The following is a 56,473-nucleotide window of genomic DNA, read 5'->3' on the forward strand; positions in this document are numbered from 1 at the left end:
GGGCTGACGACCGCGTTCTGCTCCGGGGTCACCACGATGGTCGTCTTCATCGTGCTGTGGCTGGCCTGGCCGCACGGCGGCAAGATCGACCTGGACGAGCTGATCTGGCTGGTGCCGTTCATGGTGCCGCTGATGCTGCACGACACGGCCCGCTGCGACTATCTCGCGGACCGCCGTCCCGAGAAGGCGCTCGGCATCGACCTCGTGTGGGCCGGCACGCAGGGCGTCGTGATCATCGTCATGATCCTCACGGGCAATGAGAGCCCCGGCGGTTTTCTCGCCGCGTGGGGCATCGGCGCGACCGCCGGCGCCACCGTGTACCTGTGGCGCGAGCGCCGGGTGCCGTGGCGGGGCAACCCGAAGGCGTGGCTGGCCGAGACCCGGCACCTGTCCGGGTGGTTCACCGCCACCGCCATCGTCGCGCAGGTGCAGGTGCTGTCGATCAGCTTCCTGGTCGCCGGCAAACTGTCGAAGATCGAGCTCGGCAACCTGCGGTTCGTGCAGACGGTGCAGCTGCAGCCCGTACAGAACCTCGTTGCGGCGATCCAGGGTCTGCTCGTGCCGCGGGCGTCGCGGGCCGCGGCCGACGCGTCGAAACCCGGCGCCGAGGGTGCCGGGGCCGCCGCGACCCTGCGCCGCCAGACCAGGCAGTTGGCGATCGCGTTCGCGGTGCTGGGCACGCTGATGGTCGTCATCGTGTGGCCGCTGGTGTCGTGGGTGCTGACCTCGACGCACAAGTTCGAGGAGGCCGCGCCCCTCGCGCTGCCGATCGCGCTGCAGGGCGCCGTCTACCTGCTCCAGGTGCCGTTCACCGCGGCGATGCGCGGCATGCACCGGGCCAGGATGCTGTTCGTGCAATACGTGGTGTTCGCCACCGTGTCGCTGACCGGCCTGTCCATCGGCGCGAGCCAGGGGCTGCAGGGTGCGGCCTGGGGGCTGCTCACCGGTTCCGCCACCGGTCTGGTCTGCATGGTCATCCTGTACGGCTACGCGCTGAAGACCGTAGGCCCGCCCGTCGCGTCGCCGGCGAGGCTGGACGCGACCCAGAGCGCCTGAGCAAAGCTCAGCGCGCAGCGGTGGGCGACCTCAGCAGCAGGGCGGCCTCGCCGGCGAGCAGCAGCAGCCACAGCGTGCCGCCGGTGCCACCGATCAGCCACTCGTTGGTGATCATCGTGAGCAGCGCGCCGGGCAGCAGCACCATCAGCCACGGCTCGGCGTCCCGGCGGCGCCGCCACACGTTCCACAGCAGCAGGCCGAGGCCGGCGAGGAAGGCGGCGACGCCGGCCACGCCGGCCTTGCGCAGCGCGGCGATCGGCGCGTTGTCGACGGTCAGCTTGATGTCGGCGCCGCTGCTGGCCCGGTAGACGGTGGCCCGCGCGTCGCGGGTGTTGCCGAGCAACTTCTCGGGAAGGCTGTCGTGCCGCCAGTCCGTCGCGACCTGCCGCCACGTCTCGACCCGGCCGCTGCTGACCCCGGCGTCATCGCCGTACCGCTCCTTGATCAGGAACGACGGGCCGTTGGCCAGGAGCACGATCGCGAGCGCGGCGGCGGGGACGAGCGCCTGGCGCCGGCCGTACCAGAGGAACACCAGCGTCGCGGTCAGCATGAGCAGGAAGCCGGTGCGGGAGTCACTGGTGCACAGGATCAGCGCGGCCGTCGCGACCGATCCGATGCGCTGCCAGGCGGCCAGGCCCGCGTCGGCGCCGATCCGGATCGCGGCGAGGGCGGCGATGCACGCCATCGCGTTCGGGTGGTCCAGCAGCCAGGACGCGCCCCAGAACCGGTACTCGAAGCCGCGCCCCCACGGGGTGTCCGGCACGACGTGCGGCAGGGTGAAGAGGTTGCCGGAGCCGGCCAGCAGCAGCACCGCGACCGTGCCGAGGAACGCGACCGCGATCCCGAGCGTCAGCCGCGCGAACGAGCCCCGGAACGCGAACACAGCCAGGACGACAAGTCCGAAATATCCGGCATAGGCGATGCGTTGGGCTGCGATCTCGGGCTTCATCACCAGTACCGCGCCCAGCGCCCCGATGATCAGGTAGGAGACGCCGAGCCATGCGGCGCCGGACCGCAGCGCGACGGGCGAGAACGGTCGGCACCACGCCAGCAGCAGCAGGCCCGACAGCAGCAGCAGGGTCCACACGACGATGCCGGTGTTGGTGTACGTCCAGCTCAGCACACCCTGCACCGCGAACACCCCGCCGAGGACCAGCCCCCGCGGGTCCGTCGCGGGCACCAGGGACACGGTGAGCACCCCGACAGCACCCGCGATCAGACCGGCGACCAGCGCCAGGACGGCGTCGCGGTAGCTGTCGTCGACGACCAGCTCGACCGCGCCGGCGATCAGGCCGACGGCCACGATCCCGGCGACCGCCCAGCCGGCCCGCGCCGTCACCGCAGGACGCTGCGGTAGACGTCGATCAGGCGCTGCGTGAGCACGTCGGGGGAGAAGTGCTCCTCGTAGCGCCGCCGCGCCGCCGGTGCGAGCCCGGCCGCTTCGCCGTGCGCCTTCGCCAGGCCGTCGGCGAGCGCGTCCGGGGCCGGCTCGACGACCCAGCCCGCGTCGCCGGCCAGGAACGGCAGGCCGCCCCGGTCGGTCACCAGCACGGGCCGGCCGGCGCACAGCGCTTCGAGCACGATCGTCGGCAGCACGTCGTGCCAGGTGGAGGCGGCGATCACGCACGCCGCCGCGCCGAGCTGCGCCCGCACCTCGGTGTTCGGGAGAACCCCCAAATACGAAATATCCGATCTGTCGGCCGCGGCGGCCTCGGCGAGGGGGCGCAACGGGCCGTCGCCGATGATCCGCAGCGGGCCGAGCGCGCCGTCCGGGTGCCGCCGCCACGCGTCCAGGACCAGCTCCAGGCCCTTCTCGGGGGACAGTCGCGCCGCGTAGAGGAACCCCTCACCCGGCGCCGTGGCCGCTCCCGTGTCCGGGATGCCGTTGGGCTTGACGGTGATCCGCTCGTCCGGGATACCGAAGTCACGCAGATGCTCCGCGATCCGGTCGGTGAGCGCGACGAACCGGTCCACCCCGCGCCACGTGCCGCGGTGCACCGCCAGGGTCGCCGCCATGACCGCCGACTGGGCCTTCGAACCCCGGTAGCAGGCATGCTGGATGGCCGGCAACGCGAACGCCTTGCCCCGGCACTCCGTGCAGATGTGCCCGTCGCGGAAGTACAGCCCGGGCGCGCAGACCTGCCGGTAGTTGTGCACGGTGTGCACGACCGGCACGTTGTGCGCGTGCGCGGTGCGCACCACCCACGGCGACAGCAGCGGATAGGCGTTGTGCAGGTGCAGCACATCCGGCTTTTCCGCTTTTATCAGCTTTTCCAGGGCACGCTGCGAGTCGCCGTTACGGATCGGCGACAGCGGCAGCAGCACCTTCTGCGCGGTCGAGAACGTGCCGATCTCGTCGGAGCTGCGCAGGAACGGCAGCACCGACACCCCGGCCGTGGACAGTTGCGCGATCTCGGCGTCGACGATGACGTTCTCACCGGACGGTGCGCCGGACGCGTAGCGATTGTGCGCGACAACGACCTTCATGACGGCAAAAGCGTACTTGAGGCAGACTGTACGAGTGCCCGAGCTTCCCGAGGTCGAAGCGCTCGCCGCGTTCCTCCGCGACCGCGCGGTCGGCCACGCGATCGAACGCGTCGAGGTCCCCTCGCTCAGCGCGTTGAAGACCTTCGACCCGCCGGTCACCGCCGCGACGGGTCTGACCCTGACCGGCGCGTCGCGACACGGCAAGTTCCTCGACATCCACGTCGGCGACGACCTGCACCTCGTCACCCACCTCGCCCGCGCCGGCTGGCTGCACTACCGCGAGACGTTCAACGCCAAGACCCCGCTGAAGCCGGGCTCTGGCCCGATCGCGGTGCGGGTGCGCCTGGACGACGAGTCCGGCTTCGACCTCACCGAGGCCGGCACGAAGAAGAGCCTGGCCGCCTACTTCGTCACCGACCCCCGGCTCGTCCCCGGCATCGCCCGCCTCGGCCCGGACGTCCTCGCCGTCACCACCGACGAGTTCGCCGCCGCGATCCGCAGCCGCAAAGGCCAGATCAAGGGCGTGATCACCGACCAGACCGTGATCGCCGGCGTCGGCAACGCGTATTCGGACGAGATCCTGCACGCCGCGAAGATGTCCCCGTTCGCGCTCACCAGCCGCATCACCGACGAGACGATGGCGGCCCTGCACGCCGCGACCCGCGCCGTGCTCACCGACGCCGTCACCCGCTCCGTCGGGCAGAAGGCGGCGACCCTGAAGTCCGAGAAACGCTCCGGGCTCGCCGTGCACGCCCGCACCGGCCTGCCCTGCCCCGTCTGCGGCGACACCGTCCGGGAGGTCTCCTTCGCCGACACGTCGCTGCAGTACTGCCCGACCTGCCAGACCGGCGGCAAGCCCTTGGCCGACCGCCGGCTGTCGAAGCTCGTACGCTGACCCGGTGCGCCGTGCCTACCTGATCGCATTCGTCGGCTTCTTCCTGCTCGGCGCTGCGTGGGCGCTCGCGCTACCGGTCAACGGCACCTACGACGAGAAGCAGCACCTCGTGCGGGCCTGGGCCGTGTGGACCGGCCAGTGGCTGCCGCACGACCGCGCCGTGGACGCAAGCGGCATCGAGACCAACGCGTTCACCGGCCCCCGCAGCCTCCTGCCCGCCGACGCCGACTGCACGTGGATCGACAAACCTGCCTATAAGCCGGCCTCCTGCCTGATCGACACCGACGACCGCTCCTCGGTGCTCGTCCCCAGCGCCGCCGCCCGGTACAGCCCCGTCTACTACGCGCTGGTCGGCCTGCCGCTGCGGATCTCACCCGACGGCACCGGCCTGATCTGGGCGCGGCTGCTGTCCGCGGCGCTGTCGGCGCTGCTGCTCGCCGCCGCGTTCGCCCTCGCCGGCCCGGGCCTGCTGCGCGCCGCGGTGGTGCTCGCCGCCACCCCGATGGCCATGAACCTCGACGGCGCGATCAACCCCAACGGCATGGAGATCAGCGCCGCGGTACTGCTCTACGTCGCGCTGCTGCGCAAGCACTGGCCGGCGGCCGGGGTGGCGGCGGCGCTGCTGCTCACGGTCAGGGACCTCGGGCCGCTCTTCGCCGTGGGTGTACTGGCGGTGGCGCTGTTCGTGACCGGCTCCTGGGTCCGCTCCCGGGCGTTCTGGCTGCCGTTCGCCGGCGGGGCCGCGTTCGCGGTCGTCTGGGCCCTCGTCGCGTCCCGGACCGACGCCGTCGACCCGGGCAGGCCCATCGCCGCCACCTCCACCGGTGCGATCCTGCGTGACGTCGCCGACAACCGCGCCGAGTTCTGGGTGCGGCAGATCATCGGCCAGTTCGGCTACGGCGAGACCACGGTCTCCCTCGGCATGATCGGGCTCTGGTACCTCCTGGTCGCCGCCCTCGTCGTGCCCGCGCTGTGGTTCGGCACCACGCGGCTGCGCATGGGCATCGGCGCCGTCGCCGTGGCCTCCGTGGCCCTGCTGCTCGCCCTGGAGCTGTACTTCGCACCCAAGGTCGGCCACTTCGCCCACGGCCGGTACGTGATGCCCCTCGGCGTCGGCGTGGTGCTCCTCGCGGGGCTAGCGGACCGTTACGCAGCGTGGCTGTCGGACCGTGGCTGGCTCAACCGGCTGGCCGTCGGCCTGGTCGCCGTGACGGTCCCCCTCGATCTGTACGCCCTGGCCCGGGTCATGACCCGCTTCCAGCGCGGAATCAACGAAGGGCTGAACCCGACAGGGGGAACATGGCAACCGCCGCTGGGCAGCGTCTTGCCCCTTCTGACGTGTTTGGTGGGTGGTGCGCTACTCGGGGTGATTGTCACGCGGAGTTCTGTCCGGCCCACGCCAGTGCACTCGACAGCCAACACGTTGAGCAACTAGTCTCGGCCGGTCGTCGTCGGTTGCCCAAGCCAACATGGGACACTTCTCGCGTGCGATCGGGTGTCCTCGTAGCCAGCAACCACATCCCACCCGGTCGAGCAGTTGAGCGCCCTGATCCCCGGATCGTGGTGCGAGAGGACACACTCAGGTGACCGCTAGTCTCCAACGTCCGGCCACCCCGCCGAGCCGGAGATCGACCTTGGGTGAGCTTGACAGCTTCGAGATTCTTCCCGAACACGCGCTCACCCCGCTCGGCCCCAACGGCGTGCCGCGCTCCGGCTGGCAACGCGCCCGGCGGGCATCCCGCTGGCACCGCCCCTATGCGGCGATCCTGCTGCTGCTGGACACCAGCGCCTGCGTCCTGGCCAGCCTCGTCGCCCGGACCTTCCTCGACGACAAGACCAACCAGATCTTCGAGAAGAACCCCGGCCTGTGGACCCTGATGACGTTCGGGCTCCTGCCGGCCGTGTGGCTGCTCGTCCTGTGGGGTCACGGCGCCTACGACCGCCGGTATCTCGGCACCGGCACCGACGAGTTCAAGCGGGTCGTCCGCGCCTCATGGACGGTCGTGGCCATCGTCGCGTTCGCCGCGTTCTCCACCAAGACCCAGGTGTCCCGCACCTCCGTCGGCGCGGCCCTGGTCGGCGGCCTGCTGTTCGTGCTCGTCCTGCGATATCTCGCCCGGCGCGCGCTGCAGTTCGTCCGGACCCGCTTCAACCTCGCGGTCCACCGGATGCTGCTCGTCGGCACCCTGCAGGAAGCACTCGAGGTCCACCAGGCCATCGCCCGCGACCCCGCGGCAGGGCTCGTCCCCGTCGGCATCCACCTCATAGAGGGGTACGCGCCACGCCCGAGCGCCGTCACCCCCGTGCCCGTGCACGCCGGCCGCGACATCCTCTCCCTCGTCCGCGAGCTCAACGCCGACACGATCGCCGTCTGCGGCTCCGCCAGCGCCGAACCGCTCGAACTGCGCCGCCTCGCGTGGCAGCTGGAAGGCACCGGCATCGACCTTGCCGTCGCCCCCCAGCTCACCGACATCGCCGGCCCCCGCGTGCACATCCGCCCGATCGAAGGCATCCCGCTGCTGTACGTCGAGGAGCCCAAGCTCTCCGGCCTCGGCTGGCTGTTCAAGAACGTGATCGACCGGACCCTCGCCCTGATCGCGCTGCTCCTCGTGCTGCCGTTCTTCCCGATCGTGGCGCTCGCCATCAAGCTGTCCGACCCGGGGCCGATCTTCTTCCGCCAGCCCCGCATCGGCCGCGAAGGCAAGATGTTCAAGGTCTGGAAGCTGCGGACCATGTATGTCGACGCCGAGGAACGCCAGGCCACCCTCGACGACCAGAACGAGAGCGACGGCCTGCTCTTCAAGATGAAGAACGACCCGCGGGTCTTCAAGGTCGGCAAGTGGCTGCGCGCCACCTCGATCGACGAGCTCCCGCAGATCCTGAACGTCCTGTCCGGCGAGATGTCCCTGGTCGGCCCGCGCCCGCTGCCCGCCGACGACGGCGACTTCCTCGGCGACGTCCGCCGCCGCCTGCTGGTCCGCCCCGGCATCACCGGCCTGTGGCAGGTCAGCGGCCGCAGCGACCTGTCCTGGGACGACGCGGTCCGCCTCGACCTCTACTACGTCGACAACTGGTCCCTGGTCCTGGACCTGCACACCCTGTGGCGCACCATCGGCGTCGTCTTCTTCCGCAAGGGCGCCTACTGACCACTCGCCTCGGGCGCGCGCGTGCCCGGGGCGAGCGCTCGAAGCTCTGTGCCAGCTCGAAGCTCTGTGCCAGCGGGCCTCGCACCGGAGATTGCCTGGTCACCCGGCCTCAAGACCGCCGCTGGCACGCTGCGTGACGAGGCATAAGCGGGATACAGGGGCGATTTTTTCGCAGGGTGTAGGTTGAGGAGAATCCGTGCCGCCTCGACGTGGTGGCGCACCGACCGGACCGACGCGATTCCGCCGATCTGTCCTGCATCCCTTGATCGGTCCGGCCGGCGTGGCCCGCTGCGGTCGCGATCGCGCTGGACCTGTCCTGCACCGCCCGGGTGGTCCAGGATGAGCGCGTGGGTGGAAACCTCGCCGCTGGGATCGCGGTTGCCGGGCTGGCGGTGGCGCTCGCCGTCGCCGTGTGGGCCGTCATCCGGCTGCGGTCACGGCGGGCGATCGCGACCGCCGCGCAGCGGGCCACGTATGACGTCCTGCACATCGCGGCCCTCGCCGCCGAGCCGCTGCGCAACGGGCTCACGGACACCGCCGCCGGCAAGGCCGTGCGGCACCTGCGGACGCTGACCGGCGCCGCCGGGATCGCGGTCACCGACGCGACGAGGGTGCTCGCGTTCGACGGGGCGGGGGAGCACCACCGGGAGCAGGTGGCCGGTGCCGCCGCGAAGGCCGTCATCGCGGGACGGTCCACGGTGCTCGGCGCCGAGGAGCTGCCCTGCGACCTGGTCGACTGCCCCGTGCGCGGCGCCGTGGTCGTGCCGCTCGCACAGCGGGAAGGTGCCCTCGTCGCGCTGTCGGACGGGCCGCCGGCGCCGGGGCTGGTGCAGGCGACCGCGGAGACCGCGCGGTGGGTCGGCACGCAGCTGGCGCTGGCCGAGCTGGACACGTCGCGGGCGCGGCTGGCGCGGGCCGAGGTCAGGGCGCTGCGGGCGCAGATCAGCCCGCACTTCATCTACAACGCACTCACCGCGATCGCGAGTTTCGTGCGGACCGACCCCGAGCTGGCCCGCGAGCTGATCCTGGAGTTCGCCGAGTTCACCCGGTACTCGTTCCGCGCGCACGGCGAGTTCACCACGCTCGCCGAGGAACTGCGGTCCATCGACCGGTACCTGACCATCGAGCGGGCCCGGTTCGGCGAGCGGCTGCAGGTGCGGCTGCAGATCGCCCCCGAGGTGCTGCCCGTGACGCTGCCGTTCCTGTGCCTGCAGCCGCTGGTCGAGAACGCGGTCCGGCACGGGTTGTCCCGCAAGCCCGGGATGGGCACGATCAGCATTGTGGCCAGGGACGCCGGCGCCGAATGTCACATCACCGTCGAGGACGACGGGGTGGGGATGGACCCTGCCGTGCTGCTGAGCGCCGACGACACCACCGACGCGGGGCAGCACGTCGGGTTGCGCAACGTCGATGAGCGGCTACGGTCGGTTTTTGGCGACGGGTTCGGCGTCGTGGTCGAGACGGCTCCCGACGCGGGCACAAAGGTGAGCATGCGGGTCCCCAAGTTCCACCCAGGCGTGCGGAGCAGCCAATGAACACGAACACAGGCGCCACCAGAAGCGTCGTCCAGGAGCACGTGCAGCAGACAGGGTTCCTGCGCGTCCTCGCCGTCGACGACGAGGTCCCGGCGCTCGACGAGCTGGCGTACCTGCTGCGCGCCGACCCCCGCGTCGGGCGGCTGCACACCGCCGGCGACGCGACCGAGGCGTTGCGGGTCCTGCGCGACATCGACGTCGACGCCGTCTTCCTCGACATCCGCATGCCCGGGCTCGACGGGATGGAGCTCGCCAGGGTCCTGGGCCGGTTCGCGAAGCCGCCCGCCGTGGTGTTCGTGACCGCGTACGACGACCGCGCCGCCGAGGCGTTCGACCTCGGTGTCGCCGACTACGTGCGCAAACCGGTCCGCGCCGACCGGATCGCCGAGTCGCTGCGCCGGGTCCTGGCCACCCGGCTGGTCCCAGCGCACCCCGCGGTCGCCGGCCGCCGCGACCGGCAGGACGACCCGACGATCCCGGTGGAGCTGGCCGGCACGACGCGGATGCTGCCCCGGTCGTCGGTGCGATGGGTCGAGGCGCAGGGTGACTACGCCAGGCTGCACACCGCCGACGCCTCCCACCTGGTACGGGTCTCGCTGGCGACGCTGGCCGAGCGCTGGGCGGACGCAGGGTTCGTGCGGGTGCACCGCTCGTTCCTCGTCCAGCTGAAGCTCATCACCGAGCTGCGGATGACCAACACGGGCTACGTGGTGGTGATCGACGACCACGAGCTGCCGGTGAGCCGGCGGCACACCCGGGAGCTCAAGGACCGGCTGGTACGCGCCGCCAAAAGCTGGTCGTAGGTCTTCACGACTTCCACACATCACGCACCGTTGCCCCTCGCATCTACCCAATACGCTGCTGGCATGACCGGAGCGGGCACGGGGGAACGGCGCAGGGTCCTCGTCGTCGACGACGAGCGGATGATCGCCGAGTCGATCGCGGCGCGGCTGCGCGCCGAGGGGTTCGCCGTCGACCAGGCACACGACGGTCCGTCGGCCGTCGCCGCCGCCCGGCTGCTGCGCCCGGACCTGGTCGTGCTGGACGTGATGCTGCCCGGGTTCGACGGCCTGGAGGTGTGCCGGCGCATCCAGGCGGAGCGACCCGTTGCCGTGCTCATGCTCACCGCCCGTGACGACGAGACCGACATGCTCGTCGGGTTGGCGGTCGGCGCCGACGACTACATCACCAAGCCGTTCTCGATGCGGGAGCTCGCCGCCCGGGTGCATGTGCTGCTGCGGCGGCTGGAGCGGCTCGCGCAGGCCCAGCCGGAGCCGGACGCCGCGCCGATCGTCCTCGGCGACCTCGAGATCAACCGGGCGCAGCGGCGGGTCAGCCGCGCCGGCGTCGAGGCGCACCTGACGCCGACCGAGTTCGACCTGCTGGTCAACCTCGCGACCCGCCCGCGGACGGTGCTGCCGCGGGAGCGGCTCCTCGCGGAGGTGTGGGGCTGGGCCGACGCGTCCGGCACGCGGACCGTCGACAGCCACATCAAGGCGCTGCGCCGCAAGCTCGGTTCCGACCTGATCAGAACCGTCCACGGGGTCGGGTACGCACTGGAGACCACATGAAGAACTTCCTCGACCTGCTGCCCCGCCCGCTCGACCCGTTGCGTTCGATCAAGCTCAAGCTCGCCGTCCTGCTCGTGGCCTCCGCCGGCGCCGGCCTCGCCGTCTTCTGGATCGGTATCGGCTGGATCCCGCCGACGACGACGGAGATCGCCCTGACCGTCGGCCTGCTCACCTCCCAGGTCCTCGCCCGTGGCGTGACGTCGCCGCTGCGGGACATGACCGCCGCCGCGCAGGCGATGTCCCGCGGCGACTACTCCGCCCGGGTCCGGGCCACGTCGAAGGACGAGGTCGGGCAGCTCGCCGTCGCGTTCAACCAGATGGCCGCCGAGCTCGCCGCCGCCGACCAGCAGCGCCGCGAACTGATCGCCAACGTCTCCCACGAGCTGCGCACCCCGATCTCCGCCGTGCAGGCGGTGCTGGAGAACGTCGTCGACGGCGTCGTCCAGCCCGACCAGGCGACGCTTCGCACCGCGCTCGCTCAGACCGAACGCCTCGGCCGGCTCGTCACCGAGCTGCTCGACCTGTCCCGCCTCGACGCCGGCGTCATCCCGCTGGACCGCGAGGACTTCCGCGTCGAGGACCTCCTCATCGAGGTCGTCGCCGAGGCGGAGGTCAAGGCGTCCGCGGCCGGCTACAAGGTTGAATACCTGTCCTGCGCCTTCCCGGAGAACGCCCTGGTCAGCGCCGACCGGGCGCGGCTGCACCACGTCCTGACCAACCTGGTCGACAACGCCACCCGGCACAGCCCCGACGGCGGGACCGTCACGATCATCGGCCGCCGCGACGGCGACCAGGTGATGATCGAGGTCGCCGACGAGGGGCCCGGCATCCCGCACGCGGAGCGCGAGCGGGTGTTCGAGCGGTTCACCCGCGGCGCCCGCGCGTCCGGCGGCGGCACCGGGCTCGGGCTGGCGATCGCGCAGTGGTTCATCCAGCTGCACAACGGCACGATCGCGGTCATCGAGCAGCCGGATGGCATGGCAGGATGTCGCATCCGGGTCACCCTGCCCGTCTGATCCAAGCGTCTTCAGTACGTGTCCGGCGCGCCGCCGGACGCGCGGTTCCTCATACCCCGGAGTCCGATATGTCGACCCTCGAACCCTCCGACGGGCCACAGCAGCCGGCCACCGCCGCGCCGCCGGCACCACAGCCACCACCGCAGGGCGAACCCGAGAGACCGGATGGCGCGGCACCGGCCGGGTCCGGACAACCGGCCGGGTCCGCACGGGCCGCCGAGCCCACGAAGCCGGCCGAGCCGGAAGTGACCGAGCAGTCGGCGGCGTCTGCGGTACCGCTTCAGTCCGCGCCGCCCGCACACCCTGCGGTACCGCAGCCGAACGGTGCCACCCCGCCGAACCTGTGGAAGCCGCCGCAGCAGCCACCGGCGCCGCGCCCGCCGCAGCCAGGGCACCCGGGCCAGCCGGGACAGCAGTCCAGGCCGCAGGGTGCGCCCGGCACCGCCGGCCAGCCCCCGGTGCCGGCCTATCCATCGCAGCCGCACGGCACCAACCCGGCCCTGATCAGCCCGATCAGGCTCGGCCCGCCGAACCCGACGCTGTTCCAGCGGCGCTGGCCGCAGCGCAGCACCGCCGCCGGCCCGGACGTGCTCATCGGCGCGCTGGTCGCCGCCGTCGTCGCGGCCGCCGCCCTGCCGCTGGACCGCCCCGGGATCGGCTGGCCGATCGCCGGTCTCGGGCTCGTCGGCGCCCTGCTCGTCGTCATCCTCCGCATGGACCCGAAGCAGCGCGGTACCAGCGCGATCGAGGCGACGTGCTGGAGCGCCGCGACCGTCGCGCTGCTGTCCGTGGGGGTGTTCCGGGCCGCCGGCTGGCTGTTCGTGCTGTGCGTCCTGGCCGCGTTCGGCAGCGTCGCGCTCGCCGTCGGCGCGGGCCGGCGGGTCCCGGCCGTCTTCATGGCGGTGCTGAACCTGCCGCTGGCCGGGTTCCGGTCGCTGCCGTGGGTCCGCTGGGGCCTCGCCAGGGCGCGGGCCAAGGAGGGCGCGTCCGGTGCGTCGCGGGTCCTCGCCTCGGTCGGCCTCGGCCTGCTGCTGCTCGTGGTGTTCGGGGCCCTGTTCGCCAGCGCCGACGCCGCGTTCGACCGGATCGTGCAGGCGATCCTGCCGGAGTTCTCGTTCGGCACGCCGTTCCGGTGGCTGTTCGTCGGCACGATCTTCGCGTTCCTGACGTTCGGCGGGGCGTACCTGCTGCACAGCCCGTCCACGGTCGGCGACGGCAGGCCGAGCCGCCCCCGCACGGTGCGCTGGTACGAGTGGGTCGTCCCCGTCGGCGCCGTCCTCGCCGTCTTCGGGATCTTCGTCGGCGTGCAGGTCGCGGTCCTGTTCGGCGACCGGGACTACGTCATGCGCACCGCCGGGCTCACGTTCGCCGACTACGCCCGCAAGGGCTTCTGGCAGCTGCTCGTCGTCACCCTGCTCACGCTCGTCGTGATCGCGGTGACGGTCCGGAAGGCGGCGCGTGAGACGCCCCGCGAGCGGCTGCTGCTGCGCGTGCTGCTCGGGCTGCTGTCCGCCGGCGCGCTTGTCGTCGTGATCTCCGCGCTGTGGCGGATGGACGTGTACGAGCAGGCGTACGGCTTCACCCGCCTGCGGGTCCTGGTCAGCGCGTTCGAACTGTGGCTCGGCGGCATCATCGTGCTGATCATGGTGGCCGGGGTCGTGCCGGTGACGCGGTGGCTGCCGCGGACCGCGGTGGCCCTGTGGGTGATCACTCTGCTGGGGCTCGCGGTGCTCAACCCGGACCGGTTCATCGCCGAGCAGAACGTCGCCCGGTATGCAAACCACAACAACACCGACATCTGGTACCTGTCGACGCTGTCCGCCGACGCGGCCCCGGCGCTCGACAAGCTGCCGGCGGGCGCCCGCGAGTGCGCCCTGTCGGAGATCTCCCGCGACGTCCACGACGCCGACGACTGGCGAGGGTGGAACCTCGGCCGGTCCGAGGCCCGCAAGATCGTGCCCCAGCGGGTGACGTCGGGGAGTTTCCCCTGCTACCGGAGCTACCGGTAACCACAGACGCGAGGGGCCGACGTTCAAACGGGGGACGTCGGCCCCTTGCGTTTGTTTCGTGGCGGTTGCGAGACTGCCGTCCATGGAGCCACCTGCCCCGCGGGTCCGCGTGGTGCTCGGTGACGTCGCCCGCGCCCCGATCGATCCCGCTCGCACCCGCGCCGAGCTCGAAGAGCAGAGCCCGGTCGGTGCGGCGCTCGCCCGCGGTCTCGTCCGCGCGCAGCTGGCGGTGGCGGTGCGGCTCGCCGCGGTGGTCGCCGTCGGGCTCGGCGGGCTGCCGCTGCTGTTCGCCGCCGCTCCCGCGCTCGGCCGGGCGCACCTGTTCGGGGTGTCGGTGCCGTGGCTGCTGCTCGGTGTGGCCGCCTACCCGTTCCTGTTCGTCGTCGGGTACGCCTACGTGCGGCTCGCCGAACGCAACGAGCAGGAGTTCGTCGCGCTGGTCGAGGACAGGTCCCAGCACCAGTCATGAATCATTACGCCCTGCCGGCGGTCATCGCGGTAACGCTGGTCACCGTCGGCATCGGCCTCTACGGGCTGCGGTTCGCGCGGACCACCTCGGACTTCCTCGTCGCGTCGCGGATGGTCAGCCCGACCTGGAACGCGGCGGCGATCAGCGGCGAATACCTGTCCGCCGCGAGCTTTCTCGGCGTCGCCGGGCTGGTGCTCAAGCACGGCGTCGACGTGCTGTGGTATCCGGTCGGGTTCGCCGCCGGCTATCTGGCGCTGCTGCTGTTCGTGGCCGCCCCCCTGCGCCGCTCCGGCGCGTTCACCCTGCCGGACTTCTGCGAGGTCAGGCTCCGCTCGAAGCGGCTGCGGAAGCTGGCCACCGCGTTCGTCATGTTCATCGGCTGGCTGTACCTCGTGCCGCAGCTGCAGGGCGCCGGGCTGACGCTGCAGACGGTGACCGGCGCGCCGTACGCGCTCGGTGCGCTGCTCGTCGGCGTCGTCGTCACCCTCAACGTCGCGCTCGGCGGGATGCGCTCGATCACGTTCGTGCAGGCCTTCCAGTACTGGCTGAAACTGACCGCCCTGGCGGTGCCGTTCGTCTTCCTGCTCATGCAGTGGCAGTCCGACGGCCGCCCGGCGCTGACCGCCCCTGACGGCCCGACGTTCCCGGTCGCGACGACCGTCACCGTGGATCACGCGACGCGGCTGACCGTCACCACGCAGACACTGGTCGTCGCGCACGGCCGACTGGACGGGGCGGCCGTCGACGGTGCCGTGGTGCTCACCGTCGGCGAGCACGTCGCGGACACCGACACCGCCATCGAGTTCCAGGCCGCCGCGCCGGTACCGAAGGTCGCCGCCGTGTCCGAGGACTCCCCGAAGGACTGGCTGCTGCCCGGCGACCGCTCCCAGGGGCTGTTCGCGACCTACTCGCTGATCCTCGCCACGTTCCTCGGCACGATGGGGCTGCCGCACGTCCTGGTCCGCTTCTACACCAACGCCGACGGGGCCGCCGCCCGGCGCACCACGCTCGTCGTCCTGGGTCTCGTCGGCGTCTTCTACCTGACCCCGACCCTGTACGGGGTGCTCGGCCGCGTGTACACACCGCAACTGCTCATGACCGGCAACACCGACGCCGTGGTGCTCCTGCTGCCGTCCGCGGCGCTGGGCGGCGGGCTCACCGGCCAGCTGCTCAGCGCGCTGGTCGCCGCGGGTGCGTTCGCCGCGTTCCTGTCCGCCTCGTCGGGGCTGCTCACCAGCGTCGCCGGGGTCCTGTCCACCGACGTGCTCGGGCACGGCTCCGTCCGCGACTTCCGCCGCTCCGCGCTGGTCGCCGGGGTGGTGCCGCTGCTGCTGGCCCTGTTCGTCGCGAGCCTCGACGTGTCGCAGGTCGTCGGGCTGGCGTTCGCCGTCGCCGCGTCCAGCTTCTGCCCGCTGCTGGTCCTCGGCATCTGGTGGCGCGGCCTGACCGGGGTGGGCGCGGCGGCGGGCATCGTGGTCGGCGGCGGCGCGGCCGCGTCCGCGGTGCTGCTCACGGTGCTCGGCGGCCCGCTGCCCGGCTGGCTGGGGGTGCTGACCACCCAGCCCGCGGCGTGGAGCGTGCCGCTGGCGTTCCTCGTCATGATCTCGGTGTCGTTGCTGACCAGGCACCGCTTGCCGAAGGACCTCGGAGCGATCATGCTTCGCCTGCACGCGCCGGACGCGCTGCGGATGTGAGTGCTTTTGTCGGGGGATGCGGTGGATGCGAGCGTGACCTACGGTGCAACTGTGACGGACAGCGGGCCTGGCTCCGCTCTCGCGCTGCGGGGGCTCACCAAACGCTTCGACAGCAAGGTCGCGGTCGCCGGCGTCGACCTCGACGTGCCGACAGGGTCGTTCTTCGGCCTGCTCGGCCCCAACGGCGCCGGCAAGACGACGTCGCTGTCCATGGCGGTGGGGCTGCTGCGCCCCGACGCCGGGCACGCATATGTCCTCGGTCATGACGTCTGGTCCGACCCGGTCGAGGCCAAGCGCCGCCTGGGCGCGCTGACCGACTCGGCCCGCATGTTCGACCGGCTCACCGGCAGTGAGCTGCTCGCGTACACGGGGCTGCTGCGGGGCCTGCCGCAGGACGTCATCGACGCCCGCGCCGCGGAGCTGCTCGACGTGCTCGGTCTCGCCGACGCCGGCCGGACCCTGGTCGTGGACTACTCCGCCGGTATGAAGAAGAAGATCGGCCTGGCCTGCGCGCTGTTGCACGCGCCGCGGCTGCTGGTGCTCGACGAGCCCTTCGAGGCGGTCGACCCGGTCTCCGGCGCGCTGATCCGCGACATTCTCGTCCGGTACGTCCGAAACGGCGGCACGGTCATCTTCTCCAGTCACGTGATGGAGGTGGTGGAGCGGCTCTGCACCCACATCGCGATCCTCGCCGACGGCCAGATCAAGGTCGTCGGCACGACCGACCAGGTGAAGGGCGGCCGCGAGCTCGAGGACGTCTTCGTCGACGTCGTCGGGGGGCGGGTCGCGACCGGCGCGGAGCTGTCGTGGCTGTGACCCCTGGCGATCCGCCGCACATCCCTGCGCAGCGCCCGGCCGACCTCCCGGCAGCCGTCGTCCCCTCGCAGGTGGCGGCCCACGACGGCGGCGCCGGGATCTTCGCGCCGCGGCCCGAGCCGATCCGTGGCGGCGAGCCCAGGGTCGGCTACTTCGTCCGGCTGAAGCTTCGGATCTTGCGCAACACGATGCGGGGCAAGAAGTCCCGGATCTGGCTGTTCATCCTCGGCGTCTTCTTCGGCCTGTGGGCCGCGTTCATCGGGTTCGGCATGTTCGCCGGCAGCAGCGTCGTCGACGACGACCTGCGCCCGACGCTGGCCGCGTTCTGCGGCACCGCGCTGGTGCTGGCCTGGATCCTGATACCGCTGCTGTTCTTCGGGGTCGACGAGACCCTCGACCCGGCCAGGTTCTCGCTGCTGCCGGTGCCGCGCCGCACGCTGGTGCTCGGCATGCTCGCTGCCGCCGTCGTCGGCATCCCGCCTGCCGTCACGCTCCTCGCCGCGCTCGGGTCCACCGTCGGCGCGATCATCACGGGCGGCGTCGCGGCCGGCGTGGTCGCGGTTTTCGGCGCCGTCGTCGGCCTGGCCGTGTGCGTCGCCGCGAGCCGCGCCGTCACCAGCGCGTTCGCCGGGATGCTGCGCTCGCGCAAGGTCCGCGACCTGGCGGCACTGCTGATCGCCCTGGCCGGCATCTCCTGCAACCCGATCTTCCAGCTGGTGTTCGCCCTCGTCGAGAACGGCGAGTCGAAGCAGGCCACGACGATCGCCGGGGTCCTGTCCTGGACGCCGTTCGCCGCGCCGTTCGTCGCCTACGTCGACGCGATCGACGGCAACTGGCACCTCGTCGCGGCGCGCCTCGCGATCGGGGTCGCCGGTGTCGCCGCGCTGCTGTGGTGGTGGCTGCAGACCATCGAGTCGGCGATGCTCGGCACCGCGTCCAGCGGCGCGGCGAAGAAGGCCAAGGCCGTCGACGGCAAGCCGGTGCGGGCGTTCCTGCCGGGCATCCTGCGGTCGCTGCCGGCCGGCCGGTTCACCGGGCTCGTCGGCCGGGAGGTCCGGTACTGGTTCCGCGACCCGCGCCGCCGCGCCAGCCTCATCTCGCTGCTCGCCGCGTCCGTGGTCATCCCGTTCGCGTTCACGTTCGGCTTCGGCACCGGCTCCAGCTCCGACGAGCAGGAGGCGGCCCGGCAGAGCGCCGGCATGAGCGACGGCGCCCTGGTGTTCTCACTGCTGATCGCCGGCGCGTTCGTCGGGCTGGTCCTGGTCAACCAGTTCGGCAACGACGGCACCGCGTATGCGCTGCACATGCTTACCAACGTGCCCGGCCAGGTCGAGCTCGCGGCCCGCGCCATCGGCGTCGGCATCCTCACCTTCCCGCTGCTGGCCGTCGGCACCGTCGCCGTGTCGGTGCTCAGCGGCCACACCGATCAGCTGCCCGCCGCGCTCGGCGTCGGCCTGTGCGCGTTCGGCATCTCGGTCGGCGCCGCCGGCATCACGTCCGTGCTCGCGCCGTACCCGATGCCGGACAGCGCCAACCCGTTCGCGATGAACACGGGCCAGGGCAGCGCGAAGAGCATGCTGTCCTTCGTCACCATGTTCGCCACGTGGGCGCTCGCGTCGCCGGTGATGATCGCGTTCGTCCTGCTGCCCGACGGGTTGATCTGGCTGCTGCTGCCGGTCGGCATCGGGTGGGGGTTCACCCTGGCGTGGGTCGGCACGCGCATCGCCGGCAACCTCCTGGTGCGCCGCGCGCCGGAAGTCCTCGCCGCCGTCACACCGAAGCTGGGATGACCCGGACAATGGGCGGGGTGAGCATCCATGCATCGGACCCGTTCGCCACACCGGATGACCAGCGTTCGCCGCTGCGGCGGTTCCGTGGGCGCCTCCCGGCGGCGGTGGCGCTGTGGACGGCCGGCGTCGGATCCGCGGCGGCCGGGCTCACCGTGTCGTCGATGCTGGTCGCCGACGGGGATCCTGGGCGGGTCGTCGGGCTGGTCGACGACGAGAGCGACCTGTGGACGGCGATCGAGGCGACCGGCCGGTTCGCCGTCACGCCGCTCGCCGAGGGGGACAACCAGCTCGCCGAGCGGTTCGCCGGGCTGATGCCCGCACCCGGCGGGCTGTTCGCCACCGGCGACTGGGACCACACCGAGTTCGGTCCCGTCCCGCGCGGCTACCCGTGGGCCGGTTGCGGCCTCGACGGCGCCCGGGGGTTCGGCTGGTCGCTGCTCGTCGAGGCGACGATCCAGCGGGTCGACCTGGCGCAGACGGCGGCGAAGCCGCTGCTCCACCACAGGGGTCGGTACACCTCGATATAAACGCCGGTAAACGGTGTGACCCCTGTCACTGGGCGCACCGAACCTGCCGTTCAGCGCAGCGGTCCGCCGGGCCCCTCCAAGGATCTTCACGCCCACCCGGCGGGTTCCTACCGTGCGCCGTACCCACACCCCAAACGGCAGGTGGTGATCCCCCATGAGCACCGATACACCGGTGCCGACCGGCACGGACGACAACCGTTACGTCTCCGCTGCCAACACCCCGGAGTTCGCCGCGTTGCGCCGCGCCCTGCGACGCTTCGTGTTCCCGGTCTCCGCCGCGTTCCTCGTCTGGTACGCGCTGTACGTCCTGCTCTCCGCATACGCCCGCGACTTCATGAGCACGAAGGTCGTCGGCCACATCAATATCGCGTTGATCTTCGGACTGCTGCAGTTCGTGTCGACGTTCCTCATCGCCTGGTGGTACACGCGCTACGCCGACCGCCAGGTCGACCCTCTCGCCGACGCGCTGCGCGCCAAGATCGAAGGGACCCCCGAATGAGCGAGCTGCTCGCGGTAGGGGCGACCACCACCAGGACGCTGACGCTCACGCTCTTCGTCGTCCTGGTCGCGGCCACCCTGGCCATCACCATCTGGGCCAGCCGCCAGACGAAGAGCGCCGCCGACTTCTACGCCGGTGGCCGGTCCTTCACCGGTTTCCAGAACGGCATGGCCATCGGCGGCGACTACATGTCGGCCGCCAGCTTCCTCGGCATCGCCGGCATCATCGCCCTCAACGGCTACGACGGCTTCCTGTACTCCATCGGCTTCCTCGTGGCGTGGCTCGTCGCGCTGCTGCTCGTCGCCGAGCTGATGCGCAACTCGGGCCGTTACACGATGGCGGACGTCCTGGCGTTCCGGATGCGGCAGGCGCCGGTCCGCACCGCCGGCTCGATCTCCACGATCATCGTGTCGATCTTCTACCTGCTGGCGCAGATGGTCGGCGCCGGCGCTCTCGTCGCCCTGCTGCTCGGCATCAAGGCCGGCGACACGTTCATGGGCATGACCGCGGAAACCGCGAAGATCGTCACCATCGCCCTCATCGGCGTGCTGATGATCGTCTACGTGACCGTCGGCGGCATGAAGGGCACCACCTACGTCCAGATCGTCAAGGCGTTCATGCTCATGCTCGGCGCCCTGGTCCTGACACTGATGGTGTTCGCCGCGTTCAAGTTCAACCTGTCGTCGCTGCTCGGCGAGGCCGCCGCCAAGTCCGGCCGCACCCCGCCGGAGTCGTTCCTGCAGCCCGGCCTGCGCTACGGCCGCGACATCGCCGGCAACGCCACCGCGACCCTGGCCAGCAAGCTCGACCTGATCTCGCTCGGCCTCGCCCTCGTGCTCGGCACCGCCGGCCTGCCGCACATCCTGATCCGCTTCTACACCGTGCCGGACTCCAAGGCGGCCCGGAAGAGCGTCGTCTGGGCGATCGGCATCATCGGCGTGTTCTACCTGATGACCCTGGCCCTCGGCTTCGGTGCCGCGGCGCTCGTCGGCCGCACGGCGATCCTGGCGCAGGACCCGGGCGGCAACACCGCCGCGCCACAACTCGCCGAGGTCCTCGGCAAGCGCTACCTCGGCGGCGACTTCGGCGGCTCACTGCTGCTGGCCATTATCGCCGCGGTCGCGTTCGCCACCATCCTCGCCGTCGTCGCCGGGCTCACCCTCGCGTCGTCGTCGTCGCTGGCGCACGACCTGTACGCCAACGTGATCAAGCGCGGCCAGACCACCGAGCGGCAGGAAGTCGTCGTCGCCCGGTACTCCGCGTTCGTCATCGGCGCCGTCGCGATCGTGCTCGGCATCTTCGCCCGCAACCTCAACGTCGCGTTCCTTGTGGCACTCGCGTTCGCGATCGCGGCGTCGGCGAACCTGCCGGCGATCCTCTTCTCCCTCTTCTGGAAGAAGTTCAACACCCGCGGCGCGACCTGGGGCATCTACGCCGGCCTCATCTCCGCCGTCGGCATCGTGCTCATGAGCCCCATCGCGTGGGGCGGCGTCAGCGACGCCCGCACCCCCGCGACGCTCACCGCGGCGCAGGCGAAGACCTGTGGCGTGGACCAGAAGTCGAAGGAGGTCTCCAACGCGACGGCGCTGTTCAGCTGCACCACCGCCGCGCCGATCCCGCTGGAGAACCCGGGCCTGATCTCGATCCCGATCGGGTTCATCTTCGCCGCGCTCGGCGCGCTCACCAGCAAGGAGCGCGACCCGGACAAGTACGCCGAGCTGGAAGCCCGCTCCCTCACGGGTGCCGGCGCCCACTGAGATGTAGTGCGCCGGGGTCGGGGCACCGCCGATCCCCGGCCCCGGCGCACTGCCGCTAGGCTGGTCTCATGGTCGTTGTTGCGCAGCGTTACGGCGAGGGACACCGGATCCTGCTCACCGGTGGTGCCGGATTCGTCGGGTCCCACCTTGCCGATGCCTTGATCGCCCGAGGTGCGCAGGTTGTCGTGGTCGACAACTTCGTCACGGGCAGTAAGGACAACGTCGCGCACCTGGTCGACCACCCTCGATTTGTGTTGGTCGAGGCCGACGTCAGCGAGCCGCTGCCGACCGTCGAGGCCCTCAACGCCAGGTTCGACGCGATCATGCACTTCGCGTCGCCGGCCAGCCCGACCGACTTCGAGCTGCTGCCCGTCGAGATTCTCCGGGTCGGCTCGCTCGCCACCCTCCAGCTGCTGGAGCGCGCCGTCGCCGACGGCGCCCGCTTCGTGATGGCGTCCACCTCCGAGGCGTATGGCGACCCGCTCATCCACCCGCAGCCGGAGACCTACTGGGGCAACGTCAACCCGATCGGCATCCGCAGCGTCTATGACGAGGCGAAGCGCTTCTCCGAGGCGGCCACCATGGGCTACCACCGGGGCCGCGGCGCCGACGTCGGCATCGTGCGGATCTTCAACACCTACGGGGAGCGCATGCGCCCCGACGACGGCCGCGCGATCCCCACGTTCATCTCCCAGGCGCTGCGCGGCGAGCCGATCACCGTGCACGGCACCGGCACCCAGACCAGGTCCATCTGCCACGTGTCAGACCTCGTCCGTGGCATCCTGCTGCTGCTCGACTCCGGCGAGACCGGTCCGATCAACTGCGGCACCGAGCACGAGATGAGCATGCTCGAGCTCGCCGACACCATCGTGCGGCTATCCGACAGCACGTCGACGGTGTCGCTGCGCCCCCGCACCGCCGATGACCCCGAGCGCCGCCGCCCCGACCTGGGCAAGGCCCGTGAGCTGCTCGGATACGAGCCGACCGTCGGACCCGAGGAAGGATTGCGCCGGACCGTGGACTACTTCCGGTCGCGGTGATTCTCCCGGCTTCGTGCCGCGCCCGCCCGGGTTACGTGGCGTAGAGGCCAGCGGTTCGTATCGTGGGTTTCATGTCCACCACGCCTGCCTCCAACGGCTCGTCGGGTCGCGCCTCAGTGCCCAACGCCCTCCCGCCCAGCGCGGGAGCTCGTGCGCGCGTCTCCGGCGCCTCCACTCCGACCAGCCCGGCGACGCCAGGCGTCTACGGCAAGGCCGCTGCTCCCGTTGCCGCTTCCGGCGGTGGCGGCGGCGGTGTCGTGCCGCCGCGACGCCCCGGCGGCAACGAATACCCCGGCCGCAGGAAGATCCGTCCCCGCTGGGGGCGCATCGCCCTCGTCGCCGGTTGCGCGGTCATCGTCCTGGCGCTCCTCGCCGGTATCGGCGCCTACAGCTACTACCGCTACGTCGACGCGGGCCTGCAGCGCGACGACCCGTTCTCCCAGATCACCGACGGCCGGCCCGCGAAGGTCGCCGACGGTGCGCTCAACATGCTGCTGCTCGGCAGCGACTCCCGGGACCCCGACAACAAGGGCAAGCCCGGCGAGTGGCGCACCGACACCATGATCATGCTGCACATCCCGTCCAGCCACGACAAGGCGTACCTGGTCTCCATGCCCCGCGACCTGTACGTGTACATCCCCAAGAGCAAGACGACGCCCTACGGCGACACCAAGGCCAAGCTCAACGCGTCGTTCTCCTGGGGCGGCACGCCGCTGACCGTGCAGACGATCGAGAAGTACAGCAACGTCCGTATGGATCACGTGCTGCTCATCGACTTCGGCGGCTTCAAGCAGGTCATCGACGCCCTCGGCGGCATCGACATGAACATCGAGGCCGACATCACCTCGATCCACCCGCCGAAGCGCAAGTTCAAGAAGGGCATGAACCACCTCAACGGTGACGAGGCCCTCGACTACGCCCGGCAGCGGTACCAGTTCCCCGACGGCGACTTCGCCCGGATGCGCCACCAGCAGCAGATGATGAAGGCGATCCTCGACAAGGCCGTCAGCTCCGGCACCGTCAGCAACCCGGCCAAGCTCAACTCGTTCCTCAAGGCGATCACCAAGGCGATGACCGTCGACAAGGACTTCTCGCTCGCCGACATGGCGCTGCAGTTCCGCAATTTGCGCAGCGACGACCTGACGTTCCTGGTCAGCCCGCACGACGGCAGCAAGAAGATCAACGGCGAGGACGTCGTCGTGCCGAACGAGGCGAAGGCCGGGGCGCTGTACACCGCGATGCGCACCGACAAGATGGCGGACTGGGCCGCGACGAACGCACCCAAGCCGGCGGCGAGCGGTTCGGCGCAGCCGTCGACGAAGGCCACCACCAAGAAGTGACTTTTCCGGCATCCCGGGCATGTCTCCCCATCTGTAGGGTTGCATGCCCGGGCTGTCGTATAGATCTCATTGCCCTGGCCACTGTTGACCGAGTAGAAAACGCCTGATTGGTGGCATCTCTTCGGATCTTGTGCAGTGACGCTGGTCGGCACGATCCCCGCCGCGAACGTAGACTCGGATAAATCCCCGCCGGAGTGCGGGCACGCAGTCGGGGGCGACATGCAGCAGGACCAGGACCCGCCGGTGAATCAATCGGCGGACAGCCCTGAGGAAGCGCCACCGGCTCCGGTCGGCGCATCCGCGGAGACCGGAGCGCCAGCTGTCGATGACGCTACCACTTCGGATATTTCGGACTCGTCCGGCTTGGATGCCGTCGGCGACCCGGAGCCTTCCGCCGACCCGGAGCCTTCCGCCGACTCGGAGCCTCCTGTCGATCTGGAGTCTCCTGCCGACCCGGAGTCTTCCGCTGACGGTGCGCGCGTCCTGACCCGCCGGCAGCGGCGCAAGGCCCGCAAGGCCGCGCTCCCCGGCCGTGACCCGGTGTGGGCCAAGCTGCTCGTCGTCCTCGGCGCGGTCCTGCTCGTCGTCTCCGCCACCGTCGTCACCGGCACCCAGGTCCTCGCCAGCCGATACCGCAACAGCGTCCACCAGGAGAATCTCCTGGGCAGCAACGCCCGCGCCGGCAACGACGACAAGAAGGAAGAGCGCCGCAGCAGCATCACCGGGCCGCTCAACTTCCTGCTCCTCGGCTCCGACCTGCGCGCCAATGACCCCGAAGACGGCCAGCGCTCCGACTCGATCATCATCGTGCACATCCCGGTCGGCCTCGACCGGGCGTATCTGCTGTCCATCCCCCGCGACCTGCGGGTCAAGATCCCCGCGTTCGAGCCCACCGGGTTCCGCGGCGTCAACCACGAGAAGATCAACGGCGCGTTCCAGTACGGCGGCGGCGGCACGGGCGGCGTCCAGTTGCTCGCCGAGACCCTCACCGAGCTGCTCGGCATCCACTTCGACGGCGCGGCGATCGTCAACTTCGACGGCTTCAAGGCCGCCGTCGACATCCTCGGCGGCGTCGACATGTGCATCGACCAGAGGGTCACCTCGATCCACCTCGGCTACGACGACAAGGGCAACTACCTGTCGCCCGAGCACGGCGGCCACCCCGCGGTATACGAGCCCGGCTGTCACCACCTCGAGTCGTGGCAGGCCCTCGACCTGGTCCGCCAGCGCAAGAGCCTCGCCAACGGCGACTTCGACCGCCAGAAGAACCAGCAGAAGTTCATCCGGGCCATCCTCACCAAGGCCCAGCAGCAGAACCTGACCACCAACCCGATCGCGCTCGACAAGCTCATCCGCGCCCTCGGCGGCGCGCTCACCGTCGACACCAACGGCGTCGCGCTCGAAGAGCTGATGTTCGGCCTGCGCAACGTGCGCCCCAGCAGCCTGGTCGGCCTGACCGTCCCGTCGGAGACCCGGGACATCGGCGGGATCTCCTACGTCGTCGCGTTCGACGAGGCGCAGGCGCTGTACACGGCGATGCGCGACGACACGCTCGACGCGTGGGCGGTGGAGAACCCCACCTGGGTCAACCCGATCTGAGCCTCTTATAGGCTGGTGCGGTGTTCAGGGGATCCGCTGTGCCGACCGTCACGGTCGACGAGGTCGCTGCCGACGCCTACCTGCTCGACGTCCGCGAGGACGACGAGTGGGTCGCGGGCCACGCACCCGACGCCAACCACATGCCCATGATGCAGATCCCGGCCCGGATCGAGGAGATCCCCGCCGACCGCGACGTCGTGGTCATCTGCCGCGTCGGCGGCCGTTCCGCGCAGGTTGTCGCCTACCTGCAGCAGCACGGCCTCACCCGCACCATCAACCTCGACGGCGGCATGTCGGACTGGGCGGCCGCGGGCCGGCCCATGGTGAGCGAGGACGGCGGTGCTCCGAGGGTTGCCTGAGCGGCCCTGGGTGTTCGCGCACAGGGGCTCGTCGTATCGACACGCCGAGCACACCCTCGACGCCTACCTCCTCGCCATCGAGGAAGGCGCCGACGGCCTTGAGTGCGACGTCCGGCTGACCCGCGACGGCCACCTCGTCTGCCTGCACGACTCCCGCATCGACCGCACCAGCGACGGCCGCGGTCGCGTCAGCGTGCAGACCCTCGCCGACCTCGACCGCTTCGACTTCGGCTCCTGGCGCACCGACCTGCCCGAGTCGCCCGACGAGCTCGTCACCGGCCGCAAGCTCGCCGACGACCGCTGGCGCGGCCGGGTGCTCACCCTCGACCGGCTCCTCGGCCTCGCCGTGGACGCCGGGCGGCCCATGCGGCTGCTCATCGAGACCAAGCACCCCACCCGCTACGGCGCCGCCGTCGAGACCGCCCTGCTCAGCCTGCTGCGGCGGTACGGACTGGACCGCCCGAGCGACGACCAGCCGGTGCACGTCACGATGATGTCGTTCTCCGCCACCGCCGTGCGCAGGGTCCGCCAGCTCGCACCGGCCCTGCCGACGGTGATGCTCATCGACATCTGGTCCGTCCCCAGCCGCATCGGCTGGCTCCCGCCCGGCAGCAGCATCGGCGGCCCCGGCGTCTCGCTCCTGCGCGCCTCCCCGGAAATCGTGGAGCGCCTGCACCGCCGGGGTTTCCCGGTGTACGTGTGGACCGTCAACGAACCGGACGAAATCGACCTGGTGGTGAAACTGAAGGTCGACGGCATCATCTCCGACCGGCCCGCGTTCGTGATCGAACGGCTCCGGGAGCTGGGCATGCGAGACTGACCATTTTCTTGCTATCGGGTTGCTACCACGGAATCCGTCGTCGCACCGCTCCGGTCCGCCGGAATCCCACGTCGACAAGTTTCGTCAATAGCCTTTCAAAGCGAAGCGCGGGAAGGCAGACTCGCACCATGGTCGATGCTCGCCGTCCGGTCGACGCCACCGCCGTGTTCGGCGGGCTGGCCGAGATCGCCGAGCAACTCGCGACCGGCGCCGGCGGCCTGCCCGCGCTCCAGCGCACCGTCGACGTCACGGTCGAGGCCACCGCGGCGGCCGGTGCGGCGTTCATCGAATACGGCCACGACAGCGGCCGGGTCGTCGCCGCCACTGCCGCGCTCGACTGGTCCCTCGGCCGCCCCGTCGACCTGATCCACCCGACGCTGCGGGGGCTGCTGCAGTACGGCTCCAGGGTCCGCGAGTTCCCGGTCGGCCTCCTCGGCACCGTCGGCGGCGAGCACCTGCGCGGCCGCGGGCTCGCCCGCTTCGTCGCCGTCGAGGTCAACGCCGGCAGCACCGCCGTCGGCGTCCTCGTCGCCGGCTACCGCGACGCCGAAGACACCGCCGGCGCCGAGGAACGCGCCGCCATCGGTTTTCTCGCGGGACTCGTCGGCCTCCAGTACACCCTGGGCCGCGGACTGCCGATCCACCGGGACGGCGCGCCGGCCATCGACCCGGTCGGGGAGCCGTTTGCCCTGCTCGACGCCGATCACCTCGTGCGCACCTGGAACCCGGCCGCGGCCCTGCTCACCGCCCGCTCACCCGAGGCGGCGATCGGCGAGCCGTGGCCCTTCCCGCTGCCCTCCGGCGCCGAGACCGTCGAACACCAGATGGCCTGCGGCACCTGGATCCAGATCCGGGCCGCCACCGTCCCCGGCGGCACCGACGTCGGCGTCTCGTTCCGGGCCCGCGCCGACCAGCCCTCCGACGGGCGTGACCTGTTCATCGCCCTCACCGGCCACGAGCTGCGCACCCCGATCACGGTCATCCGGGGGTACGCCGACACGCTCGTGGAGCACTGGGACTCCCTCGACGAGGGCTCCCGGCGCGAGGCGATCTACGTCGTCGGCCAGCGCGCCCGCGAGCTCAGCCGCCTGGTCGACCGCCTCCTCAACGCCGTCGGCGACGAGTCCACGCCGGGCGACGCGTCCGCGCTGCTCCCCTTCGACCTGGTGGACACGCTCACGGCCGCCGTCGACGACCTCAGCCCCGAGCAGCGCCGGACCCTGACCGTCGCGCTGCCGCAGACCCTCCCGAAGGCCCTCGGCGAGCGCGCCACCCTCGCTACCATCCTTGCGGAATTTGTTACGAATGCGGGTAAATACTCCCTGAACTGGGTAGAAGCGGTTCTGACCGCGGGTGCGGACGCGCAAACCGTCTGGTTCAGGGTCGCCGACCGGGGCATCGGCATCCGCCCGGAGCACGTCGAGCAGGCGTTCGAGCGCTTCTGGCAGCTGGAGACCGGCGACCAGCGGACCCGGGGCGGCGTCGGACTCGGGCTCTATCTCGTGCGTAGGATCGTTGAGCGTCAACATGGATGGGTATCGTTGCGTCCACGCCAAGGAGGCGGGACCGTCGCCGAGGTGCGACTGCCCCGCGCCGACGCAGATACCCACGGGGAGGCTTGAGAGGGTGTCCACAACCGTCGCGGAGCGCGCCTGGTGCGTCGTCGTCCCGCATCACGCTCGCGGCGCACACGTCGCCCGCCACCGCCTCGCCCACGAGCTCGACGCCCTGGTCACCGAGGACCGCCTCGACGACGCCATCGCCATCGCCGCCGAACTGGTCGGCAACGCCGTCCGCCACGCCGCCCCACTGCCCGGCGACGTCATCCGCGTCGCGTGGCGCCTGCTCGACGACGACACCCTGGAGATCAGGGTGACCGACGGCGGCGCGGCGGCCGGCCCGGAGCTACGCGTCGCCGCCCCCGACGCAATCGACGGCCGCGGCCTGACCATCGTCGCCGCCCTGGCAACCGGCTGGGGCGTCGAACGCGACGGCCTAGGCCAATGCGTCTGGGCCACCCTCTAACACACCCCGCCCCGCCGCCCTGTCCGCCCGCCAGCTCGCTGATCGAAGTCTCCGGCCGGCCGCATGGACGACCAGACCTGTCCTTGGATCACGAGGCGCAGCATCGCCCGTGCCGCCCGCCGCCCGCCGCCCGCATCCGCTGTCAGCGCAGCGCCGCCCGCCGCGTCGGCAGGGTGCCCCCGCGCCGCCGCTGCATGACCACCTGCCGTGCCGCCGCTGCATGACCACCTGCCGTGCCGCCGCTGCCTGTCTGCCCGCCCGCTCGCTGATCGAAGTCTCTGGCTGGCCGCGTGGGCGACCAGGGCTGTCCTTGGATCACGAGGCGTGGCATCGCCTGTGCCGCCCGCCGCCCGCCGCCCACCGCCTGCGTCCGCCGTCGGCGCGGTGCCGCCCGCTCGTCGGCAGGGTGCCGCCGCGGCGCCGCTGCATGACCACCGCCGTGCCGCCGCTGCCTGTCTGCCCGTTCGCTCGCTGATCGAAGTCTCCGGCTGGTCGCGTGGACGACCAGGGCTGTCCTTGGATCACGGGACGCGGCATCGCCTGTGCCGCCCGCCGGCTGCGTCCGCCGCGTCGGCGCGGTGCCGCCCGCCGCGCCGCTGCTGCATGATCGCCCGCCGTGCCGCCGCCGCCCGCCGTGCCGCCGCCGCCGTGCACCGCCGCCCGCCGTGCACCGCCGCCCGCCGTGCGCTGCCGCCGCTGCCCGTCGCCTGCTGCCCGTCGCCTGCCGGTCGGCGCTCGCTGTTGGGGCGGTGTCGCCACCGGCGCGCGTTGGGGAGTGTGAGGCTGTCGGCTGGTGATCCAAGGCGCGGGGTGGTTGTGGGGGCGGCCACGGCTGTCCTTTGATCACGGCGGCCGGGGCCGGTCGCACGCCACGGTGGGCGACATTTCCGACTTGTCGGTAACAGAGGACGCGCTGGGGTGAGTGACGCGCCCGAGGTGGTGGGTGTTCGCCCGCGGGGCGGCGGGACCGCCTAGGCTGGGTCGCCGTGAGCAAGCGAGCGAAAACCCCCCGTGGCCGGTCCGCCGACGGCGAGAAGCGCCAGAAGATCCGTGACGTCTACGTGGGCCGCCCGTTCGAGGGGCTGGCCGACGAGCCGGAGTGGGTCGCACTGCGTGAACTGGTGCCGGCCGCCTCGGCACCCCTGAAGCTGGCGCCCGAGCTGGCGGAGCGGTACGGCGACCGTCCGGTGATCCTCTCGACGGTCCTGCCGATGGCCTGGCCGGCGATGACGAAGCCCGACGGCCGGGTGTTCATCGGGTTGCAGCGGCACGTGCAGTCGGGGGACGTGTCCCGTGATCTCGCGGTGGCGCTGCAGTGCGCGCTGGACACGCCGACGGGGCAGACCGTCAACATCCCGCCGCTGCCGGGGGTCGGGCCGCGGCTGCAGGACGTGATCGTCAACGCGCCGCTGGACATCACGGTGCACACCGGGTTCGAGTACTGGCTCGAGGACAACGCCACCGACGACCCGAACGTGCGGGCGTCGCTGGAGCGGGCCAACGCGAGCATTTTCCCGACGGCGCGGCTGTCGGCGGCGCCCGCGACGTACTGGTGCCGTGTCACCGACCGCTCCCACGTGCGGCTCGTGCTGGGCGACGACGAGGACCGGGCGCTGGACGCGCTGTCGCGGCTGTCCGCGGGTGGCGGGCTGCTGCTCGGTGACAACACCAAGTTTGCCGGCATGTTCCGCGCGCACGGCCTCCTCGCCCCAGTCTGGGACCTGCCGCTCGAGGTCGAGTCGGAGGAGTGGGAGGCGCCCGTCGCCGAGTTCTCCAAGCGCTACACGGAGGCGCTCGCCGTCACCGAACCGCTGACCGCCGCCGAGCGCCGCAGCAAGCAGGGCCTGATCGGCCGCCTCCAGCCTCTGCGGTAGAGCCATGCGCTGAACAGCTTCAAACCGCCCGGGCGATCGGTGCGGACATGCATCGCGGACCACCCCGGCCCGAGCCCAGCTCGGAGCCGGGGATCCGGATGACCTCGATGCCGTGCCGTTCCAGCTGGGCGTTGGTCTCCACATTGCGCTCATACGCGACGCAGAGCCGCGGGCCGATCGCCAGGGTGTTGTTGCCGTCGTCCCACTGCTCGCGCTCGGCGGTGACCGGGTCGAGTCCGGTGTCGATGATCCGCAGCGTGTCGATCCCCATGGCCTTCGCGGCGCCGACGATGAACGGCTCCGGACCGGAGATCGTGAGGTCATCGGAGGCGCCGGCCGAGGTCACCGTCCAGGCCTGCAGGGTGCTGGCGACGTTTGGGTACATGACGACCGCGTCGACGTCGACCATCGTGCAGACCGTGTCGAGGTGCATGGTCGCGCGCTCCTGTGCGATCGGCACGACCAGCACGGTGTGGGCGAGGCCGCGGTCGAAGCAGCGCCGGGCCAGCCGCTCCGCGCCCGCGGGCCGGGTGCGCTCGCCGACGCCGACCGCCACGACACCCGGCGCCAGCAGCAGCACGTCGCCGCCCTCGAGGTGTTCCAGACCCGGCTCGTACACCAGGGACGTCCCGGCAAACCGCGGATGGTGCCGGTAGATCGCGTGGGTGAGGGTCGTCTCGCGGCGGCGGGCGTGCATGGCAAGGCTGGTCACCGCGACCTGATCGCCGATCCAGACGGATGAATCGCGCGTGAAGAGCAGGTTGGGCAGCGGGTCGATGATGAAGTCGGCGCGGTCCATCAGGGCGTGGACGAGGCCGCTGCCGGCGCGCAGCTCGGCCCGGGAGAGCCCGGCGATGAGCGTGGTCGCCAGGGTCGCCGGGTCCAGCGCGCCGAGGTGCTCTGCCACGTGCCGGCGCAGCGTGTCGCCGAGCCGGACGTCGTCGAGGATCGCGTGCGTCACCTCGTCGCGGGCGGCGGGCACGGCGACGGTCTCGGCGAGCAGCTCCGACACGTAGACGACCTCGACATTATGACTACGCAGGGCGTGCGCGAACGTGTCATGCTCTTCTTGAGCGCGTCCGACCCATGGGATCCCGTCGAAGAGCAACGAGTCGTTGTTGCGCGGGGTCAGCCGGGCCAGCTCCGCGCCCGGACGGTGCAGCAGCACGGTGCCAAGCCGTCCGACCTCGCTGTCGACGTGATGATGGCTCACCGGATCAGACTAACGGCTGACCCGTTATCCACCGGTTGGGCGCCATCTGCAAATTCATGAGACGTCGTGAATGCGGCATTCATCCCAGTCATTCCATGTCTTTCAACCATCCAGTCATCCCGATCGGCCGTTTGAACACGTACGGTGTTTGAACACACACGCAACCGAGCGGCGACTTGGAGGTGTGCGAGATGACCGAGCTGCTGCATCGTGGCGGAGCGGATTCGCAGCCCAACGGGTTTGACGATCGCATCATTGTTGATGCCGGCCGGCCTTCCCCCATTGACTGGATGCGCGAGCGACGCGCCGAACGCGGAGCACGCAGGGAAGAGGCAGGCCACAACCGTCTGTACCGCAGGATGGGCAGCCTCATCGGCCGTCTCGGCGAGGAGTGGCACGTCCTGGACCTGCGCGAGCTGACCGGCGCCGAACGCCGCTCGTTCCTTGCGATCGGCCCGGGTGGCGTGTTCGCGGTGACGGTCAAGGACCACGGTCGCAGTCGCGTCTCGTTCGCCGGTGACATCGTGCAGATCGACGGCAAGCGCCCGAAGTACGTCGAGGAGACCCGCGCGGAGGCCAAGGGTGCCGCCGAGGCGCTCTCCCGCAGCGCCGGCGTGTCGATCCCGGTCATGCCGATCCTGGCGTTCGCCGGCACCGGCAAGATCAGCTTCTACGGGGTGCCGAAGGGCTGTCTGGTCACCGCGTACCACGAGCTGCCCCGCGTCCTGAACGCACGCGGCAACCGGCTCGCCGAGGACACCGTCGACAAGGTGTTCTCGCTCGCGCTGCACCCGGCCACGTGGTCCTCGCAGACCTATGCCTCGTTCGCCGAGAGCTACCGCTGGTACAAGGACGGGGATCGGGTGGGCACTGACAAGCGGGGTGACGCGGAGTAGCCTCTGCGGCGTGGAGCCGCTCGACGCGAAGCGCCGGATTGAGCAATCGCTGGGGACCGATCACACCCTGACTGATGCGATGATGAGTTCGCTGCGCGGACGCGTCCGCAGCACCGGTGCCTGAGGAGGCGCTGTGGCGCATGTCGAGCTTTCCATTTCCGACCCACACCTTGCCCGTTCGCCCGACCCGGCCGAGTCGTCACTCGACCGTTGGGCGGCGACGGTCGCCGACGCGGCGGAGCCGAGCCTGGTGATCGACGACAAGGCGGTCATCGTCGCGGTGTCCGCCTCGTTCGAGGACCTGCTCGGGCTCACCGAGTCCGCCATCGACCGGCCTCTGGTCGACGGTGTCCTTCAGCTGCTCGACTTCGGTGACGGCGGCGCGCTGGACGCGTCCGAGATCAACAAGACGCCGCCGCTGCTCGCCCTGTCCTCGGGGCGGCTCGCCCGCGGGCTGGTCAGGGTGCGCTGCGCGACCGGACCGCGCACGTTCGACGCCATCGCCACCCCCCTGCTGCAGGACGGCCAGGTCGTCGGCTCACTCACCTTCTTCAGCACTGTGTGACCGCCGCACGTAACTTGGCTCACGGCTCCCGCCACGCACCGCGTTCGCACCGTACGCTCCTTGTCATGTTGGACCTCCAGGTGCTGCCAGGTGACTATGCGATCGGCCGTCTGCCGGCCGGATCACCCCTGCCGGCGGGCCTCATCGAGGCGGCGGCGACCGGCCCCGACGTCATCTCGGTGACGTGGACACCCGACGAGGTCTCCATCCTGTGCCCCGCCGACCGGGTGCCCGACGGCGCCTCGGTCGAGACGCCGTGGCGCTGCCTGCGCGTCGCCGGACCGGTCCAGCTCGCCCTCACCGGCATCCTCGCCTCGATCGTGACGCCGCTGGCCGATGCCAGGGTCAACATCTTCGCGTTCTCCACGTTCGACACCGACTATGTCCTGGTGCCGGCCGTGCGGCTCAACGAGGCCCTGGCCGCCCTCAACGCCGCCGGGCACCGGGTGACGACCTCCGGGAGCGTCTAGGGACTGACGTCCTACGATGTGCTGCATGCGCACCGCGGCCGCCGTGCTGGCAATCGTCAGCGTTGGATGTCTGCTGTCCGGGTGTACCCGGTCGCGCGGTGACTCCGGCCCGCTCCTGCCGCCCGTGTCGCCGCCTGCGGCGAGGTCGGCGAGCCCGACGCCGTTCAGCACGCCCGTCGCCCCGGCGCGCACCACCCCCGCCCGCTCCGCCAGCAGCAGCCCGAGCCAGCAGCCGTTCTCCGAGGCGTACGTGTCGCAGTGCAACGGCCGCCCGACCGGCGATCAGGTCGTCGCGGCGGTCCGCCGGGCGCGGCCCAACCTGCCGTCCGGCGCCGGCGTCACCGTGAAGACCGGGCCGCTGTGTGCGGGGGTGTGGCAGTACACCGTGCTCACCGTCACCGGCAGCGAACCTTTGCAGGTCATGACGAAGGGCGCCCCGGCCGCGCTCACCGTCGTGACCGTCGGCACGGACCCGTGCACCGTCGTGGTGAAGGCGACCGCGCCGCCCGCGCTGCTCAGCACCGCCAACTGCTGAGCGGCCGGCGGCAGCGTCTAGGCTTGACCCATGCCTGGTGTACCGCCGACGCGGTTCGTGTACCTGGGGCCGGAAGGCACGTTCTCGGAGCAGGCGCTCAAGACCGTCCCGGCCGCCGACCGCGGGGTGCTGACCCCGGCCCGCAGCGTCCCGGAGGCGCTCGACGCGCTGCGCGCCGGTGACGCCGACGCGGCGCTGGTCCCGCTGGAGAATTCGATCGGCGGGCAGGTCGGGGTCACCCTCGACGAGCTCGCCAACGGTGAGCCGCTGATCATCACCCGCGAGGTGGTGCTGCCGGTGCAGTTCGTGCTCGCCGCCGCGGAGGACCGGCCGCTGGACTCGGTCCGGTCGGTCGCCGCGCACCCACAGGCGGGCGCCCAGTGCCGCAAGTGGCTGCGCGATCACGTGCCGCAGGCGGCCGTCGTCGACGTGCTGTCCAACGCGACCGCCGCGATCGGTGCCGGCACCGGCGAGTTCGACGCCGCGGTGTGCGCCGCCATCGGCGCGACCCGCTACAAGCTGCACGTCCTGGCCAAGGACATCGCCGACAACCCCGACGCGATGACCCGCTTCGCACTGGTGGCCCGGCCCGGCCCGCCGCCACCGCCGACCGGCGACGACCTGACCACGCTCGCGGTCTACATCGCCCACGACCGGGTCGGCGCGCTGCTGGCCGTCCTGACCGAGCTGTCGGTCCGCGGGGTCAACCTGACCAGGATCGAGTCCCGGCCGACCGGCGAACGCCTCGGCCGTTACGTGTTCTTCCTCGACTGCGGCGGGCACGTCGCCGAGGCCCAGATGGGCGAGGCGTTGCAGGGGCTGCGCCGCATCTGCGCCGACGTGCGGTTCCTGGGTTCCTACCCGCGAGCGTCGCACGGGGACGCGCCGCCGCGCCGCGCGCCCGGCCTGTCCGACGAGGACTTCACCGACGCCGCCAGTTGGCTCAGTGAGCTCCGCAACGGGGGTTGAGGGGATGGGCGGCAGGCCCATCCCCTTCCGATGTGTCAGCCGCCGATGCCGCCGAGGAGGCCGGCCGGCTTCTGCTGGGCCGCCGCCGGCTTGCCCTCGCTGGGCTGGACGATGACGAAGCCCTGACCCTGCAGCACCAGCTGGAACAGCTCGCCCGAGCCGCCCTTGAGGATCGACTTGAGGCTCTGGTTCTTCTGGATGCTGGTCTGCAGGCTACTCGACCAGCCGACGACGGCGTCGGTGTCGACCAGCACCGGCGCCTGCGGGCTCACCGGGATGATGATCGGGGCACCTTCGGTGACGATCGCGAGCTTGCCCTGACCGGTGAAGACGCTGTTGAACAGGCCGCCGCCGAACATGCCGGCACCCTGGACGCGCTGGATCTCGTACCGCAGCGACGGGTCGAAGCAGAGGACGTTCCTGCCGTTGATCGTCAACGCGTCGTTGGGCTCGATGTCGACGATGTGGCAGTCGGAGGCGGCGTCGGCGAACCACACCTCGCCCTGTCCGCGCACGGCCATGAGGGACAGGCCCTCACCGGTGACCGCACGCTTGAGGAAGTTGCCGACGCCCTGACTTTTGACCTCGAACTGGAGGTTGCCGCGGAACGCGACCATGGCGCCCTGACGGGCCATGACCTCACCGTTCACGGCGTACTTGACGCACTTGGAGTGCTGCAGGCTCATGCCTGCCTGGGTTGGGGGCTGGGCCATGTTTTCGGCCTTGAAGATGTCACCGCGCACGGTGCGCAGCGTAACGGGTCCGCCAAGCCCTCGCGGAGGACCCGTTACGAAAGCGCGATCAACCGCCGAGAAGATTGCCCAGGACCCCGCCCTGCTGCTGTTGTCCCTGGCCACCGGCGAGGCCCTGCGGGGGCTCCTCCGACGGCTGGACCACGACGAAGCCCTGCCCGGCGAAGCTCATCGTGAAAGCCTCACCGGTGCTGCGCCCCAGCAGCGTGCCGATGCCGAGCTGGTCGGCGCGGTGGTAGCCGGTCTGCAGGCTCGCTGACCAGCAGATCGCCGCCTGTGGGTCGACGTAGGTGGGCGCGTCGACGGTCAGCACCACCGGGGTGCCCTTCGTCGTGATCGCGAGCCGGCCCTGACCGGTGAACACGCAGTTGAACAGGCCCGCCGAGGACATCATGCCGACGCCCTGGACCATCTTGATGTCGTACTGCAGCGACGCGTCGAACGCGAGCACGTTGGCCCCGTTGATCGAGATCGCGTCACCGGGCTCGAGGTCGATGAGGTGCACGTCGGCGGAGCGGTCCGCGAAGAACACGTCGCCGCGGCCGGAGACCTTCATCAGCGGGACGCCCTCGCCGGTCAGCTTCGACTTGAGCCACTTGCCGACGCCGCCCGAGCCGAGCGCCTGGAACTGCACCTGACCCTGATAGGCGACCATGGTGCCGGTCCGGGCCATGATCTCGCCGTTGAGCTCGGCTTTGAGCATCTTGGAGTTCTGCAGCCGCAGCCCGGGCTGCTGCGACTCCTTCTCCATGTTTTCAGCGGCAAACAGCGCACTGCGCATCGGGCGTCCCTTCGACGACGAACCTGACTCGCACGGTATGCACCCGCCGCAAACTAGCCCCAGCCCAGTGCGTGCAGGCGCCGGTCGTCGATGCCGAAGTGGTGCGCGATCTCGTGCACGACGGTGATCGCGACCTCGTCGACGACGTCATCCTCATCGTCACAGATCGCGAGGATCGGGTTGCGGTAAATCGAGATCCGGTCGGGCAGCACGCCGGAGTAGTCCCACCCGCGCTCCGTCAGCGAGAACCCCTCATACAGGCCGAGCAGGTCCGGCTCGCCCGCCGGCGGGTCGTCGACGACCAGGATCACCACATTGTCCATGAGGTCGAGCAACTCCTCGGGGACCTCGTCCAGGGCGTCGCCCACGAGCTCCTCGAAGCGTTCCTTGCTCATCTTCACCGGCATGCCAAAGAGGGTCCCCCATCGCGGGGGACCCTCTCAAGGGAACTTCAGACGAGCTTGGCGTCCAGCGTGATCTCGACGGCCGCGAGGGCCTTGGAGATCGGGCAGCCGGCCTTGGCCTCGGCGGCGATCTTGTCGAACTCGCCCGCGTCGATGCCGGGGACGTCGCCGCGGCTGGTCAGGTCGATCCGGGTGATGGCGAAGCCGCCGTCGACCGGGCCGAACTGCACCGCGGCGGTGGTCTCCACCGACGTGGGCGTGAAGCCGGCCTTCGCCAGGCCGTTGGAGAACGCCATCGAGAAGCAGGCCGCGTGGGCCGCCGCGATCAGCTCCTCCGGGTTGGTCCCTTCGCCGCTCTCGAAGCGCGAGGGGAAGGAATAGGAACCCTGGAAGGTGCCCGAGCCGGTCGAGACGGTGCCGGCGCCGGACTTGAGGTCGCCCTCCCAGCGGGCGGATGAAGTGCGAGTAGGCATGAACCAGACGCTAGCCCATTGCGTGTGCTCCTTGGGACGAGCTCGGCAGTCTTGAGGGGAGCAGGGTTGATGCAACACAAACTGGTGCAGATCGGCGGCTGGCTGGGCGTGTCCGGCCTGATCACGGGCATTGCCTCGATCTTCGTGCCGTGGGTGCAGCAGCTGGTGGTGACCGGGTCCGGTCGCAGGGCGCAGCAGCGCCTCGACAGCCTCACCATCCTCAATCTGGAGAAGGGCGTCTGGTACGTGATCCTGCTGCTCAGCCTGATTGCGCTGCTCGGCGCGGCGGCGATGGGCGCCAATCAGGGCCGCAAGATCGCAGGGCTCGCCGGGCCGATCCTGTCGCTGGTGACCGCCTCGATCGTAGTGGGCCTCATCACTACCTTCGACGGGCAGCTCGCCGGACCCGGCCGGATCGCGGATGTCGGCACGTCAGCGGGGAGCTGGCTGGCCCTGGCGGCGATGCCGCTGCTCGGGTTCTCCACCGGGCTGATCGCGATCGGTCGCGCCAGGCGGCATGTTTCGGCGCCTGGCGGTGTTGCCGCTGGACATGACTGATCGCAATGTGGGCGTCCTCGGCACCGGCGTGGTCGGCGAGGCCATCGCGACCCGCCTGATCGAGGTCGGGTACGACGTCGTCATGGGCTCCCGTGACGCCGCCAACCCGAAGGCCGTCGCCTGGGCGGAACGGACCGGCGGCCGCGCCGGCACGTTCGCCGACGCGGCCACGCACGGTTCGCTGCTGTTCAACGCGACCCCCGGCGGCGCGTCACTCGACGTGCTGCGCTCCGCAGGCGACCTGACCGGCAAGGTCCTCGTCGACATCTCCAACGACCTGACCTCGGCCGCGGTGCAGCCCGTCGCCGCAGGGCTGCAGGCGGCGTTCCCTTCGCTCAAGGTCGTCAAGACGCTCAACACCGTCAACTGCGACATCATGGTCCGCCCCGACCTGCTGTCCCAGCCGCACACCATGTTCGTCGCCGGCGACGACGCCGACGCGAAGACCCTGGTCAAGGGGGTACTGGCGAAGTTCGGCTGGCCCGAGGGCGACGTGCTGGACCTCGGCGGGATCGACAAGGCGTTCGCGATGGAGCAGTACCTCCCGCTGTGGCTGGCGGTGTGGGGCGCCAAGGGCGATCTGCGGTTCAACCTGCACATCGTTTCCTGAGCTACCCTGCCCGGTATGACTGAGCCGGTCCTCATCGAAACATCGGTGGGCGTGCCCGCCGTGTCCTCTGCCTACTCCGCCTCCGCCGCAACGGCGGAGCGCGGGGTCGGTCCGGCGGCGATCGCCATGCTGGTCATCGGGTTCGTGCTGGCCGCCGCCGCGCAATACCTGCCGTGGAGCTCGATCAACCTGCGGGCCGCCGGCAACGAGGCGAACCCGCTCATCGGCGACGACCGCACCGTGCCCGCCAGCATCGACATCGACCTGGCCAGCCTCAACAACGGCCACGTCGTGGTCTACCTCAGCACGCTCGCCCTCGCGCTGGTCGGCATCGGCGTGCTGATCGTGACCCGCGGCCTGGCCCGTCGGGCCGCGGCCGCCGCCGCCGTGGGACTGCTCGCCGGCAACGCGCTCGTCCTCGTCGGGTTCCAGCGGTCGATCGAGCATCTCGGGTCCAGCCCGTACACCGCGTACAGCTTGCCGGAGGAGGCCGTCCACGTCGGCGCGGGCTACCCGCTCGCCGTGGCGGCGACCGCGATGCTCGCGGCCGGCACGATCGTCGCCGTGCGGGGCCTGCTGCGACCCGGGCGCCGGGCGCCCAAGGAAGAGCCGCACGACGGCTCCGAGCCGCTGGAGCTCACGGTCACCCCGCTGCGTTAAGCGGGCAACAGCGCCGTCATCAGGACGTCGTACGTTCGGTTGAGATTTACTCGCATGGTGTGACCCCGGCGGGTCGCGGAGGTACGGTTGCTCCCCCGCTGACGCGGAAGGAGCACCGAATGCGCAGTTTGCCCAAACTCATCGCGACCGACCTCGACGGGACTCTCGTCCACAGCGACGACACCGTGAGCGACTACACCCGAGCGGTCCTGGAGCGTGTCAAGGCGGCCGGCATCCACATCGTGGGCGCCACTGGTCGCGGTCCCAGACTGACCGAGCTCATCCGGTTCGACATCCCCGCCGCCGACTTCCTGGTCATGGGCGGCGGCAGCCGGGTCCTGGACCTGCGCGACACCGACCACCCGATCGTCCTGCGCGACGAGCGGCTCGACGGCGACGCCCTCGCCGAGGTCCTCACCCGCCTCGAGCACGAGCTCGGCACCCTGTCCGTCCTGATCGAGGCCGGCGACCACCACGAGGCGCCGCTGTGGGGCGACGCCGACCCGCACTGGCGGTACCCCGACGTCGTGGAGGCCCGGGTCCGCGCCGAGTGCCTCAACGGCCCCGTCCTCAAAGGCTTCGCCAGGCACCCCACCTGTGACGTCGACGAGGTGCTGGCCGTCGCCGAACGCGTCATCCCGCCGAGCATGGCCACGATCACCCAGGCCGGCCTCGGCTACATCGAGATCTGCCCGCCCGGTGTGGACAAGGCCACCGGCCTGCGGTTCGTCGCGACCGCCCTCGGCATCGACCCCGGTGACGTCCTCGTGTTCGGCGACATGCCCAACGACGTGCCCATGTTCCGGTGGGCCGGGTTCGGCCGCGTGGCCGTCGCCAACGCGCACCCGGCGCTGAAGGCCCTCGCCGACGAGACGACTCTCACCAACGACGAGGACGGGGTCGCGACCTACCTCGAAGCTATGTTGAAGCTGTGACGCAGACCCCTCGGCTGGTGGCGACGGACCTCGACGGCACCCTCGTCGGCCGGGACCGCACGGTCAGTCCCCGCACCGCCGAGGTGCTGCGCCGCCTCCACGCCGCCGGGGTCGTGATCGTGCTGGTCACCGGCCGGCCGATCCGCTGGGTGCACCCGGTGTACGACCAGCTCACCTTCTCCCCGATCGCCATCTGCGCCAACGGCGCGGCGACCTACGACGCCGGCACCGACACGATCGTCCACAGCAGCCCGATCGAGCCCGACGCCCTCGCCGAGGTCTGCGAACGCCTGCGCGCGAAGGTCCCCGGCGTCGTCTTCGCCGTCGAACGCGACGGCGGCCGCCAGATGCGGCACGAGGTCGAGTTCCCCGTCGGCCCGTGGGAGGTCAACCACGAGTCGGTCGGCCCGGTCTCCTACGCCGAGCTGCTGACCAGACCCGCCGCGAAGCTGCTCGTCCGCGCCGGCATCCAGCAGGCCGACGAGTTCACCGCCCTGGTCGGCGAGTGCCTCGACGGCCTGGCCGAGGCCACGAACTCCTCCTCCAGCGGCATGGTCGAGGTCTCCGCCGTCGGCGTCACGAAGGCGACGGCACTGGCCAGGGTCGCCCGCGAACACGCGGTCACCGCCACCGAGGTGATCGCCTTCGGCGACATGCCCAACGACCTGGCCATGCTCACCTGGGCCGGCCGCGGCGTCGCCATGGCCAACGGCCATCCAGCCGTCCTCGCCGCCGCCCACGACGTGACCACCGCAACCAACGAGGACGACGGCGTGGCCGCCTACCTGGAGACGCTCTACCGCTACTGACGACGTCCCGGCTCGCCTATCGGCCCGACGTCTTTGGCTCAGCGTCTCCGACCCGGCTCGACATCTCTGGCCCGGGCTCGGCGTCCCCGGCTCGACGTCTCTGGCCCGGGCTCGGCGTCCCCGGCTCGACGTCTCTGGCCCGGGCTCGGCGTCCCCGGCTTGGCCTGGCGTCCCCGGCTCGATGCCCGTGGCTCGATGTCCGCGGCTCGGGGTCCCGTGGCTCGGGGTCCGCGTCTTGACGTGCCCGGCCCGGCGTCCGCGGCTCGACGCCCCGGCTCCACGGTTCGGGTCCGGCTTCTGCCACCCTCGGCGTCGTGCCCGCCGTTTCCGGTCCGACCCCTCCGACTCGGCCGTGCGGGTGCGACCTCGCCAGCTTGACGCGCCAGCTCGGCGTCCCGCTGTGGTCTCTCCGAGGCGCCCCTCCGCCGCGACATTGCGGGGCGCGATATCCCCCGTCCGGCGCGCCCGGCCAGGGCCTGTCCGGCTCGGCGCCCGCTGCGGTCTCTCCGAGGCGCCCCTCCGCCGCGACATTGCGGGGCGCGATATCCCCCGTCCGGCGCGCCCGGCCAGGGCCTGTCCGGCTCGGCGCCCGCTGCGGTCTCTCCGAGGCGCCTCTCCACCGCGACGTTGCGGGGCGCGATCTCTCTCCTCCGGCGCGCCCGACCACAGTCTGTCCTGCTCGGTGCTCCGCTGTGATCTCTCCGCTCGGCCCCGCCGCGATCTCTCCACTCGGCGCCCCGGCCGCGCTCTCCTGCTCCGCGGCCCGCCGCGGTGTCCCCGGCTCGACCGAACCAGGGCGGCGTCTTCGGTTTGACCTTGGAGGTCCGGTGCCGGAGCGGCAGCGTGATTCCAAGGTCAAACCGTGCCGGTGGTCCTACAGATACTGGCCGGTGCCCGTGGGGGTCGGCTGGCCCGGCTGGCCCGGGACGCCGCCAGGTCCGCCGGTGAGCGCCGGGCGGCCACGCATCTGCTCGAGCTGGACCCGCGCCGCCATCTGCTGAGCGACGAGGGCGGCCTGGATGCCGTGGAACAGGCCCTCCAGCCAGCCGACCAGCTGCGCCTGGGCGATGCGCAGCTCCGCCTCGCTCGGGGTCGAGCCGTCCTCGAACGGCAGCGACAGTCGCTCCAGCTCGTCGCGCAGCTCGGGGGCGAGCCCGTCCTCCAGCTCCAGGATCGAGCGGCGGTGGATCTCCTTGAGCCGGCTGCGGCCCGCCTCGTCAAGCGGGGCGGCTCGGACCTCTTCAAGGAGCTGCTTGATCATGCTGCCGATGCGCATGACCTTGGCGGGTTGCTCGATCAGCTTGCTCGGGTCTTCCGCACTCTCCTCGTCGGTGGACATGGTGCCGAGCGGACGTCCGTCGGGCCCGACCACCAGCACGGTGCGCGACTCGTCCTGCGCCTCTTCTGCCATGGTTCCTAGTCTTGCCTACCCGTCGTCGGGACGACCACCAAGGGGCCCTGTTGCCACGCTTCGTGACGCGCTAACGTCGCCCCGTGACGAGTGATCCCCGCGAGGTGCTCAGCCGGCCCGCCCGACCCGCCGACTTCACCCTGCGGTACGGCGAGCACCCCGACCAGCTGGCCGACGTCCGGCTTCCGGCTGTGGCGGGTGCGCCGCTCGTGCTCTTCATCCACGGCGGGTTCTGGCGCAGCGAGTGGGACCGGACACACGCCGGCCCGCTGGCCGCGGACCTCGCCGACCGGGGATATGCCGTCGCAACGATCGAGTTCCGCCGCACGGGACAGCCCGGCGGCGGCTGGCCCGGCACGTTCTCCGACGTGGCGTCCGCCGCCGTCGCCGTGCCCGACCTGCTCGCCAAGGAGATCGCGCACCGGGGGCTGCGGCCCGTCGCGGTCGACCGGCCGATCCTCGCGGGGCACTCCGCCGGCGGGCACCTCGCACTGTGGTACGCAGCCGTCGCCCCCGACGCGGTCGGCGGGGTCGTCGCTTTGGCGCCGGTCGCCGACCTGGCCCGCGCGCACGAGCTCGACCTCGACGAGGGTGCCGTCACCGACCTGCTCGGCGGCCCGCCGGATCGGGTGCCGGAGGCGTACACGGCCGCGGATCCGATGCGCAACCTTCCGTCGAACGTCCGTACCGTCATCGTGCACGGCAGCGACGATCCGATCGTGCCCGTCGAGCTGTCCAGGGGCTTCTGCCACACCGCCCGCCGGGCCGGGGACGACACCACGCTGGTCGAGTTGGCCGGTGTGGAACACTTCGCTGTGATCGATCCGTTGTCGGCCGCCTGGCCCGCCGTCCTTGCCGCGTTCGGCACGGTGACCAGGGGTGAGGCCGAGGCTGACGATTGACTGTCCGCCGCGATGGCGGTAGAACGCAGCGTGGGCGTCGAGGTTTTCTCGTCGCCGCAGGGTGCTGGGGAGGAAACGCACGTGTCCCACCTGAACCGCCGCCAGGCGCTCCGACTCTTCGCGGCCGCGGGCGTGGCAGGAGCGGCCGCGCCGTTACTCTCCGCATGCAGCAGCTCCGACGACAGTTCGTCCAGCACCGCGCTGCCGACCGGCCCGCCGGTCAAGATTGGCATGATCGTCCCGCTGACCGGGAGCCGCAAGGATCTCGGCAACGAGATGGACAACGGCTTCCAGCTGTATCTCAAGCTGCACGAGAACAAGCTCGGCAACCGTGAGGTCCAGCTGCTCAAGGTCGACGAGGGTGAGACGCCCGAGATCGGCAAGGCCGCCGCCGAGAAGTTGATCAAGGAGGACCGTGTCCTCGCCCTGACCGGCGTCGCGGCCGCCGCGACGATGCTGGCCATGAAGGACACGATCGAGAGTTCGGCCGTCCCGCTCGTCGGGTCCAACGCGTCCCCGACCAGCCTGCAGGGCGCCAAGTACATGTGGCGCACCTCGTTCGTGGCCAGCGAGCCCGGCCAGGCACTGGCCAAGTGGGCCGCCGACAACGCCGGTGGCTCGCTGGCGATCGTGGCCGCCGACTATCCCGGCGAGGACGACGAGGTCAACGCGTTCCTCGACAGCTTCAAGTCGGCCAACGGCAACATCAACGGCACCGGCATCCGCTTCACGCCGTTCCAGTCGAAGGACTTCAGCCAGATCCTGTCGCAGGTCAAGAACTCCGGCGCGACCGCGATGTTCGCCTTCTACGCCGGCGCGTCCGCCGTCGACTTCGTCAAGCAGTACAAGGCGGCGAGGTTCCCGGCCGGGTTCAAGCTCATCGCACCCGGCAGCCTCACCGAGGGCTACGTCCTCAAGCAGCAGGGCGAGGACGCGAAGGGCATCTACACCGCGATGAACTACTCGCCCGACCTGGACAACGCGGCCAACCGCCGGTTCATCGCCGACTACCAGAAGGCGTACGGCACGATCCCGTCCACCTACGCCATGGCCTCCTACGATGCCGCCGCCGTGCTCGACAAGGCGATCGGCGACGCGAGCCGGCCCAACCTGGACTCGTTCTCGCTCAACGCCGCCATCGGCAAGCTGGGCCAGATCGACAGCCCCCGCGGCGGTTGGCAGTTCAGCCAGAACAGGACCCCACTGCAGCGTTGGTACCTGCGGCAGGTCCGCATGGACGGTGCCCTGCTGTCCAACGTGCTGACGGCCGAGCTCACCACGCTCGGCTAGCGGCCTCGGCGCGCCCGGGGCGGGGTCGACAAGGAGCGCCGGCCTGGCGCAGGATGTGATTCCGCTCCTCGACGTCGGCAGGCAATGTGACCAACCCCGAACCGGCCGCCGCGGCGCCCTCCGCCGCCCCTTCGACTGACGCCGCACCTGTCGGCGTCACCGCAACGCCGGACGCCACGGTGGTGCCGGACCCGGCGCCCGCCATCCCGGCCCAGCCGGGCCCACCGGCCACCGAGTCCCGGCCCGGCCCGGCCGCCCCGCCCGCCGCGGCGCTGCCGGCCCAGGTGACGCCAGCGGGTGCGACGGTGTCCGAGGTGGCGGTTCCGGCGGACGCGACGCTGCCGGGAGGGATGCTTCCGGGCGCGACCGCGGCGGACGCTGCGCCGCCCGCAGTGATGCAGGCCGGGCCGACGCCGCAGTTCACGACGAATCAGAGCGCACCGCCCCAACAGCCGCCCCCGGTGATGCCGCCGCAGGGGTATCCGCCGCAGTTCGTGCCGCAGCAACGGATGCCCCAGCAGTACGTGCCACCGCAGCAGTTCGGGCCGCCACAGCAGTTCGCGGGGCCACAGCAGTTCGTGCCCGCGCCGCCGGGCGGCGGGGTGCCACAGGGGTATCCGGCGCAGTTCGGGGCGCCGTCCGTACACCATCCGCTGCCGCCGACGCATCCCGGCTATGCCTACGGTTGGCCGCCGCAACTGCCGCCGCAACCGCGTCGCAGCTTCCTCTGGCCGGTCCTCACCACCCTGCTGGTGGTCAGCATGGTCCTCGCCCTCGGCGGGGCCGCTGCGGCCACCTGGGCGCTGCGCGGCGGCGGGAGCGGCGGCGAGACCGACCTGGTCTCCTCCACCTGGGTCGACATGCGCCCCGGGGTCGGCATCAAGGCGATCGAGGAGCTGCTGGAGCGGCACACCCAGGCGGTCAAGAAGAAGGACCTCAACGCCTGGATGGCCGACGTCGACCAGAGCGACGCGGCGTTCGCGAAGCGGCAGAAGCAGCTGTTCGACAACCTGGCCAAGATGCCGTTCTCGGACATCAGCTTCGACCGGACCCGGTTGCCCGCACGGCAGTTGGCGAAGTTCCTGCCGACGCAGCTGTTCGACCGGTACCACGCCGCCGTGCACGTCGAAGCGGTAACGATTCGGCACCGGATCGAGGGCGTGGACAGCAAGACCGTCGCGATCCCGTGGATGCCCGTCGTGGCCCTCACCAAGGGCAAGTGGCTCATCGTCGGCGACGCGGCGGGTAAGGACATGCCGCTCGGCGCCAACGGGCAGCCGTGGGACTCGACCGGGCCGGTCGCGGTGCTGCGCAACGACCGCATCATCGCCGTGGTCTCCGCCGACGACGCCCAGCGGGGCCGCAGCCTGCTGCAGATGGCCGAGACCAGCCTCAAGCAGGTCGTCGAGGTCCGCCCGACCGGCTGGGACGGCAAGGTGCTGTTCACGGCCGTGCAGGACAAGCGGATCTTCGACACGTACTTCGCCGAGTCGCAGGAGCGGATCGCGCAGGTGGCGGCGATCGCGGTGCCGTACTACAACCATGTCGGCGACTGGGCGAGCTCACCGGCGTACAGCTCGACCCGGGTCGTGTTCAACCCGACGCAGCTGACGGCACAGACCGAGGAGCTCGCGCACGACCTCACGCATGAGTTCGCGCACGCCGCCATGGGCCCTGTGACGACCGCACGGACGCCACGGTGGGTGGTGGAGGGGTTCGCGGAGTACGTCGCTTACAAGAAGGACAACGTGCCCGCAGCGGGCATCCGCCAGGCGCTGGGCGACCTGGTCATCTCGACCCTGCCGACCGACGAGCAGTTCTACTCCGAGCCGCGCAACTACATCGCCAGCTGGCTGGCGAACCGGATGATCGCGGAGAAGTTCGGGCAGGACAAGCTGATCGCGTTCTACGAGGCGTTCCAGAACGTCGCCGAGGTCGAGTCAGCGGCCCGCGAGGTCCTGGGTATCGGCGTCAGCGCGCTGGAGCAGCAGTGGCGGGACTACGTAGCACAGAAGCGCGGCTGAGAGGGCTTCCCTCTCAGCCGCGCACCTGGTTGTCCAGCGTTGCCGCGTCGCTCAGACCGTTGCCGGCGGGAGGCCGCCGTCGCCGTCCACGACCTGCTCCGGCGTGCCGTCCTCGTCGATGTCACTCATCGTGATGTCGACCTTGCCGTCGCCATTCGTGTCGAACTGGAACACGTCGGCCTTGCCGTCCCCGTCCGTGTCGATCGCCCAGAGGTCGGCCTTGCCGTCGTTGTTCGTGTCGCCGACGAGGAGCTCGATGCGCTGGTCGCCGCGCGTCTCGACGGTCTCGTTCTCGCTCATGGTGCGGGTCCTCTCACGTCATTCGGGTTGGCGTTCGCGTTTCGCGGTTTGCTAAGCCGTTGGTGCCTTTATGCCCGCGGTGACCAGAGCTTTAATCACCAGCGCCGACTCGTCGAAGCCCACCAGCAGGATCGCGGTCGCCTCGAAGGCCTTGACCTGACCCGCGATCGGCGCAAACAGCTTCGCCGCGTCGGCCTTCGGATCGTAGTTGTCCTTCGCCTCGTACTTGAGGACCTGCATGTTGCCGGGCTTGATGCCGGCCGCGGTGAGGTCGCTGCGGACCCCCTCGGACAGCCCGCTGCCGTACGTGTCGTCCCGGGCGATGATCGCGACCTTGGTGTGCCCGTCCCGCATGATGATGTCGGCGATGGCCTTGGCCTGCAGGACGTCGGGCGGCGACGTGCGGAAGAACAACCCCTTGTCGTCGAACTTCGTCAGCTCGTCCGACGTCGCCGACGGCGAGATCATCACCTTGCCGGCCTGCGCGACCCGCGGGATGACGGCCTTGCTCACCCCGGAGGCGCCGGCGCCGATGATCACCTGGACGTTCGCGGAGATCAGCCGCTCGACGGTCGCCTTGGCGGTGTCGGGGTTGGTGCCGTCGTCACCCTCCTCGACCAGCACCTGCTGGCCGAGCACGCCGCCGGCCTCGTTGATCTCCTTGATGGCGAGCTTGGCCGCGGCGAACATCGGCGGGCCCTGGAACGCCAGCGCGCCGGTCTTCGGCAGCAGCAGGCCGAACTTCAGCGCCGGCCCCTTCGCGCCACCCTTGTTGCCGCCGCTGGCGGGCGGGGCAGCGGCCTTGTTCTCGGTCTTCTCGTCACCCGCACCGACGAACTCGGTCTTCGCCTCGTCGATGGTGTTGTTGCGACCGAAGTTGAGCACGCCATACATTGCCGAGGACGGCTCGCCCGCATCGGTGAAGCCACTGCGGCGCAGCGAGATCCCGCGGTACTTGAAATCCTTGCCCGACTTGGCGGCCGCCAGGCACGTGGAGATCGTGTCGCAGACATTCTCGCCGGTCGTCACGCCGATCATCTGCTTGGCGATCGACGCGGACTCGACCGACTTGCCGGCCTCCGCGGCCAGCGCGGCGACCACGACGGCGTCATACGCCTCGCCCGCGTAGTTGAAGTCCGTGAGACCGGAGTCGACGGACCTGACCCGGCGCTTGAAGTCGTCGCTGAGCGGGGTCAGCGGGGTGGTGCCCTTCATCCCGGCGAGCACCGCCGGTGAATCCTTGAGCGCCTCACCGAACGAGTTGGCCATGTTGCCGTCAGAGCCATAGAAGCGAATGTCACTCTTTGTCTCAGTGTCGCCGTTACTCTGCGCGGTGGAACCGCAGCCGGACGCGGTGAGCAACAGACCAATCGCGGTGATTGCTCCCACGATGGCTTTGGCCGACCGTGCGCGCATGAGTGTTTCTCCTCCCCAAAGGTGCCGTGCGCACCATAGCGCGGTCTGGCCGAGGACTTAAGTGGGGAGGTGGCTGGCCGCAGGCGTACCACCCGGTAACCTCTAGCGGCATGGAGGACACTGGCGTCACCGAGAGTGATACCCTGCCCGACGGCATGTCGATGCACGGCACGCTTGCCGAGCGCATGGGCATTGACCTGCTGGAAGCCGCCCCCGAGCGGGTCGTCGGCACGATGCCCGTGGCCGGCAACACGCAGCCGTACGGCCTGCTGCACGGCGGCGCATCGGTCGTCCTCGCCGAGACGCTCGGCTCGATCGGCGCGGCCCTGCACGCGGCCCGCCTCTTCAACGGCATCGCCGTCGGCATCGAGGTCAACGCCACGCACCACAAGGCGGCCCGCGCGGGCGTCGTCACCGGCGTGGCGACACCCCTGCGCCTCGGCGGGATGATCGCCTCCTACGAGATCGCCATCACCGACGAATCCGGTGAACGCGTCTGCACCGCCCGGCTGACCTGCGCACTCCGCCGATCGCCGGCCGTGTCATAGTCCCCGGTTTCGCGCACGCGGCTTGACTGAGCCGCATACGGTGTCGGCGTGGATGAGCCCGGAGACGAGACCTACCAGGACGCCGCCATGGTCCTGGAGTCCGCCCTAGCGGGCGACGGAGAAGGCGTGGTCCACACCTTCGACGCGGTCGTCGACCGCCGCGGGATGAGCGCCGCCTACGACGTCGCCTGGCGCCTCGCCGGCGAGATGGTCGGCGAGAACCTCGCCCGCGGCCCCTGGCGTCTCGAGTTCCCCGACATCGACGACGCCAACTACGACAAGCGCTGGGTCGCCCGCTTCGTCAGCGCCTACGTGAACGAGGACATCCCCAGCGGCACCGCCCTGTTCACCGTCGCGCTGGTCGACGGCAAGCTCCCGGACTGCCTGATGACCCTCGCCGGCTCCGCGGTCGCTACGCTCCGCCGCCGCGGTGCCGCTTAGTGCAATTCCGCACTTGCAGAATGGCATCGGGTGCGGCATGGTTGTGCATACGTCGTTACCGAGCGTCGCAGCGCCCGAACCCCTGACCGTGTGTCGACTGAGGGGTCCGCGCGGTCGGGTGAACGGGCGGGCGCTCGCCTAGCCAACTGGCCTTGGTGACCCCGGGCGCCCGCCCCCTTTTCTCGATTCCTCGAGGGGGCCACCGATGCCACACGATTCCCAACCACTTCCCAGCAACGCCATCGCCTCTGCCACCAGCAGCACTGACGGCCACAGCGCCGCCCTGAATGGTTGTGCTGACGCAGGCGCTTGGGCCGCGCCCAGCCCCGCCGTCGGTTCCGTGACCGATCCCGCTGCTGATGCGGGCGCGGGCGCCGGTGCCCATAGCGGTATCGGTGCCGATTCCGGTGCCTCTGCTCCTGCTGGTGCCGATTCCGGTGCTGGTGCCCCTGCTGGTGTCGGCACCTGTGGCGATTCCGGTGCCGGTGCCAGCACCAGCGCCAGCGGCGTTGCGCGTGTCCACGTCAGCACCAGCGACGGTGCCCGTGTCCATGTCAGGACCGATGCCCGCGCCAGCATCTATGCCCATGCCGGTGTCCGTGCCCATGACCGTGCCGGTGCCGATGACGGTGCCCATGACGGTGCTCGGGCGCGGGCCGCCCTGGGCGTGCCGTTGCTCGGACTGGCCTCCGACGGCGACGTGGCTCACGCGACGCAGCTCCTCCTGGCACACATGCCCCGCGAGGTGACCCGCGCCTTCTGCCTCGCCTGCCGCACCGCGTGGCCGTGCCCGGACGTGCGCTACGCCCGTGCCATCACCGCGGGCCAGGCCGTGTGGGGGAGCTTCCTCGCATGAGCACGGTGCACTACTCCCAAGTGGCCGCGGACCGGATCGCGACCGCGAACCGTGCCGTCGGCGTCCACGTCGAGTCGGCCACCAGCTCCCGCTGCGCAGCCTGCGACCAGCCGGTGCCGTGCGCCTTCCGCCGCGCCGCCGAAGGAACGCTGCGCGCCTACGGCCAACTGCCCCGCCGCCTCCCAGGTCTCACCCTCCGTTCCTCGGGTGCCGCACTCGTCCAGCCACAGGCACGCTCTGCCCCACCGCCGGGAACGCGCGGTCCTCGCACCCTGTCGCTGGACGCGGCGTTCGGCTGGTTCACCGCGGGAGGGTGCGGCGAACCACTCAACATGCCGCTCAGTCAGCCCTCGTCGGCAGCTCCGCCAGCACCCTCTCCGCCGCCTCGGGCGCGCCGCCAGGCTCCTCAACCAACCCGTCCGCAGGCGGGTCAGCCACCGGCGCCGGACGGACCTCGCCGAGGATCAGCAGCCGCTGGCGGATCGCGCCACCCGTGCGTCCCAGCTCAACGGTCAGGGTCTTGATGGTGGCGCCCTCGCGGAAGCGCCGCACCAGCAGCTCCAGATCCGCGGGCTCCCACGGCTGGCCCGATTTCGGCGCGGTCGGGCGAGGATGCCGCGACCACCGGTCATACGCCCGCCATCCACCCGGAGGAGCCGACCCTGGCGGCGGCGAACCCGGCGGCGAGCCACCACCGCGGAAGCCGGCGAGCGCGGATGCGAGCAGCTGGCCGACGTCGGTCGCGTCGCCCACCGGCAGCTCGGCGACGAGCTCCGTGAAGACATAGCCGGAGTCCCACCCGACCAGCCGCAGCCCGACGACGCCGCTGCCGTCGTCGAACGCGGTCACGTCATAGCTGCGATGGTCCAGCATCAACCGCCGCCGCACGTCGGTGCCACGGGTCGGGTGGTTGTCGAAGTCCCAGTCGAAGGTGTTCATGCCGGCACGCTACGACCAGGGTCCGACACTTTTCCTCGCCCCGTAACGAGGCCGCGGCAAGGCGTGACGGCGCCGTGTCAGTTCAGGTCAGCGACGCCGGATGACGTCGCCGCTCTTGCTGCACGATTGCCGGGTGGCGCATACAAAGACCCCGACCGGCGTTTCCGCTGGTCGGGGTCTGTAAAGCCCGGCGAAGAGCTTTGTGGGCAGGGGCGGGGTCGAACCGCCGACCTTCCGCTTTTCAGGCGGACGCTCGTACCGACTGAGCTACCTGCCCAAGATGGGCCTTGCGGTCCTGACGGGACTTGAACCCGCGACCTCCGCCTTGACAGGGCGGCGAGCACTCCAACTGCTCCACAGGACCTTGCTCCTACTGCTCCTCCGGGCAAGCCCGGCAAGTACCCCCAACGGGATTCGAACCCGTGCTACCGCCTTGAAAGGGCGGCGTCCTGGGCCGCTAGACGATGAGGGCGGCCCCGCAATCATCGCATACTCTACGACTTGTGCGGTGTTGCTCCCATCCGGCCCCGCCGGAGGCTTTCAGAGCATACGTGACCCGCTCCGCCAAAACCAAATGGGTATCCATCGTGGCGTTGCGGAGGGCTCAGACGGGCATCGCGATCAGGGTGAACTGCTGCTTGAGCTCGGGCAGGAGGGTCTTGTAGGCGGCGAGGGTGGCGCTGCGGTCGCCGCCGCCGTCGTGGGACAGGATGACGGCGCCGGGCTTCGTGTTGTTCCTCACGTTGGTGATGATGTGTTGGGTCATCTGGTTGCCGGGCCACTTCTTGATGTTCCAGTCGGAGGGGTCGACGGTCCAGCCCAGGGACTTCATGCCCAGCTCGGCGGCGATCTGCACGGCGGCGGGGGTGAAGTTGCCGCCGGGGTGGCGGAAGTACTTGATCTGCGCGTCGGGGACGGCCTTGTGGATCTCGTCGTTGGTGCGCTGGAGGTCGGCGCGGATGGTGTCGGCGGACTTCTTGCCGAGCTTGTCGTCGTGCTTCCAGGTGTGGTTGCACAGGGTGTGACCGTCCTTGACGATCTCCTGCACGTACTGCGGGAACTCCTGGACGGCGACGCCGACCACGCAGAAGGTGGCCTTGATGTTGTGCTGGCGCAGCATGGCGAGCAGCTGCGGGGTGTCGGCGCCGGGGCCGTCGTCGAAGGTGAGGGCGACCTGCGCGCCGCCCGTCTGCCGCATGATGCCGTCGGAGGCGACAGCGGACGACGTGGACGGCGACGCGGAGGTCGAGGCGGGCGCCGACGCGGACGGGGTGGCGCTGGGCTTGCCGGTGACGGCCTGCGCGGTGGAGTCGCTGATCGGGCGGGCCTGGGCGCCGCCGCCCTCGCCGGCGTCGGTCGAGCCGGACCTGACGGGGGACCCGTGCCACGACGCCGAGGGCACGTCGGTGGCGCCGCAGCCGGCAAGGGCCAGGACGGCGGCGCTGATCAGTGCTCCTAGGGCGAGGCGGGTGCGGGTCATTGTCGGCTCCGGGGATAGGGCGTGCGGTGGGAAGGCACACGCTAATGACAAGACGCACCCGGCAGCCCCCTGCGTTCAGGCCATGGCACGAACCCGGGAGTACCTCGACAAGGGAAATTTACGCAGATAGCAAGTGATGCTTTCCGGGTGGTGTTGTCGGGAAGACAACCGTCGAAGCCTGAACGGGCGGAAGGACGCCCGGAACGCGCGGAAAACCAGGCAGGCTAAGCGATTGCGGCGGTGAGCATCGCCAGCGCCTCGGTCAGTGAGGCGGGTCTCGACACTCCCGCGGGCAGCGTGGCGGCGTTCCAGCCGGGACCGCCTGCGGCCACGACGAGCGGGCGACGCGGCGCAGCGAGCACGGGCTCGAGCTGGCCGGGATCCCCGGTGGTGGGCAGCTGCGACCAGACCAGCACGGCCGCCGGTCCGGTCCGGCGTACGGCGGTGGCCAGCGCCGTCGGTGGCACCCGCGCGCCGAGCATGCGGGTCGGGACGCCCACGGCCGCGAGCGCCGCGCCGACCGCCTCGAGGGGAAGGCTGTGCTGCTCCTCGTCGGCGCAGGCGAGCAGGATCTGGGCCGGGACGGTCGGCTCGGGGCGGGGCACGGCGCCGAAGACGGCCGAGACGCACCCGGACAGCAGGTGCTCGACCTCGACGAGGGCGCCGGTGATCGCGTGCCGTTCGCCGATGGCGGAGAGGACCGGGCGCAGCACCTCGTCCCAGGCGACGACGACGCCCAGGTCGTGCACGGCGGCGGCGACCCGCTGCCGGACCGCGGGCGCGTCCAGCCGCACGGCGGCCCGGTGCAGGCCACGCGCGGTCGCCACCAGGTCGGCGCTGCCGAACAGCGGCGATGGCGACGGGTCACGGACGTCCTGCAGCGCCCACCGGGCCGCCTCGTTGGGTGCAACACCCTCGACGATCAGGCGCTGCATCACCTCGAGCCGTTCGATGTCCTGCTCGGTGTACCGGCGGTGGTGCCCCGGCTCATGCAGCGACGGGCCCATCCCGTACCGCTGGTGCCAGGTCCGCAGCGTGGTCACAGCGACGCCGAGCCGCCGGGCCACCGCGCCCGCCGAATACGCCGCCGCGGCCGTCATGCCGTGGAGCCCCGCCAGGCGGACACGACCCCGGCCAGCCACGGCGCGTACAGGTCCGGAGACTGCGACAGCCGCGTCGTGAGGTCGTCGCCGGCGATCCACTCGACCGCGGCGACCTCCGCCGGGTCTGCGGAAATATCCGAAAAATCAGACAGAGCGCCGACCAGCACGTGGTCGTACTCGAACTCGACCCGCCCGGTATCGGGATCGGCGGCCTGGTAGACGTACACCCCGACCTCCCGCAACGGCACGGTCCTGACGCCGAGCTCTTCGGCCAGCCGGCGGGCCGCCGCGTCCGTGACCGCCTCGCCCGGGGCGGGATGGCCGCAGCACGCGTTGGCCCACCGCAGCGCGAACCTGGTCTTCACGGCGGCGCGCTGCTGCAGCAGGAACCGGCCGTCGTCGTCGACGAGCACGACAGAGAAGGCGCGGTGCAGCCGGCCGGGAGCGCGGTGCGCCTCGTCGACGGTGGCCTCCCCGACGGCACCTCCACCGGTGTCGACCAGCTCCACCAGGTGCGACTCCCGAGAACGAGGACTCACGACACCACTCCCGTAATGCGTTCGGCTGCCAGGCGACCGGAGATCAGGACCATCGGCACGCCGACTCCCGGTTGGGTCCCCGACCCGACGAAGACCACATTGGACAGTGTGGGGTGGAGGTTGCCCGGCCGGAAGGGCCCGGTCTGGCGCAACGTGTGCGCCGCGGCGAACGGGGTGCCGGCCTCCATGCCCTGATCGGCCCAGTCGGCGGGGGTCACGAACCGTGAGACCTCGATGGCGTCGCCGAAGCCGACGTAGCCGCGCTGCTCAAGGGTGTCGATGAGCTCGCTGCGGTAGGTGCCGCTGAGCGAGCCGCGCCAGTCGAGCAGCGGGGCGGTGAGGTTGGGCGTCGGCGCGAGCACGTAGTAGGTCTGCCGGCCGTCCGGCGCGAGCAACGGGTCGGTGCGCGTGGGATTGGTGACCAGCAGGGACGGGTCGCTCATCAGCTTGCCCTGGTTGATGACCTCGTCGAAGGTCTCCCGCCACGCCCGGCCGAAGTGGATGTTGTGGTGGGCGATCGCCCCGTACGACTGCCGCGACCCCACGTGCAGCACCACGCACGACGGCGAGTACCGCAGCTTGCCCAGCAACGGGTTGCGCCATCTCGCGGAAGGCAGCAGGTCCCGGTAGGCGACCGGCAGGTCCGGGTTGAGCACGACGGTGTCGGCGGGGAACCGGCGACCGTCGGCGCACACGACGCCGGTCGCGCGGCCGGCGACGACGGAAACCGACGCGACGGCAGTGCCGTAGTTGATGGTCACGCCGTGCTTGGTTGCGACGTCGGCGAGCGCGCGCGAGACCGCGTGGATGCCGCCCTTGGGGAAGTAGACGCCGGCGACGGAGTCGAGGTAGGCGATCACCGCGTAGAGGGCCAGGGCCTGGTGCGGGGCGACGCCGGCGTACATCGCCTGGAAGGAGAAGATCCGCCGGGTCCGCGGGTCGCTGAAGTAGCTGTCGACCTTCGACTGGAGCCGGCCGAAGCCGCCGCGGACGAGCAGCCGCCACAGATTGGCCGTGACGAGGTCCTGCGGGCGGTCGAGGTTGCGGTCGATGAAGTCGTCGCGCTCCAGTCGCCACAGCTCCCGCGCGTCGTCGACGAAGCGCAGGTAGCCGTCGGCCTCGCGGGCGCCGCAGACCCGGGCGACCTCGCCGGCCATCCGCGCCGTGTCGGCGATGACGTCGAGCGTCGAGCCGTCGGGGAAGTGCGCCCGGTAGGCCGGGTCGAGCCGGGTCATCGGCAGCCAGTCGGCCAGATCCTCCCCGACGGTGCCGACCAGGTCCTCCAGCAGCGACGGCATCGTCAGCACGGTCGGCCCGGTGTCGAACTCGTAGCCGTCGAGGCTCAGTTTCCCGGCCCGGCCGCCCGGGTAGTCCTCCCGCTCCAGGACGGTGACCTCACGCCCGGCGGCGGCCAGCCGGATGGCGGCCGCCAGCCCGCCGAGCCCCGCTCCGACGACGACCACCCGATCGGTCGGTCCTTTCACTACCCGCATGAGCGAAGCGTAGCGTAGGCTCAAGGTTGCGTCGATTGGTGCGTCGATTTGAAAAGAACCAGGAGGCCAGCATGGAGTCAGCGTCCCTGACCGCCGCATACGAGCGGTGTCGCGCGCTGCACCGCCACCACGGCCGGACCTACTACCTGGCGACCAGGTTGCTGCCCGCCTGGAAGCGCCGGCACGTGCACGCGCTCTACGGGTTCACCCGCTACGCGGACGAGATCGTCGACCGCACCGAGGCGCTGACCCCGCAGGAGCGCGCGAGCGAGCTCGAGGCGTGGTCCACCAGCTTCGTGCGGGGGCTCTCCGGCGCGCCGACCGACGACCCGCTGCTGCCCGCGGTCCTGCACACGATCCAGGTCTTCGACATCGACCTGGAGGACTTCCGCAAGTTCCTCGACAGCATGGCGATGGACCTCACCGTCACCGACTACGAGACCTACGACGACCTGCTCGACTACATGGACGGCTCGGCCGCGGTGATCGGCACGATGATGCTGCCGATCCTCGAGTCCTCCGACCGGGCCGCCGCCCGTGAGCCCGCCCGCCAGCTCGGCCTCGCGTTCCAGCTCACCAACTTCATCCGTGACGTGGCCGAGGACCTGGAGCGGGGCCGGGTCTACCTGCCGTCGGAAGACCTGCGGCGGTTCGGGGTCACCCGCGAGGACCTGGAGCAGGCCGCCCGCGAGCGGCGCAGCAGTCAGAAGATCAAGAGCCTCATGGTGTACGAGGTGCAGCGCGCCCGAGCGCATTACATCGCCGCCGCGGTCGGCA

At 70.9% G+C, this 56,473-nt stretch carries 55 protein-coding genes, 3 tRNA genes and 1 pseudogene (2 of these 59 running past the window's edge); 41 read left to right on the top strand and 18 right to left on the bottom strand.

The genetic code is table 11. The features are described from left to right. Positions 1-1,056, top strand: partial view of an MATE family efflux transporter gene (locus OHA72_RS08705; protein ID WP_327007318.1) — the 3' portion only. It extends 252 nt beyond the left edge of the window; 1,056 of the gene's 1,308 nt are visible here — the last part of the coding sequence; its start codon lies off the left edge, out of view; it ends in the stop codon at positions 1,054-1,056. 7 nt (positions 1,057-1,063) lie between these two features. On the opposite strand, the gene OHA72_RS08710 is transcribed toward OHA72_RS08705, so the two are convergent. After that, positions 1,064-2,395 (bottom strand): hypothetical protein, encoded by a 1,332-nt coding sequence (locus OHA72_RS08710; RefSeq protein ID WP_327007319.1) that lies wholly within the window; start codon positions 2,393-2,395, stop codon positions 1,064-1,066. Continuing rightward, on the bottom strand, positions 2,392-3,543 hold the full coding sequence (locus tag OHA72_RS08715) for a glycosyltransferase family 4 protein (RefSeq protein WP_327007320.1): 1,152 nt from the start codon (positions 3,541-3,543) through the stop codon (positions 2,392-2,394). The genes OHA72_RS08710 and OHA72_RS08715 overlap by 4 nt, the downstream gene beginning before the upstream one ends. A 34-nt stretch (positions 3,544-3,577) precedes the next feature. On the opposite strand from OHA72_RS08715, the gene OHA72_RS08720 reads away from it, so the two are divergent. From OHA72_RS08720 to OHA72_RS08830, 23 genes are all read left to right on the top strand, one after another. Then, positions 3,578-4,438, top strand: a complete 861-nt coding sequence (locus tag OHA72_RS08720; RefSeq protein ID WP_327007321.1) for an Fpg/Nei family DNA glycosylase — start codon at positions 3,578-3,580, stop codon at positions 4,436-4,438. Between the two features lie 4 nt (positions 4,439-4,442). Continuing rightward, entirely contained in the window at positions 4,443-5,873 is a 1,431-nt protein-coding gene (locus OHA72_RS08725; protein ID WP_327007322.1) for a DUF2142 domain-containing protein, read from the top strand. A 199-nt stretch (positions 5,874-6,072) separates the two neighbouring features. Continuing rightward, on the top strand, positions 6,073-7,584 hold the full coding sequence (locus OHA72_RS08730) for a sugar transferase (RefSeq protein WP_327007323.1): 1,512 nt from the start codon (positions 6,073-6,075) through the stop codon (positions 7,582-7,584). Positions 7,585-7,931: 347 nt separating this feature from the next. After that, the gene (locus OHA72_RS08735; RefSeq protein WP_327007324.1) at positions 7,932-9,119 is read left to right on the top strand and encodes a sensor histidine kinase; all 1,188 of its coding nucleotides are present in this window, start codon (positions 7,932-7,934) and stop codon (positions 9,117-9,119) included. Next, entirely contained in the window at positions 9,116-9,922 is an 807-nt protein-coding gene (locus OHA72_RS08740; protein ID WP_327007325.1) for a LytR/AlgR family response regulator transcription factor, read from the top strand. The genes OHA72_RS08735 and OHA72_RS08740 overlap by 4 nt, the downstream gene beginning before the upstream one ends. A 63-nt stretch (positions 9,923-9,985) precedes the next feature. Next, entirely contained in the window at positions 9,986-10,690 is a 705-nt protein-coding gene (locus OHA72_RS08745) for a response regulator transcription factor (RefSeq protein ID WP_327007326.1), read from the top strand. Further along, positions 10,687-11,706: a HAMP domain-containing sensor histidine kinase gene (locus tag OHA72_RS08750; RefSeq protein WP_327007327.1), complete on the top strand. Its 1,020-nt coding sequence runs from the start codon at positions 10,687-10,689 to the stop codon at positions 11,704-11,706. The genes OHA72_RS08745 and OHA72_RS08750 overlap by 4 nt, the downstream gene beginning before the upstream one ends. Before the next feature lie 458 nt (positions 11,707-12,164). Next, complete coding sequence (locus OHA72_RS08755) at positions 12,165-13,715, top strand: DUF4153 domain-containing protein (RefSeq protein WP_327007328.1); 1,551 nt, start codon at positions 12,165-12,167, stop codon at positions 13,713-13,715. Between the two features lie 82 nt (positions 13,716-13,797). After that, a complete protein-coding gene (locus tag OHA72_RS08760; protein WP_327007329.1) occupies positions 13,798-14,184 on the top strand; it encodes a hypothetical protein in 387 nt (128 codons plus the stop codon). Next, a complete protein-coding gene (locus OHA72_RS08765) occupies positions 14,181-15,878 on the top strand; it encodes a sodium/solute symporter (RefSeq protein WP_327007330.1) in 1,698 nt (565 codons plus the stop codon). The genes OHA72_RS08760 and OHA72_RS08765 overlap by 4 nt, the downstream gene beginning before the upstream one ends. A 51-nt stretch (positions 15,879-15,929) precedes the next feature. Next, positions 15,930-16,694 (top strand): ABC transporter ATP-binding protein, encoded by a 765-nt coding sequence (locus OHA72_RS08770; protein WP_327007331.1) that lies wholly within the window; start codon positions 15,930-15,932, stop codon positions 16,692-16,694. Further along, the gene (locus tag OHA72_RS08775; RefSeq protein WP_327007332.1) at positions 16,685-18,484 is read left to right on the top strand and encodes an ABC transporter permease; all 1,800 of its coding nucleotides are present in this window, start codon (positions 16,685-16,687) and stop codon (positions 18,482-18,484) included. Before OHA72_RS08770 ends, OHA72_RS08775 begins: the two co-directional genes overlap by 10 nt. Next, on the top strand, positions 18,382-19,011 hold the full coding sequence (locus OHA72_RS08780) for a flavin reductase family protein (protein ID WP_442788542.1): 630 nt from the start codon (positions 18,382-18,384) through the stop codon (positions 19,009-19,011). The genes OHA72_RS08775 and OHA72_RS08780 overlap by 103 nt, the downstream gene beginning before the upstream one ends. Positions 19,012-19,165: 154 nt before the next feature. Then, complete coding sequence (locus OHA72_RS08785; protein WP_327007334.1) at positions 19,166-19,510, top strand: DUF485 domain-containing protein; 345 nt, start codon at positions 19,166-19,168, stop codon at positions 19,508-19,510. Next, entirely contained in the window at positions 19,507-21,267 is a 1,761-nt protein-coding gene (locus tag OHA72_RS08790; protein WP_327007335.1) for a monocarboxylic acid transporter, read from the top strand. The genes OHA72_RS08785 and OHA72_RS08790 overlap by 4 nt, the downstream gene beginning before the upstream one ends. Before the next feature lie 68 nt (positions 21,268-21,335). After that, positions 21,336-22,307 (top strand): NAD-dependent epimerase/dehydratase family protein, encoded by a 972-nt coding sequence (locus OHA72_RS08795; RefSeq protein ID WP_327007336.1) that lies wholly within the window; start codon positions 21,336-21,338, stop codon positions 22,305-22,307. 71 nt (positions 22,308-22,378) lie between these two features. Beyond that, a complete protein-coding gene (locus OHA72_RS08800; protein WP_327007337.1) occupies positions 22,379-23,647 on the top strand; it encodes an LCP family protein in 1,269 nt (422 codons plus the stop codon). Between the two features lie 363 nt (positions 23,648-24,010). Next, positions 24,011-25,246, top strand: a complete 1,236-nt coding sequence (locus OHA72_RS08805; protein ID WP_327007338.1) for an LCP family protein — start codon at positions 24,011-24,013, stop codon at positions 25,244-25,246. 20 nt (positions 25,247-25,266) lie between these two features. Beyond that, complete coding sequence (locus OHA72_RS08810) at positions 25,267-25,605, top strand: rhodanese-like domain-containing protein (RefSeq protein WP_327007339.1); 339 nt, start codon at positions 25,267-25,269, stop codon at positions 25,603-25,605. Positions 25,606-25,615: 10 nt separating this feature from the next. Further along, entirely contained in the window at positions 25,616-26,425 is an 810-nt protein-coding gene (locus tag OHA72_RS08815) for a glycerophosphodiester phosphodiesterase (protein ID WP_327007340.1), read from the top strand. 128 nt (positions 26,426-26,553) lie between these two features. After that, a complete protein-coding gene (locus OHA72_RS08820) occupies positions 26,554-28,047 on the top strand; it encodes a sensor histidine kinase (RefSeq protein ID WP_327007341.1) in 1,494 nt (497 codons plus the stop codon). A gap of 4 nt (positions 28,048-28,051) precedes the next feature. Then, the gene (locus OHA72_RS08825; RefSeq protein WP_327007342.1) at positions 28,052-28,450 is read left to right on the top strand and encodes an ATP-binding protein; all 399 of its coding nucleotides are present in this window, start codon (positions 28,052-28,054) and stop codon (positions 28,448-28,450) included. Between the two features lie 986 nt (positions 28,451-29,436). Further along, positions 29,437-30,324: a DUF5926 family protein gene (locus OHA72_RS08830; protein WP_327007343.1), complete on the top strand. Its 888-nt coding sequence runs from the start codon at positions 29,437-29,439 to the stop codon at positions 30,322-30,324. A 19-nt stretch (positions 30,325-30,343) separates the two neighbouring features. On the opposite strand, the gene OHA72_RS08835 is transcribed toward OHA72_RS08830, so the two are convergent. After that, positions 30,344-31,537 carry an arginine deiminase gene (locus tag OHA72_RS08835; RefSeq protein WP_327007344.1) on the bottom strand — a complete coding sequence of 398 codons (1,194 nt, stop codon included), beginning with the start codon at positions 31,535-31,537 and terminating at the stop codon, positions 30,344-30,346. A 191-nt stretch (positions 31,538-31,728) separates the two neighbouring features. Here OHA72_RS08835 and OHA72_RS08840 point away from each other — a divergent pair, with 191 nt between their 5' ends. From OHA72_RS08840 to pheA, 5 genes are all read left to right on the top strand, one after another. Then, positions 31,729-32,433 carry a hypothetical protein gene (locus tag OHA72_RS08840; RefSeq protein ID WP_327007345.1) on the top strand — a complete coding sequence of 235 codons (705 nt, stop codon included), beginning with the start codon at positions 31,729-31,731 and terminating at the stop codon, positions 32,431-32,433. 133 nt (positions 32,434-32,566) lie between these two features. Next, complete coding sequence (locus tag OHA72_RS08845; RefSeq protein ID WP_327007346.1) at positions 32,567-32,998, top strand: hypothetical protein; 432 nt, start codon at positions 32,567-32,569, stop codon at positions 32,996-32,998. Positions 32,999-33,063: 65 nt separating this feature from the next. Continuing rightward, positions 33,064-33,468: an ACT domain-containing protein gene (locus OHA72_RS08850; RefSeq protein WP_327007347.1), complete on the top strand. Its 405-nt coding sequence runs from the start codon at positions 33,064-33,066 to the stop codon at positions 33,466-33,468. A gap of 25 nt (positions 33,469-33,493) precedes the next feature. Then, complete coding sequence (locus tag OHA72_RS08855) at positions 33,494-34,003, top strand: hypothetical protein (protein WP_327007348.1); 510 nt, start codon at positions 33,494-33,496, stop codon at positions 34,001-34,003. A gap of 30 nt (positions 34,004-34,033) precedes the next feature. Beyond that, on the top strand, positions 34,034-34,972 hold the full coding sequence (gene pheA / locus OHA72_RS08860) for a prephenate dehydratase (RefSeq protein ID WP_327007349.1): 939 nt from the start codon (positions 34,034-34,036) through the stop codon (positions 34,970-34,972). 35 nt (positions 34,973-35,007) lie between these two features. Here pheA and OHA72_RS08865 read toward each other — a convergent pair whose 3' ends face one another. From OHA72_RS08865 to OHA72_RS08880, 4 genes are read right to left on the bottom strand one after another with little or no spacing between them, the layout of a single operon-like run. Then, positions 35,008-35,715 carry an AIM24 family protein gene (locus OHA72_RS08865; protein ID WP_327007350.1) on the bottom strand — a complete coding sequence of 236 codons (708 nt, stop codon included), beginning with the start codon at positions 35,713-35,715 and terminating at the stop codon, positions 35,008-35,010. A 58-nt stretch (positions 35,716-35,773) separates the two neighbouring features. Next, a complete protein-coding gene (locus OHA72_RS08870; RefSeq protein ID WP_327007351.1) occupies positions 35,774-36,505 on the bottom strand; it encodes an AIM24 family protein in 732 nt (243 codons plus the stop codon). A gap of 53 nt (positions 36,506-36,558) precedes the next feature. After that, positions 36,559-36,906, bottom strand: coding sequence for a metallopeptidase family protein (locus tag OHA72_RS08875; protein ID WP_327011514.1), 348 nt, complete (start codon positions 36,904-36,906; stop codon positions 36,559-36,561). 50 nt (positions 36,907-36,956) lie between these two features. Beyond that, the gene (locus OHA72_RS08880) at positions 36,957-37,382 is read right to left on the bottom strand and encodes an OsmC family protein (RefSeq protein WP_327007352.1); all 426 of its coding nucleotides are present in this window, start codon (positions 37,380-37,382) and stop codon (positions 36,957-36,959) included. Between the two features lie 69 nt (positions 37,383-37,451). Here OHA72_RS08880 and OHA72_RS08885 point away from each other — a divergent pair, with 69 nt between their 5' ends. The 5 genes from OHA72_RS08885 (at position 37,452) to OHA72_RS08905 (ending at position 40,954) form a co-directional block, all read left to right on the top strand. Next, a complete protein-coding gene (locus OHA72_RS08885) occupies positions 37,452-37,940 on the top strand; it encodes a hypothetical protein (RefSeq protein WP_327007353.1) in 489 nt (162 codons plus the stop codon). Further along, positions 37,933-38,550 (top strand): NADPH-dependent F420 reductase, encoded by a 618-nt coding sequence (locus OHA72_RS08890; RefSeq protein ID WP_327007354.1) that lies wholly within the window; start codon positions 37,933-37,935, stop codon positions 38,548-38,550. The genes OHA72_RS08885 and OHA72_RS08890 overlap by 8 nt, the downstream gene beginning before the upstream one ends. A gap of 15 nt (positions 38,551-38,565) precedes the next feature. After that, positions 38,566-39,210: a hypothetical protein gene (locus tag OHA72_RS08895; RefSeq protein WP_327007355.1), complete on the top strand. Its 645-nt coding sequence runs from the start codon at positions 38,566-38,568 to the stop codon at positions 39,208-39,210. A gap of 119 nt (positions 39,211-39,329) precedes the next feature. Continuing rightward, complete coding sequence (locus tag OHA72_RS08900) at positions 39,330-40,145, top strand: HAD family hydrolase (protein WP_327007356.1); 816 nt, start codon at positions 39,330-39,332, stop codon at positions 40,143-40,145. Further along, on the top strand, positions 40,142-40,954 hold the full coding sequence (locus OHA72_RS08905) for an HAD family hydrolase (RefSeq protein ID WP_327007357.1): 813 nt from the start codon (positions 40,142-40,144) through the stop codon (positions 40,952-40,954). Before OHA72_RS08900 ends, OHA72_RS08905 begins: the two co-directional genes overlap by 4 nt. 874 nt (positions 40,955-41,828) lie before the next feature. Here OHA72_RS08905 and OHA72_RS08910 read toward each other — a convergent pair. Then, positions 41,829-42,365, bottom strand: a complete 537-nt coding sequence (locus OHA72_RS08910; RefSeq protein WP_327007358.1) for a bacterial proteasome activator family protein — start codon at positions 42,363-42,365, stop codon at positions 41,829-41,831. An 83-nt stretch (positions 42,366-42,448) separates the two neighbouring features. Here OHA72_RS08910 and OHA72_RS08915 point away from each other — a divergent pair, with 83 nt between their 5' ends. The 3 genes from OHA72_RS08915 (at position 42,449) to OHA72_RS08925 (ending at position 46,581) form a co-directional block, all read left to right on the top strand. Then, positions 42,449-43,267, top strand: a complete 819-nt coding sequence (locus OHA72_RS08915; protein WP_327007359.1) for an alpha/beta hydrolase family protein — start codon at positions 42,449-42,451, stop codon at positions 43,265-43,267. An 81-nt stretch (positions 43,268-43,348) separates the two neighbouring features. Beyond that, on the top strand, positions 43,349-44,557 hold the full coding sequence (locus OHA72_RS08920; RefSeq protein WP_327007360.1) for an ABC transporter substrate-binding protein: 1,209 nt from the start codon (positions 43,349-43,351) through the stop codon (positions 44,555-44,557). Positions 44,558-44,643: 86 nt separating this feature from the next. Beyond that, positions 44,644-46,581 carry a peptidase MA family metallohydrolase gene (locus tag OHA72_RS08925; RefSeq protein ID WP_327007361.1) on the top strand — a complete coding sequence of 646 codons (1,938 nt, stop codon included), beginning with the start codon at positions 44,644-44,646 and terminating at the stop codon, positions 46,579-46,581. Between the two features lie 51 nt (positions 46,582-46,632). Here OHA72_RS08925 and OHA72_RS08930 read toward each other — a convergent pair whose 3' ends face one another. After that, positions 46,633-46,881 (bottom strand): hypothetical protein, encoded by a 249-nt coding sequence (locus tag OHA72_RS08930; RefSeq protein WP_327007362.1) that lies wholly within the window; start codon positions 46,879-46,881, stop codon positions 46,633-46,635. Between the two features lie 51 nt (positions 46,882-46,932). After that, positions 46,933-48,297 carry an ABC transporter substrate-binding protein gene (locus OHA72_RS08935; protein ID WP_327007363.1) on the bottom strand — a complete coding sequence of 455 codons (1,365 nt, stop codon included), beginning with the start codon at positions 48,295-48,297 and terminating at the stop codon, positions 46,933-46,935. Between the two features lie 110 nt (positions 48,298-48,407). Between OHA72_RS08935 and OHA72_RS08940 the strand changes: the two genes are divergently transcribed. The 3 genes from OHA72_RS08940 to OHA72_RS08950 all read left to right on the top strand — a co-directional run bounded on the left by OHA72_RS08940 (position 48,408) and on the right by OHA72_RS08950 (position 50,142). Then, positions 48,408-48,845 (top strand): hotdog fold thioesterase, encoded by a 438-nt coding sequence (locus tag OHA72_RS08940; RefSeq protein WP_327007364.1) that lies wholly within the window; start codon positions 48,408-48,410, stop codon positions 48,843-48,845. Between the two features lie 48 nt (positions 48,846-48,893). Beyond that, positions 48,894-49,286 (top strand): hypothetical protein, encoded by a 393-nt coding sequence (locus OHA72_RS08945; RefSeq protein WP_239136110.1) that lies wholly within the window; start codon positions 48,894-48,896, stop codon positions 49,284-49,286. Positions 49,287-49,626: 340 nt separating this feature from the next. Further along, positions 49,627-50,142, top strand: a complete 516-nt coding sequence (locus OHA72_RS08950; protein ID WP_327007365.1) for a hypothetical protein — start codon at positions 49,627-49,629, stop codon at positions 50,140-50,142. 339 nt (positions 50,143-50,481) lie between these two features. Here the strand turns inward: OHA72_RS08950 and OHA72_RS08955 are convergent, their stop codons facing one another. From OHA72_RS08955 to crtI, 8 genes are all read right to left on the bottom strand, one after another. Further along, positions 50,482-51,081 (bottom strand): hypothetical protein, encoded by a 600-nt coding sequence (locus OHA72_RS08955; protein ID WP_327007366.1) that lies wholly within the window; start codon positions 51,079-51,081, stop codon positions 50,482-50,484. A gap of 203 nt (positions 51,082-51,284) precedes the next feature. After that, positions 51,285-51,358: transfer RNA gene (locus tag OHA72_RS08960), tRNA-Phe, on the bottom strand. A 13-nt stretch (positions 51,359-51,371) separates the two neighbouring features. Next, a tRNA-Asp gene (locus OHA72_RS08965) sits at positions 51,372-51,445 on the bottom strand. Positions 51,446-51,480: 35 nt separating this feature from the next. Next, positions 51,481-51,553 (bottom strand) — tRNA-Glu (locus tag OHA72_RS08970). A gap of 132 nt (positions 51,554-51,685) precedes the next feature. Then, on the bottom strand, positions 51,686-52,561 hold the full coding sequence (locus OHA72_RS08975) for a polysaccharide deacetylase family protein (protein ID WP_327007367.1): 876 nt from the start codon (positions 52,559-52,561) through the stop codon (positions 51,686-51,688). 224 nt (positions 52,562-52,785) lie between these two features. Continuing rightward, the gene (locus OHA72_RS08980) at positions 52,786-53,661 is read right to left on the bottom strand and encodes a MerR family transcriptional regulator (protein ID WP_327007368.1); all 876 of its coding nucleotides are present in this window, start codon (positions 53,659-53,661) and stop codon (positions 52,786-52,788) included. Continuing rightward, positions 53,658-54,203, bottom strand: a complete 546-nt coding sequence (idi, locus tag OHA72_RS08985; protein ID WP_327007369.1) for an isopentenyl-diphosphate Delta-isomerase — start codon at positions 54,201-54,203, stop codon at positions 53,658-53,660. Before idi ends, OHA72_RS08980 begins: the two co-directional genes overlap by 4 nt. After that, on the bottom strand, positions 54,200-55,696 hold the full coding sequence (gene crtI, locus OHA72_RS08990) for a phytoene desaturase family protein (protein WP_327007370.1): 1,497 nt from the start codon (positions 55,694-55,696) through the stop codon (positions 54,200-54,202). Before crtI ends, idi begins: the two co-directional genes overlap by 4 nt. A 71-nt stretch (positions 55,697-55,767) precedes the next feature. Here crtI and OHA72_RS08995 point away from each other — a divergent pair. Then, a pseudogene (locus OHA72_RS08995) lies at positions 55,768-56,473 on the top strand (phytoene/squalene synthase family protein) (its annotated part continues 194 nt past the right edge of the window); the annotation flags it as partial.

The sequence above is a fragment of the Dactylosporangium sp. NBC_01737 genome (assembly GCF_035963215.1).
In the GTDB taxonomy this organism is placed as follows: domain Bacteria; phylum Actinomycetota; class Actinomycetes; order Mycobacteriales; family Micromonosporaceae; genus Dactylosporangium.

Excerpts from the sequence above, each read along its gene's own strand:
- crtI (WP_327007370.1), bottom strand. The coding sequence starts at position 55,696 with ATGCGGGTAGTGAAAGGACCGACCGATCGGGTGGTCGTCGTCGGAGCG.
- OHA72_RS08800 (WP_327007337.1), top strand. The coding sequence starts at position 22,379 with ATGTCCACCACGCCTGCCTCCAACGGCTCGTCGGGTCGCGCCTCAGTG.
- OHA72_RS08850 (WP_327007347.1), top strand. The coding sequence starts at position 33,064 with ATGTTGGACCTCCAGGTGCTGCCAGGTGACTATGCGATCGGCCGTCTG.
- OHA72_RS08760 (WP_327007329.1), top strand. The coding sequence starts at position 13,798 with ATGGAGCCACCTGCCCCGCGGGTCCGCGTGGTGCTCGGTGACGTCGCC.
- OHA72_RS08855 (WP_327007348.1), top strand. The coding sequence starts at position 33,494 with ATGCGCACCGCGGCCGCCGTGCTGGCAATCGTCAGCGTTGGATGTCTG.
- OHA72_RS08910 (WP_327007358.1), bottom strand. The coding sequence starts at position 42,365 with ATGGCAGAAGAGGCGCAGGACGAGTCGCGCACCGTGCTGGTGGTCGGG.
- pheA (WP_327007349.1), top strand. The coding sequence starts at position 34,034 with ATGCCTGGTGTACCGCCGACGCGGTTCGTGTACCTGGGGCCGGAAGGC.
- OHA72_RS08930 (WP_327007362.1), bottom strand. The coding sequence starts at position 46,881 with ATGAGCGAGAACGAGACCGTCGAGACGCGCGGCGACCAGCGCATCGAG.
- OHA72_RS08740 (WP_327007325.1), top strand. The coding sequence starts at position 9,116 with ATGAACACGAACACAGGCGCCACCAGAAGCGTCGTCCAGGAGCACGTG.
- OHA72_RS08890 (WP_327007354.1), top strand. The coding sequence starts at position 37,933 with ATGACTGATCGCAATGTGGGCGTCCTCGGCACCGGCGTGGTCGGCGAG.
- OHA72_RS08840 (WP_327007345.1), top strand. The coding sequence starts at position 31,729 with ATGACCGAGCTGCTGCATCGTGGCGGAGCGGATTCGCAGCCCAACGGG.
- OHA72_RS08785 (WP_327007334.1), top strand. The coding sequence starts at position 19,166 with ATGAGCACCGATACACCGGTGCCGACCGGCACGGACGACAACCGTTAC.
- OHA72_RS08955 (WP_327007366.1), bottom strand. The coding sequence starts at position 51,081 with ATGAACACCTTCGACTGGGACTTCGACAACCACCCGACCCGTGGCACC.
- OHA72_RS08790 (WP_327007335.1), top strand. The coding sequence starts at position 19,507 with ATGAGCGAGCTGCTCGCGGTAGGGGCGACCACCACCAGGACGCTGACG.
- OHA72_RS08900 (WP_327007356.1), top strand. The coding sequence starts at position 39,330 with ATGCGCAGTTTGCCCAAACTCATCGCGACCGACCTCGACGGGACTCTC.
- OHA72_RS08975 (WP_327007367.1), bottom strand. The coding sequence starts at position 52,561 with ATGACCCGCACCCGCCTCGCCCTAGGAGCACTGATCAGCGCCGCCGTC.
- OHA72_RS08895 (WP_327007355.1), top strand. The coding sequence starts at position 38,566 with ATGACTGAGCCGGTCCTCATCGAAACATCGGTGGGCGTGCCCGCCGTG.
- OHA72_RS08715 (WP_327007320.1), bottom strand. The coding sequence starts at position 3,543 with ATGAAGGTCGTTGTCGCGCACAATCGCTACGCGTCCGGCGCACCGTCC.
- OHA72_RS08880 (WP_327007352.1), bottom strand. The coding sequence starts at position 37,382 with ATGCCTACTCGCACTTCATCCGCCCGCTGGGAGGGCGACCTCAAGTCC.
- OHA72_RS08885 (WP_327007353.1), top strand. The coding sequence starts at position 37,452 with ATGCAACACAAACTGGTGCAGATCGGCGGCTGGCTGGGCGTGTCCGGC.
- OHA72_RS08940 (WP_327007364.1), top strand. The coding sequence starts at position 48,408 with ATGGAGGACACTGGCGTCACCGAGAGTGATACCCTGCCCGACGGCATG.
- OHA72_RS08820 (WP_327007341.1), top strand. The coding sequence starts at position 26,554 with ATGGTCGATGCTCGCCGTCCGGTCGACGCCACCGCCGTGTTCGGCGGG.
- OHA72_RS08745 (WP_327007326.1), top strand. The coding sequence starts at position 9,986 with ATGACCGGAGCGGGCACGGGGGAACGGCGCAGGGTCCTCGTCGTCGAC.
- OHA72_RS08935 (WP_327007363.1), bottom strand. The coding sequence starts at position 48,297 with ATGCGCGCACGGTCGGCCAAAGCCATCGTGGGAGCAATCACCGCGATT.
- OHA72_RS08765 (WP_327007330.1), top strand. The coding sequence starts at position 14,181 with ATGAATCATTACGCCCTGCCGGCGGTCATCGCGGTAACGCTGGTCACC.
- OHA72_RS08870 (WP_327007351.1), bottom strand. The coding sequence starts at position 36,505 with ATGCGCAGTGCGCTGTTTGCCGCTGAAAACATGGAGAAGGAGTCGCAG.
- OHA72_RS08795 (WP_327007336.1), top strand. The coding sequence starts at position 21,336 with ATGGTCGTTGTTGCGCAGCGTTACGGCGAGGGACACCGGATCCTGCTC.
- OHA72_RS08980 (WP_327007368.1), bottom strand. The coding sequence starts at position 53,661 with ATGACGGCCGCGGCGGCGTATTCGGCGGGCGCGGTGGCCCGGCGGCTC.
- OHA72_RS08750 (WP_327007327.1), top strand. The coding sequence starts at position 10,687 with ATGAAGAACTTCCTCGACCTGCTGCCCCGCCCGCTCGACCCGTTGCGT.